Here is a 52,442-nt window from a genome sequence, read left to right on the forward strand (position 1 = left end):
TGCCGGCCCGCTGTGCCGGCCGCCGCTGTGGCAGATCTTGTGGATCTGGTGCGCGGTCCGCACGGGAACTCGACAAGGTCGAGGCAAATCTGGGTGCCGCTGGCGGATATATGCGGCATGTCTGGGCGCTCGGCCAGGGGTGCCAGGTCGTCGAGGCCGGCCAGGCCGGGTTCGAACGCGCCGGGCGGCAGACCGGCCGCCGGGCGCGGCTCACGATGTGGAAGCGCCGCCCATACAGCAGGACCGGGTTGCCGCGATGTGGGACGACGACTCGGGTGATCTTCAAGGGACCCGCCCTGCCGGCGATCACTCGGGGGCGAGACGCTGCCTGGGCCACGCCCTAGCCCTCGTGATCGGCCGGGCAGGCTCCTAGGCGCGCCGGTCGGGAGTTGGGAACTGCTCGTCCGGCCCGGGCTCCGGGTAGCGGGGGAGACGTAGGCGCCAGGCGAAGATCGCCCACGTGCCGCCGGTGCAGATCAGCCAGGTGACGGTGGCGTGGATCAGGCCCCGCCAGAGGTAGTCGGGGGTGGTGGCGTCGATCGCGTAGGTTCCGATCTCGCGGACCGACCAGAACGGCATCAGTTTGGCGGCGAGGCCGGCCGGGTCGGCGAGCATCTGCACCGCGCAGATGCTGAGCAGTGCCAGGGCGCCCTCCAGCTCGCGCGGCAGGAGTGCGGCGACCAGGCCGCCCAGCGGAGCCGCCAGGACCGCGGCCAGGACCATGATCAGCGCCACCACGGCGGGACGGTCCAGGTCCTGGTCGAGTGCCGTCAGTACCCAGTAACCGAGGGCCAGCGCTACCCCGCCGCCGGTCATCGCGAGCAGGCGGCCGCCGATCACCGCGGCCGTCGAGGCGCCGCTGAGCCGCAGGCGGGGGTCGACGCCGCGGGAGGCGTTCACCACGAACAGGGTGAGCGTGGAGACGGCCCAGCCGATGCCGAGCGTCAGCATCCGCACCGATTGACCGGTCAGGTCGCGCCGGACCAGGTAGAACCAGAGCGGCAGGGTCACCACCAACACCAGCGCGGTGCGACGCCGGCTCACCTCGCGGGCGGACAGGGCGGCCACCACCAGCGCGGTCATGCCGCGGCTTCCTGTCCGGGCGCGGTGGGGTGCCGCTTGGTGTGGGCGGTCATGCCGCGCCCTCCTGTCCGGGCGCGGTCGGGTGCCGCGTTGTGGATGGTCATGCGGTGGCTCCGAGGTCGTGGACGTGGTCTACGTGCTGGAGGTCGTGCAGCAGGTGGGTTACCACCACGATTGCGCGGCCGGCGTCTCGCCAGGACTGGACCTGTTGCCAGAAGTCCAGGTAGGTGCCCTGGTCGAAGCCCTGGTAGGGCTCGTCCAGCAGGAGCAGGTCGGGGGCGTGCAGCTCGCCTAGGACCAGGTTGAGTTTCTGCCGGGTGCCGCCGGACAGGTGCTGGGTCAGCTGCGATTTCGCCGGGCGCCAAGCCAGCTTGGCGGCCAGGTGCTCGCCGGTTGAGCGGGAGCGGCGGGGTGCCATCCCGGCGGCCGCGCCGAACAGGGTGAAGTGTTCGTCGGCGGTCAGCCAGCCGGCCGTGCCGGCGTCCTGCGGGACGAAGCCGACCCGGCGGGTTCGTTGCACGCTGCCGCTGGTCGGGCGGGTCAGGCCGGCGCAGATGCGGAGCAGGGTCGACTTGCCGCAGCCGTTGGCGCCGACGATGGCCGCTACCTCGCCGGCCCGGACGGTCAGGTTCACGCCGGCGAACACCGTGCGGCGGCGGTAACGCTTGCCGACTCCGGTGAGCCGTAGCCGCACCGGGCCCTTCGTGCCGCTGAGCGGCAGGGTCGCGGTGTTGAGTTCGGTGAGCAGGTGCCGGGCGTAGAGGTGGGCCGGGCCGAACAGGCTGTCCGGCGCGGCCGCGCACTCGGCGGCCTGCTGGGTGGTCTCGTCGGCGAGCTGCCGCGCCCGGCCGGGCTGCACGCCGAGCCGCAACAGTTCGGCCTCGAACCGGGAGTCCCAGCCGGTCACCGCGGCTCCTCCGAACCCGCCGCGCGGCCCGTCCCGGCGACGGCGTCGGCCGGGAGGGGGTGGTTGGCGCCGGCTGCGATCAAGGTGTCTATGCCGGTGCGGAACTGCTGCCACTCCGTTGCCTGGGCGTCCAGTTCGGCTCGGCCGGCCGGGGTCACGGCGTAGTACTTGCGGCGTGGGCCTGACTCGGAGGGGTGCCAGTTCGGCGCGGCCAGGCCCTGCTGTTCCAGGCGGAGCAGGGCGGGGTAGAGCGTGCCGCCGGGCACGTCGGCGACGCCGGCCGCGGCCAGGCGCTGGGCCAGGCCGTAGCCGTAGTCGGGCTTCTCGCGCAGCATCGCCAGCAGGCACAGATCTAGGAACCCGTGCAGCCACGGGCGGGATACCACCATGGTAGGTAGGCTAGCTGCTAAGCAGGCTGCCTTACTAGTCGCCCAGCTCGCGGAGGGCGCGCAGGTGCACGGCGGCCCAGGTGCGGAACGGCTGCAGGCCGGGGAGACCTGGTCGAGGGTGGTGCCGGGGCCGTAGCGGGCGGTGATCTCGGACTTCAGGCGGGTCTCGTGCTGCGGGACGGCGTCGGGGTGGTTGGCGCCGCGCAGGATGACCAGCTCCGCGCCGAACGGGCCCAGGCCTTTCACCTGTTGCACCTCGGCCATCGCGGTGGGTGCGTCCAGCGCTCGTAGCCGGGCGCCGTCCAGGACTCCCGCCAGGGCGGCCTCGGCTATCGACCGCAGGTACTCGGCCTTGGGGCCGGGCAGGTCCAGCTCGAGGGCTCGGAGCCGGTCGGGGGCCGGGAAGGCGCCGTCCGGGCCGAGCAGGGTCTCGCGCAGGCGGGCCGCCTCGGGGATGCGCACGCGCTGGGACAGGACGGCCCAGGCCGCGGCCTCGTAGGGGGAGTGGAAGCCACACGGCCGCAACCCGGGCAGGCGCTGCTGGGCCGCGCCGATGACCCGGTCCCGGGTGCCGACGGCGGGCCAGTCGCGGGCGTCCACGTCGAGGGCCAGGAAACGGGCGGTCTGTTCGGCGGCCGCGTCCAGGTCGCCGGGGCCGGCCACGGTCAGGTGGGCGGTGCTGCCGTCCTGCCGCACGGTCGCGGTGGCGGCCGACCAGTCGCGCTCGACCCGGAAGACGGTTCGTAACGCCTCGTCGCGGGGCTGGTCGCGCAGGGCCGCCGGGGTGAAGCCTTCCCAGAACCGGCGGGAGGTGGCCAGCGACCAGGGGCCGGCCACCTCCCGGGTGGTTGTCTGCTGTCGCATGGGGTTGATCCTGCCGGACCGCCCCACGCGAAAGGCGCGCTCCGGCCCCGGCGCCGCGCCTGGCCGGCGCCGGTGGATCCGGGACTCGGGCCGGCCCGTACTTATGAAAAACGCAGCTTGCTCGGGTCGCCTATGCGGAGCGTTCGGCCGCCTGGATCGCGTTGCGGAAGAGCATGGCGACCGTGGTCGGGCCTACCCCGCCGACCCGCGGGGTGATCGCGCCGGCGACCTCGGCGCAGCTCTCGTCGACGTCGGGGAGCAGGCGGCGACCCTCGTAGCGGACGCCGGCGCCGATCACGACGGCGCCGGGCCGGACGTGTTCGGGCTGGATGATGCCGGGGACGCCGGCCGCGGCGATCAGGATCTCGGCGCGGCGGGTGTAGCGCGGCCAGTCCTCGACGCCGGTGTGCACGACGGTGACCGCGGCGTTCGCGGTGGGGCGCTTCTGGGCCAGCAGCATCGCGAGCGGGCGGCCGAGCGTGGCGCCGCGGCCCAGGATGACCACCTCGCGGCCGGCCACCGGGATCTCGTGGTGGGCCAGCAGCGCCTCGATGCCCGCGGGAGTGCAGGGGAGCGGGCCGGGCAGGCCGACCGCGAGCCGGCCCATGTTGAGCGGGTGCATGCCGTCGACGTCCTTGTCGGGGTCGAGGGTCTGCAGCGCGGCGTCGTAGTCGAGGTGGCCGGGGATCGGGTATTGGATCAGCACGCCGTGCACGGTCTTGTCGGTGTTGAAACCGGCGATCACCTCGTGCAGTTCCGCCTGCGTGGTGTCGGCCGGCAGGTGCCGGTGCGGCGACTCGAAGCCCAGCTCGGCGGCCTGGCGCTGCTTGATCCGGATGTAGCCGGCGCTGGCGTCGTCGTCGCCGACCAGGATGGTGGCGAGGCTCGGCACGATGCCGGCCTCGCGGAGACGGGCGGCGCGGGTGGTCACGTCGGCGAGCACGGCCTCGGCGACCGGAGCGCCGGGAAGAAGACGGGCGGTCATGCCCGCAAGCTTGCCTTACGATCCGGTCTCAGCCTTGTGCAGGTTGTGTGTAGGAGGTCGCACTGTCCGTTCGCGTGGCGTGCGGGGCGGCGCGCCGCCGATAGACTTCACGCTCATGAGCGAAGCCCTGCTGGCGTCCATCACCTGTCCCGGTGACCTCAAGCGCCTCACCACCGAGCAGCTGACGCAGCTGGCCGCCGAGATCCGTGACTTCCTCGTGGCCAAGGTTTCCCGCACCGGCGGCCACCTCGGCCCCAACCTCGGTGTGGTGGAGACCACCCTGGCGCTGCACCGGGTTTTCGATTCGCCGCGGGACCGGGTGCTGTTCGACACCGGCCACCAAGCCTACGTTCACAAGATCGTGACCGGCCGCCAGGACGGCTTCGACCTGCTCCGCCAGCGCGGCGGCCTCTCGGGGTACCCGTCGCGCGCGGAGAGCGAGCACGACCTCATCGAGAACTCGCACGCGTCCACCGCGCTGTCATATGCGGACGGTCTCTCCAAGGCGTTCGCGCTGCGCGGCGAGGACCGGCACACCGTGGCCGTGGTCGGCGACGGCGCGCTCACCGGGGGCATGTGCTGGGAGGCGCTCAACAACATCGCCGCGGCGAAGAACCGCCTGGTCATCGTCGTCAACGACAACGGCCGCTCCTATGCGCCGACGATCGGCGGGCTGGCCGACCACCTGTCCACGCTGCGGCTCAACCCGGGCTACGAGCGGGTGCTCGACCTGGTGAAAAATGCTCTCGGCTCGACCCCGGTGGTGGGCAAGCCCGCCTACGAGGTGCTGCACGCGGTCAAGAAGGGCATCAAGGACGCGGTCAGCCCGCAGCCGATGTTCGAGGACCTCGGCATCAAGTACATCGGCCCGATCGACGGCCACGACATCGTCGCGATGGAGTCGGCGCTGCGCCGGGCCAAGGGCTACAACGCGCCGGTCATCGTGCACGCGGTGACCCGCAAGGGCTTCGGCTACCGGCCGGCCGAGCAGGACGAGGCCGACCGCTTCCACGGTCCGGGCAGCTTCGACGCCGAGACCGGCAAGTTGCTGGCCAAGCCGTCGGTGAAGTGGACGCACGTCTTCGCCGAAGAGCTCGTGAAGATCGCCGACGAGCGGGTCGACGTGGTCGGCATCACCGCGGCCATGGCCGAGCCGACCGGCATCGCGGAGCTCGCCAAGAAATACCCGGAGCGCGCCTACGACGTCGGCATCGCCGAGCAGCACGCCGCCACCAGCGCGGCCGGCCTCGCGATGGGCGGCCTGCACCCGGTGGTCGCGGTCTACGCCACGTTCCTCAACCGGGCGTTCGACCAGGTGCTGCTGGACGTCGCGATGCACGAGCTGCCGGTGACGTTCGTGCTGGACCGGGCCGGCATCACCGGGCCGGACGGGCCGAGCCACTACGGCATCTGGGACATGAGCGTGTTCGGCGTGGTGCCGGGCCTGCGGATCGCCGCCCCGCGGGACGCCGCCAGCCTGCGCGAGGAGTTGCGCGAGGCGATCGCGATCGACGACGGCCCGACGATCGTGCGGTTCCCGACCGGCGCGGTCGCAGCGGCCACCCCGGCCGTGCGCCGCCTCGGCCAGGTCGACGTGCTGCGCGACGACGACCGCAAGGACGTTCTGCTGGTGGCGGTGGGCTCGTTCGCCGGGCTCGGCCTCGAGGTCGCCGAGCGGCTGGCCGGGCAGGGTTACGGCGTCACCGTGGTCGACCCGCGCTGGGTGCGCCCGGTGCCGATCGAGCTGATCGGCCTGGCCGGTCAGCATCGCCGGGTGGTCACCCTGGAGGACGGGGTGCGGGCCGGCGGGGTCGGCGACGCGGTGGCGAGCGCTCTGCGCGACGCGGCGGTGGACGTGCCGCTGCGCGATTTCGGCGTGCCGGTGGGCTTCCACCCGCACGGCAGCCGGTCGGAGATCTTGACCGCGCTCGGCCTGACCGCGCAGGACATCGCCCGGGACGTCATTGAGTGGGTGTCCCGGATGGACGATGCCTCAATAGAAGTCGCATAACGGTATGAACGGGACCGCCGGCGGGCGGTTCCGTTATCTAGTCGTTATTTTTGGTCCATGGACGTCGTCATCGATCTTGGCTACGACCGGGGCGAACCGCTGCAGTACCGGGACCGGAACCGCTCGTCGGTCCAGTCCTGGTCACCGGCCGCCCTGCTCGGGGTGCTGGTGCTGCTGCTGGCCGGTGCCTCGGCCGGGCCCGCCAAGCCGCCGATGAACCCGCTCTTCCGGCTGCAGATCGGGCCGGCCGACACGTACGCGGTGACCGGCGACGGCCAGCTGCTCGCCCAGACCTTCGGCCTGCTGACCTCCTACGACCTGGACAGCGGGAAGCTGAAGTGGCAGGCCGGGCAGTCCACCCCCGCCTACCGGCTGCGGCTGTCCGGCGGGCTGGTGCTGATGCGGCCCTGGACCACCAGCGCCACCGAACCGGCCACCACCGCCGTCTCCAGCTTCACCGGCGCCGCCCAGTGGGAGCGGCCCGGCACCGTGGTCACCGTGGCCGGCTCGACCGCGCTGCTCGCCGTCGACTCGGTGCGCAGCCTCACCGGCAGCGGCCGCCGGGTGCAGGGGCCGATCGACGCCGTCGACCCGATCACCGGCAACACGCGATGGACCGTGCGGGTGCCGTCCACCGCGGTGCTGATCGGGGTGCCCGGCCGGGCCGACGACGCCTCCCGGATGCTGCTCGTGCACGACGACCGGACGCTCGCCCTGCACGACCTGACCGACGGCCGCCGGCTGGCCTCGACCACGGTGCCGGCCGCCGACTACAACCCGGACAACCCGATCGTGGCCGGCGGGCGGATCCTGCTGCGGCACCCCGGCATCCTCGGGCCGGAGATCTCGGCGTACGACCCGGTGACGCTCAAACAGACGTGGACCGTGCCGGCCGGAAACTCCTATCAGATGTCGGCGTGCGGCGTGCTGGCCTGCCTGTCCGGTTCGGACGAGGTGCGCGCCCTCGACCCGGCCACCGGCGACCAGCTCTGGTCGCACCGCGGCTGGCAGGGCATCCAGGAGTACGGGACGACGCTCATCGCCTACGGCGAGCCCGACGGCTCCGACCCGGTCGGCGTCATCGACCCGGTCACCGGCGCCGTCCGGGTGGACCTCGACGGCTGGCGACCCGTCACCGGCACCGGCACCGACGGCCGCCTGGTGCTCATCCGCTCGGTCGACGACGGAGCCCGTAGCATGGTCGCCGTCGCTCACCCGGGCGACGCGCGACCACAACCGCTTGCCGCGCTGCCCGCCGGCACCGGCGACTGCCAGGCCGCACCCGCCCGGTTGATCTGCCGGACGATGTACGGCGAACTCGTCGTCTGGGCGTACCAGGAAGGGTGAAGCGTTGGCGCTGATCGAGCTGGACCTGACCGCCCAGCCCGACCTGACGCCCAGCACGCCGCCACCCGCCTACCGTTACCGCCTCCCCGGCCTGATCCTCGCCGTGGTGCTCGCGTTCGCCCTCGGCGGCGCGGCCCAGCCCCACCGGACCATGTGGCGATACCTCGGCGCGGTGCCACCGCCGGGCGGCGCCGAGACCCAGACCCGGCTGATCGGCGACCGGATCTACACCATCTCCGGCTCCGGCGGTGAGCGGGTGACCACCGCCTTCGAACTGAATTCGCCGCCGCGCGAACTGTGGACCGTCCGCTACCCCGGACGGGTGATCGGGCCGGACGACATCGGGTTCGGCGGGGTGGAGGCCCGGCAGGCCGGCGACGCCGTGCTGCTCAGCGACGGACCGGCCACCACCGTCGTGGACGCCGCCACCGGCCGGAGCCGCTTCCACTCGGAGGTCGGCATCTACCCGCTGGCGGGCGGGCACATCGGCGTCGTGCAGAACCAGGTGTTCCGCGAGGGCACCCTCTACGACCAGGAATCCGGCGACCCGGGCCTGCTCTACTTCTCGTCCACCGGCCAGCCGCACGTCGAACCGCCGGTCCGCACCGAGGTCCGCGGCGTCGACCTGGTCACCGGCGACACCCGCTGGACGGTCGCCCTGCCCGGCTCGATCAACGTCCTGACCAGCGGTTCCGCCGTGCTGGTGGTGGCCTCCGACCGGCTCGAACGCATCGACGGCGACACCGGGACCGTCCAGCGCACCGCCCTCCTGCCCCGGCTCGGCGTCCAGCGCCCGATCGGTGGCGCCCTGCTCCGCGGCATGATCGTCGTCTACTACGGCACGGACGGCGTGCCCGCCGAGGACGTCGTCTACGCCCCCGACACCCTCGCCCGGCTCTGGCAGTACCCCGAACCCCAGGTCCTGCTCGACCCGCCGAACTGCGGGGCGGTGCTCTGCTCCGGGCCGCGCAACGCCCTCGACGTGCTCGACCCGGCCACCGGGCGGGTGGCCTGGCGGGCGCCCGCCACCGTCGACCTGGACATGCTCGGCGACTACGTGATCGAGATCGTGACCGGCGCCGACGCCCCGCTCCGGCTCGTCGACCCGGCCACCGGTGCGCAGCGGGTCGACCTGAACGGCTGGAGCGCCGAGATCTCCGGTGGGGCCGGGGCGCCGCTCGTGTTGCGCAAATCCCTCGCCGGCGGGCGCAGCGCGTTCGGGGCGGTGCTCGGCGACCGGGTGCAGGTCCTCGGGGCCAGCACCGGACCGGTCAGCGAATGCGGCTCCAACCACGCGTACGTGATGTGCCGCGGCAACGACGGCCTGGAGATCTGGGCCTATCGGTCCTGAGGCCGCATGATGATGGAATCATGGCCGAGGCGCTGATCGATCTCAGTGTCGCCGCGCCGGCCGAGCATCCCCAGCCGGTGCCGTACCGGGCCGTGCTCGGCGTGCTCTCCCTGGTGCTGCTGGCCGTGCTGGCCGGCTCCGCCCCGCGGCTTCCACCGCGGCCGCCGGCGATCATCCCGGCCCGGCTCGGCGACGCCACCTTCGTCGACGGCGACCGGCTCTTCGTCGTCGGCACCGGCCGGCTCGAGACCTACATGAACCGGGTCATCGCCGGCTATCGGCTGCCGGCGGCCTCCCCGCTCGGCCGCACCGCCGTCACGGTGGCCGGCGCGGTCGTCGGGGTCCAGCAGGCCGGTGACGTCCTCGTGGTCGCCTACCAGTTCAACACCAGCGGCAACACCGGCGTGGTGGCGCAGGTCGTCGGCTCCGCCACGCCCTCGTGGCGCCGCAACGCCCGACTGGTCGGCACCTCCGCGGCCGACGGGATCGCGCTCCTCGACGACGACAGCGGCATGATCGCCGTCGACGTGCGGACCGGCGCGCTGCGCTGGCGGGTGCCGCGCCCGGCCGACGGGTACATCGCGCCGGCCGGCGACGGTTTTCCCCACTGGCTGGTGCTGACCACCGACTCGGGCCGGCTGGAGACCTACGACCCGCACACCGGGCGGCGTCTCGCCGCGGCCACCGTGCCCGCGCTGACCGGCCGGGCCAACGGGCTGCTCTGGCCGGTCAGCGACCTGGTCATGGCCGACACCGGGCACGGCTTCGACGGCTACCGCCTGCCCGACCTGACCCGGCTCTGGCACACCGCGGTCGACCTGTCGCAGAGCTGGATGGAAGCCGACTGCGGCCGGCTCATCTGCACGTTCCGGCAGCAGCGCGGGATGACCGCCCTCGACCCGGCCACCGGTCGCGAGTTGTGGCGGTCGCCGCGATGGGCGTGGGCCGAACCGTACGGCGGCTATCTGCTGGGCAGCGCCGGTGAGGACCAGGTCTACTGGGTGATCGACCCGGCCGACGGCGAACCGCTCGGCAACTTCGGCGGCTGGCGGGGCCTCGGCGTGGCCGGCGGCCGGCTCTACGGGATGAAGGACGACCGCTACTACGGGGTGCTCGACCCGGCCACCCGCGAGGTCGACTACCTGGGCACCGCCGCACGTGTCTCCGGTGACTGCGAGGTCGGTTCCGGCGCGCTCATCTGCCGGCTCGTCGACGCCTCCGTCGCCATCTGGCACCTTGGGTAACCTCTCTCTTACGGCGTCTTCACACCCGATTGGGAAGGCTGAGCGGCGTCGGCGACGGAGGGTCAGCGGTGCGCGTATTGGTGGTCGAAGACGAGCGGAACCTCTGCGACGCGATCGCACGGGGACTGCGGCGCAAAGGCATGGCGGTCGACGTCGCCTACGACGGTCTCCAGGGCCACGAGATGGCGTACGTGACGCGGTACGACGTGGTTGTCCTCGACCGGGACCTGCCCGGCATGCACGGTGACGAGATCTGCGCGGCCCTGGTCGAGTCGGGTGCGCTCACCCGGGTGTTGATGCTCACCGCCAGCGGCACGGTCGCCGACCGGGTCGAGGGTCTGCAGCTCGGCGCGGACGACTACCTCGCCAAGCCGTTCGCCTTCGAGGAGTTGGTGGCCCGGGTGCAGGCCCTCGGCCGCCGCGCCACCCCGGCCGCGCCGCCCGTGCTCACCGCCGGTGACCTGGTGCTCGACCAGACCCGCCGGGTCGTCACCCGCGGCGGCGTGCCGATCGAGCTCACCAACAAGGAGTTCGGGGTGCTCGAAGAGCTGCTCAAGGCGCGCGGCGGCGTGGTGTCCAGCGAAGAGTTGCTGGAACGGGTGTGGGACGCCAACACCGACCCGTTCACCACGACCGTCCGGGTGACCGTGATGACCCTGCGCAAGAAGGTCGGCGACCCGCCGCTGATCGAGACCGTGGTCGGCGCCGGTTACCGGGTGCCCGAACCGGTCGGCCTCTCGTGACCGTCTACCAGGGCCGCGGCAACCGCCTCAACCTGCGCCCGACGCTGCGCCTGCGGCTCACCCTGCTCAACGGCATCCTGCTGGTCGGGGCGGGCGCCATCCTGGTGCTGCTCGCCTGGCTGCTGGTCGGCGACGCCATGCACCCCGTCGTCGCCCTGGCCGATGGCTCGAAGGTGACCCTGCGCGACGGCACCACCCAGGACGCTCTGAGCTGGCAGGCCGGGCTGGTCGACCGGGCCTCCCGTGAAGTGCTGGTCAAAGGCCTGGTAGCGCTGTTCGCGATCGGCATCATCGGCATCGCCGGGGCCTACGCGGTGGCCGGCCGCGCCCTGCGCCCGTTGCACGCCGTCACCCAGACCGCCCGCCGCCTCGGCGAGGAAACCCTCGACCAACGCATCCGCTACTCCGGCGCGGACGACGAGGTCGCCGAGCTGGCCCGCACCTTCGACGCCATGCTCGACCGGCTGGCCGGCGCGTTCGAGTCGCAGAAGCGCTTCGTCGCGAACGCCTCGCACGAACTGCGCACCCCGCTGGCCGTCATGCGCACCGAGATCGACGTGACCCTCAGCGACGACGAGGCCGACGTGGCCGAGTACCGCCGCATGGCCAAGGTGGTCCGCAACGCCTCCGAGCGGGCCAACGGCCTGGTCGACGCCCTGCTCGTGCTGGCCCGGTCGGAAGCCCAGTCGGGCCGGCGGCTGGCCCGCAAGGTCCCCGCCGACCTGGCGATGAGCGTGACCAACGCGCTGTCCGCGGTGAAACCCGAGGCCGAACGCCTCAAGCTGGAGGTCACCACCGACCTGCAGCCGGCCCCCGTGGTGGGCGACCCGTCCCTGCTCGACCGGCTCGCCGGCAACCTCATCGAGAACGCGATCCGCTACAATCACCTGCTCGGCAAGCTCTGGCTGCGCACCTCGATGGTCGACGGGCAGGCGCGGCTGGTGGTCGGCAACACCGGTTACGAGGTCGAGCCGGCCGACGTGCCGGGCCTGTTCGAGCCGTTCCGCCGCGGCGGTTGGGAACGCACCGGCTCGCGCGGCTCCGGCCTGGGCCTGTCGATCGTCCGAGCCGTCTGCGACGCCCACGGCGGCACGGTCTCCGCGGTCGCCCAGCCCGGCGGCGGCCTCGAGGTCACCGTCTCCCTGCCCACCGCCGACGCGACCCCGGTGGTCGCCGCGACCGCATCGGTCCCGCGAGGCAAGAACCTCGGCATAGCGACTTAGGTCCGGGCCCGGCGTGCGGTCTCCGCGTGCGGTCAGGCGGCCAGGGTGTGGTCGCCGGCCTGCGTCTCTCGGCGGACCGTGCGCAGGCGCGACGTCGTGATGCCCAGCTCGGCGGCGATCTCGGCGTCGGTCAGCGTCGGCCGCTCGGCCTTCAGTCGATCGGCCAGGGCCACCGTTTCGGCCGGGCTGCGTCGGGCTCTTTCTTTCTTTTCGGTACGCGTCTGAACGGTCCCGTCGACCCGGGTGGCGCCGGCTCTCACGGTGGCCGAGCTGCGTTGCGCGGGAACGGCACGACCGGTGGCGGCCGGCGGCCGCGCCTGCCGGGTCACCGTGGGGCTGAACCCGGTGCCTTCGGCACCGGTGGCCCGGGGAAGAGCGGCAGCCGCCTCCTCCAGTGCGCGACGGCGCAACGGTGAACCGCTGGCGCGCCCACCGGCCTCGCGACCCGCGCCGCCACCGTGCGCGGCGGCGGTCGCCGTGGTTTCCGTGGCGAAGGCGGGCCCGGTCGCGTCCAGGCCGGGCGGGCTCATCGACGGTGTGGGAATCAGGCCGGGGATTACCGGGTCGGGGACGGTGGCGTCAGTGGCCGTCGCGTGCGTGGCCGGGTGGGCGGCTGTGGCGTGCGTGGCTGGGTGGCCCGCCGCCGCCTGCGTGGCCGGGTGGGCGGCTGTGGCGTGTGTGGCCAGGCGGCCGGCCGCCGCCTGCGTGGCCGGATGGGCGGCTGTCGCGTGCGTGGCCGGGTGGGCGGCTGTTGTGGGCAGGTCGGTGCCGTCGCGCTCCAGGGACGTGATGCGGCCGCCCAGCTCGACCAGGCAGATGCTGGCCACCACGATCAGGCCGTCGACCGACAGCGGCAGAAGGTAGGGGGAGGCGCCGGTCTCGCCGTAGCGGGCGGCCACGCCGGCCATGTGCCAGTAGGACACCCAGGCGGCGATGCCGGCGATCGTCGCGGTGGCGATCAGCCGGGCCGCGGCCAGCCAGCGGCGGTGCACCGGCACGCGGGAGATCAGCTCGACGGTGAGCAGCAGGGCCAGCGGTGGCCAGGCGGCGATGGCCTGGCTGATCGGGTTGTCCAGCGCGTGCAGGACGTTGGCGACGACGGACGCGGCCACACCCAGCAACAGTGTGGCGCGGACCGCCCACCGGACGCGGCGCAGGTGCTGCAGAACCACCACCGGAATCGATCTCCTCAGCCTGATCGGGAACCGCCCCATCCTGACCGCTGAGGATTACGACAGCGCTCCCGGCCCGGAACCGTGACAGGTCCGTGCCGGGAGCGTTGTCGATGCGTGATCACCGCTATCGGCGTGTCAACTTGACTCGCTCAGCTGCGCTTCTCGATCTGGGCGCGGAGCTTGGGGAACTCGGCCTTGGCCTTGCTCACCGACTTGAAATACCAGATCACCATGCCGAGGCTGCCCTCGTCGGCCCAGCTGCAGATCGCCATGTCGATGCCGGAGGTCGAGGTGCTGCCGCACTTGGCGGTGCCGCCCAGCGAGCCGGTCGGTGCCTCGGCGATGTTGGTGATCTTCAGGCCGCCGACGCCGGCACCCAGGAACGTCTGGTTCAGCTCCTTGTCGGGGTCGTCGATCGGCGCCTCGGCCGCCGCGACCACGACGATGTCCTGCTTCTCCACCGTGCCGTAGAGCGAGCCGACCGAGTTGGTGGCCGACGGGACCGCCGCGAGGCCGTCCTTCAGCTCCTTGGCGATGTCGGCGAACTGCGGGTCGGTCAGCTTCGGGCGGCCGCCCAGCGTCGCCGGCTCGACGATCTTGATGGTGGAGGCCGCCTTGGTCGGCTCGGTCGTCGGCTCGGCGGTCTGGGTGCTCTGGGTGGTCGGCAGCGTCGAGTCGGACGCCGAGTCGTTGATCTCGTCGACCTTGTTCTTGCCGATCATGTAGATCGCGGCGACGCCACCGACGCAGAGCACCAGCACGATCGCGATCGAGGTCAGCACGATCGGCAGGACCTTCGACTTCTTCGGCGGCTGCGGCGGCGGGAAGCCGGGCTGGCCGAACTGCGGCTGCTGCGGCTGGCCGTACTGCGGCGGCTGCTGACCGTACTCGGGCTGGCCGTACTCCGGCTGGCCGTACTGCGGCTGCTGCCCGTACGGCGGCGGGGGCGGGGTCGAACCGTACTCCGGCTGGCCGGACGTCGGGTACGCCGTGGTCGGCGGGTACGACGGCTGCGGCGGCACCGAGGTCGGGACGTCCGGGTTGGGCTGGCCGCCGTATGGCGGCTGGCCGTACTGCGGCGGCTGCGGCGGCTGCCCGTATTGCGGCTGACCGTACTGAGGCGGCTGCTGGCCGCCCTGGTAGGGCTGGCCGGAAGAAGGCTGACCGGAGTACGGCGGCTGCGACATCAAAAGCTCCATCGATCGGGTATCCCGCTTGCGAGACTATCGGCCCTCCGCCAGGGCGGTCGCCCCCCTATCCGGGCTACTCGATCACACCCGATCGGACAAACCCCTGGTGAATACGACAACGCCCCACACCGCGGCGGTGTGGGGCGTCGTCGATCCGACTGTCAGGCGGGCAGGCTTCCGACGCCCTTCGGCAGGAAGCGCCGGCCAGTCACCTTCTCGGAGATGCCACTGCGGTCCAGGTACGGCGTGACGCCACCGAGGTGGAACGGCCAGCCGGCGCCCAGCACCATGCACAGGTCGATGTCCTGGGCCTCGGCGACCACGCCCTCGTCGAGCATGAGCCGGATCTCCTCGGCCAGGGCTTCGAGTGCTGCCGCGCGTACCTCGTCGGCGGAAAGCGGAGCGGAACCGCCGGCCACCAGCTTGGCCACCTCGGGGTTGATCTCGTCGTCGTCCATCAGGGGCAGGCCGGCGTCGACGATCTTCTTGAGGTTGGGCGAGTCGACGAAGCGCGACGGGAACGCCGCGTGCAGCGTCTCGCCCACGTGGTAGGCGACGGCCGGCCCGACCAACTGGAGCAGCGCGATCGGCCGCATCGGCAGGCCCAGCGGGTCGAACGCCGAGTCCACCACGTCCAGCGGCGTACCGGCGTCGACCGCCTTGAAGACCTCGCTGGTGAATCGGGTCAGGACCCGGTTGACCACGAACGCGGGCGCGTCCTTGACCAGCACCGACGACTTCTTCAGCTCCCGGCCCACGGCGAACGCGGTGGCCAGCGTCACGTCGTCGGTCTTCTCACCCTTGATGATCTCGAGGAGCGGGAGGACCGCGACCGGGTTGAAGAAGTGGAAGCCGACGACCCGCTCGGGGTGCTCGAGGTCGGCGGCCATCTCGGTGACCGACAGCGACGACGTGTTGGTGGCGAGGATCGCCTCCGGGGAGACGATCTTCTCCAGCTCGGCCCAGATCTGCTTCTTCAGGTCGAGGTTCTCGAAGACCGCCTCGATCACGAAGTCGGCGTCGGCGAAGACCGACTTGTCGACCGAGCCGGAGACCAGGCCGCGCAGCTTGGCCGCGGTGCCCTCGTCCATCCGCCCCTTCGACACGGTCTTGTCGATCTGGCCGAGGACGTAGCCGACGCCCTTGTCCACCCGGGTCTGGTCGAGGTCGGTCAGTACGACCGGCACCTGCAGGCGGCGGGCAAACAGCAGCGCGAGCTGGGAGGCCATCAGGCCGGCGCCGATGATGCCGACCTTGGTGACCTTGCGGGCCAGCGACTTGTCGGGCACCCCGACCGGCCGCTTGGCCCGGCGCTGGACCAGGTCGAAGGCGTAGAGCGAAGCCCGGGACTCGTCGCCCATGATCAGGTCGGCGAGGGCCTCGGTCTCGGCCGCCGTGCCGTCGGCGAACGTGGCGTCCTTGGCCAGGGCGAGCAGTTCGAGGGCCTTGTTGGCGGACGGGACCGCGCCGTGCAGCCGCTGGTCGAGCTGCTGCTTGGCGAAGAACAGCACGCCGTCCCACATGTCCTTGTCGACCTCGGGCCGGGTCACCGTCACTTCGTTGTTCACGACGGAAGCGGCCCAGGCGAGCGACGACTCCAGGAAGTCGGCCGCCTCGAAGAGCTCGTCGGCCACGCCCAGCTCGCGGGCCTGCGTGGGGCGCAGGACCTTCTGGGTGAGCGGGTTCTGCAGGATCACCTGGGCGGCGCCGGGGGCACCGATCAGGTTGGGCAGCAGTTGGCTGCCGCCCCAGCCGGGCACCAGGCCGATCGCGACCTCGGGCAGGCCGAGCGCGGCCGCGCCGGTCGACACCGTGCGGTAGTGGCAGTGCAGCGCGACCTCGAGGCCGCCGCCGAGCGCGGCGCCGTTGATGAAGGCGAAGGTCGGGATCGTCGAGTTCTTCAGCCGCGCGAACACCCGGTGGCCGAGCTCGCCGAGCTCGAGCGCCTGTTCCCGCGAGGTGAGGAACGGAATGCCGGTGATGTCGGCGCCGACGCAGAAGATGTAGGGCTTGCCGGTGATCGCGATGAACGCGGGATCCGCTTCCGTCGCCTTGGTGATCGCCTCGTCGAGCGACGCCAGGCCGCCCGGGCCGAAGCTGTTCGGCTTCTTGTAGTCGAACCCGTTGTCCAGGGTGATCAGCGCGGCCTGCTTCGCGAGCCCCGGCACCTGGACAAACCGGACGATGGCCTTGGTGACCACCTCGTTCGGGTGCTCGATCACTTGGACGCCCCTTCCCAGTTCGGGTTCTCCCAGACAACCGTGCCGCCCATGCCGATGCCGATGCACATGGCGGTGAGGCCGTAGCGGACCTCCGGGTGCTCGGCGAAGTGCCGCGCGAGCTGGGTCATCAGCCGCACGCCCGAGGAGGCGAGCGGGTGACCGATGGCGATCGCGCCGCCCCACGGGTTGACCCGCGGGTCGTCGTCGGCGATGCCGTAGTGGTCGAGGAACGCCAGCACCTGGACGGCGAACGCCTCGTTCAGCTCGAACAGGCCGATGTCGTCGATCGTCAGGCCGGCCTTCTTGAGGGCCTTCTCGGTCGAGGGAATAGGCCCGTATCCCATGATTTCCGGCTCTACACCAACAAAGCCGAACGAAACCATGCGCATCGCGACGGGCAGCCCGAGCTCCCGAGCGGTAGCCTCGTCCGCGAGCAGAGCAGCGGTGGCACCGTCGTTCAGACCGGCGGCGTTACCGGCGGTCACCCGGCCATGCGGACGGAACGGCGTCTTGAGCGTGGCCAGCTTCTCCATCGAGGTCTCGCGCGGCGCCTCGTCGACGGTCGCGAGGCCCCAGCCCTGCTCGGCGTTGCGGAGCGCCACCGGCACCAGGTCACCCTGAAGCTTGCCATCGGCGTACGCCTTGGCGGTCTTGATCTGGGAGTTGAGACCGTAGCGGTCGACCCGCTCCTTGGTGATCTCCGGCAGGCGGTCGTGCAGGTTCTCCGCCGTCGAGCCCATCACCAGCGCGGACGGGTCGACGAGCTTCTCGGCCAGGATCCGCGGGTTGGGGTCGACGCCCTCACCCATCGGGTGCCGGCCCATGTGCTCGACACCGCCGGCGATCGCGATGTCGTAGGCGCCCATGGCGATGCCGCCGGCCACGTTGGTCACCGCGGTCATGGCACCCGCGCACATGCGGTCGATGGCGTAGCCCGGCACGGTCTTGGGCAGGCCGGAAAGCAGGGCGGCGGTGCGGCCGATCGTCAGACCTTGGTCGCCGGTCTGGGTGGTGGCCGCGATCGCCACCTCGTCCACCCGCTCGGGCGGAAGCTGGGGATTGCGCCGCATCAGCTCACGGATGCAGCGAATGACCAGGTCATCGGCGCGGGTCTCGGCATACATGCCGCCCGCCTTGCCGAACGGGGTGCGGACGCCGTCGACGAAGACGACCTCACGTACTTCACGGGGCACAGAAGCCTCCTCGCGGGCATATTTCGGTGAGGCGAATGCTACTCGTCGGTAACTAAGGAGTGCCACCGCCCCGCGGGAATGTCACAAGCGCATTAACTGACCCACCAAACCATGCCCGAACCCGGCGGCGTGCTTCGCTTGCGGTTTCCGGGGAGGAGCCGGCGTACGTACGGGCGGTGCCCGCACGTACGCCCTCTGTCAAGCGGTCGGGTCGGGCAGGGCCTCGGCCAGCTGATCGGCCAGCAGGGCAACCTGCCAGTTGCGGGCGCCGAAGCCGCGCAGGATGTCGCCCACCGTCTGCGAGGTCGCCTCGTCCGGTGGGGACCAGGCCAGGCGGCGGACGTAATCGGGGCTGATCAGGTTTTCCGGTGGCAGATTGTTGGACTCGGCCGTGGTGACCACCACCTGACGGCAGCGGGCCAGCCGGGCCGCCGCGATCGGGTCGCGCTCGGCCCAGCGGTGCGGTGGTGGCGGGCCGTCCACCGGCTGGTTCACCGGCAGGGCGTCGTCGGGCAGGGCGCGGGCCTCGTCCAGGGCGTCCAGCCAGACCCGGGCCAGGCGGCGCACCGAGCGACCGCCGAAACCGGGGATGGCCAGCAGCGCCCGTTCGTCCTTCGGGTCCTGCTCGGCGGCGGCCACTATCGCCGAGTCGGGCAGCACCCGGCCGGGGGCCGAGTCGCGGCGGGAGGCCACACCGTCCCGTGCATACCAGAGGGAGCGGACCCGGGACTGCGCCCGCGCGCCGCGAACCCGGTGGATGCCGGAGGTGCGGCGCCACGGGTCGGGGCGCACCCGGGGTGGACGGTCGGCGCTGGCGACCAGGGCGGCGAACTCCTCGGCCGCCCACGCCGACTTGCCCTGCCGGTCCAACTCGGCGGCCAGCAGGTCGCGCAGATCGGTGAGCAGTTCGACGTCGAGGGCCGCGTAGGTCAGCCACGACTCGGGCAGCGGGCGGGTCGACCAGTCGGCCGCGGAGTGGTGCTTCTCCAAGGAATAGCCCAGCAGCTGCTCGGTGAGCGCGGCCAGGCCGACCCGTTCGAAGCCGGCCAGCCGGGCCGCCAGCTCGGTGTCGAACAGCCGGCGCGGTTTCAGGCCCAGCTCCGCCAGGCAGGCGAGGTCCTGGCTGGCCGCGTGCAGCACCCATTCGCTCTCGGCCAGGGCGGCGTCGAGGGTGCGCAGATCGTCCAGCGGCATGGGGTCGATCAGCACCGTGCCCGCGCCGGCCCGGCGCAGCTGCACCAGGTAGGCGCGCTGCGTGTAGCGGTAGCCGGAAGCCCGCTCGGCGTCCACGGCAACGGGGCCGGTGCCGGCCGACATCTTGGCCACCACCTCGGCCAGTTCGGTCTCGGTTTCGACGGGGCGGGGGGTGCCCTCGCGAGGGGCAGTCAGCGGGACGGAGGCGGGAAGGGGGTCGGGACCGCCAGACGTCGGGTCGGGCGGCTCGGCGAGCGGTCGTCCGTCCCCTGCCGGCTCTGGCTCGTCCCGACGGCGCAGGGGTGCTTCGTCGGTCACTCCGTAACCGTACGGGTGCACCACCCCTGCATTGTGCAGCCGGGTACCGGCGCGCCGTTTCTCGATCGAAAGCGGGTTCATCCGCGGAGGCATTCTCTGCGTACTACCTCCCGCAGCGCCGCTACGGCGCCGAGACCCGGGAGGCCGTGCCGGATGACCACCACGTACGACCCGTTCATCCCTGCCGATGGCACCGACCAGTACCAGTACGGCGGCCGGCGTCGCGCGGAGGAGTGGACCGGCGAGCCGAGCTGGCAGTCCGGCACCGGATATCAGCAGCCGCAGTACCAGGAACCGCAGTACCCTCCGGCCTGGCAACAGGAGCCCGAGCCGCGCTGGCCGGGCCCGCCGGAGAGCGTCGCGGAACCGGAGCGTTCCCGGCCGGCCCGCCCCCGGGTGAAGCCGCTGGCGGCCGGCCTGGTCGGGGTCCTGGTGGCGGTGGCCGGTTGGCAGGCGTACCGCATCGAGTCGATGAACAGCGACAACGCCTCGCTGCACTCGGTGCTCGCGGCCGAGCAGGACCGCACCGACCGGCTGGAGAAGGAGTTGGCCGGGGTCTTCGACCCCGAGGCCGTCTCCTCGAAGGTGCTGCCGAGCGTGTTCCGGGTCCGGGCGGGCGACTTCACCGGTACGGCGTTCTCGGTCGGCACGAAGGCGCAGGGTGGCCAGTCGAACCTGTTCACCAACTATCACGTGGTCGCCGAGCTCTACACCGACGGCGGCCGGGCGGTCACCCTGGAACGCGGCAACACGAAGATCAAAGCGACCATCGTGAAGGTCAGCAAGGGCAAGGACCTCGCGCTGCTGCGGGCCGACCAGGAGATCCCGGCCCTGGCCACGGCGACCGCGCAGGTCAGGCCCGGCCAGCAGGTGGTCGTGGTGGGCGCGCCGCTCGGTCTGGACGACACCGTCACGACCGGTGTGATCAGCGCTTACCGTCCCTCCGACCCGGACGGCCCGACGATCCAGTTCGACGCGCCGATCAACCCGGGCAACTCCGGCGGCCCGGTGGTCAACTCCAGCAATCAGGTGGTCGGCCTGGCCACCGCCAAGGCCAAGGACGCCGAGGGCATCGGCCTGGCCATCCCGATCAAGACGGCCTGCACGACCTTCGCCGTCTGCTAGAGAATCGCTAACCGACCCGGTGGCGTTCCGAGAGGGACGTCACCCCGGGCGGCGGCAGTCCCGCGGTCGAGGCGAGCATCGCGCACCAGCCCAGCAGGTGCGCGGCCGTGTCGGTGGAGGTCGGCGTCCAGGACGCGCGCACCTCGAGGTCGGCGGTGGGCAGCGGCCCGGCCAGGTCACCGAACCGGGTCGACGCGGTCTGCGTGATCGTGCCGCCGATCGCGGTGTAACCGGCCTCGTGCTGCTCCAGCGCGTCGGTCAGCCACGTCCAGGCCACCGCGGGCAGCAGCGGGTCGCCCGCCATGTCCGGTTCCAGCTCCGCCGTGACCAGGGTGACCAGGCGAACGTCGCCGCGCCACGAGTCGTGTCCGGCCGGGTCGTGCAGCAGGATCAGCCGTCCGCTCGCCACCTCGTCGCCGGACCGCAGCACGGTCGCGGACAGCGCGAACGAGTGCGGCGCGAGGCGCTGCGGCGCGGCGATCTCCTCGAGCAGGATCTCCGGCCGGGGCGCGGCCGCCCGCAACCCGGCGACGGCGCGGGTGAACGCCTCGGGGGGAGCGGAGGGGGTCGCCATGCCGTGAGCCTATGCCGATCACCGTTGTCAGTCGTCGATCGCCGCGCCGGAAACAACGCATGGCACCATTGCGCGGTGACGACAGCTAGCGATTCGGCGTTCGTGCGGGCGTGCCGCGGCCAGAGCGTGCCGCACACCCCGGTCTGGTTCATGCGGCAGGCCGGGCGGTCGCTGCCCGAGTACCGCAAGATCCGCGAGGACGTCGGGATGCTCGAGTCCTGCCGCCGACCGGAACTGGTCACCGAGATCACCCTGCAGCCGGTCCGCCGGCACAACGTCGACGCGGCGATCCTGTTCAGCGACATCGTGGTGCCGCTCGCGGCGGCCGGTGTCGACCTGGACATCGTGGCCGGCACCGGCCCGGTGGTGGCCGAGCCGATCCGCACGGCCGGCGACCTGGACCGGCTGCGCCCGATCACCGCGGACGACGTCTCGTTCGTCGGCGAGTCGGTCCGCCTGCTGGTCGGCGAGCTCGGCGCCACCCCCTTGATCGGGTTCGCCGGAGCGCCGTTCACGCTGGCCAGCTACCTGATCGAGGGCGGACCGTCGAGGACCTACACCAGGACCAAGGCGATGATGTACGGCGATCCGCAGCTCTGGCACGCGCTGCTGTCCCGGCTCGCCGGGATCACGGCGGCGTTCCTGCGCACCCAGATCGACGCGGGGGTCAGCGCGGTCCAGCTGTTCGACTCCTGGGCCGGCGCCCTCAGCGAGGCCGACTACCGCGAGTTCGTCCTGCCGCACTCGGCCGAGGTGCTGGGCGGTCTGGCCGACGCCGGGGTGCCGCGCATCCACTTCGGTGTTGGCACGTCGATCCTGCTCCGGGCGATGGGCGAGGCCGGTGCCGACGTGGTCGGCGTCGACTGGCGCACCCCGCTCGACCAGGCGACGGCGCTGATCGGGCCGGAGCGGGCGGTGCAGGGCAACCTCGACCCGGCGGTGCTCTTCGCCACCTGGGACGTCGTGGAGCGGGAGGCCCGCCGGGTGCTCGCGCAGGGCCGCGCGGCCCCCGGGCACGTCTTCAACCTGGGCCACGGCGTGCTGCCGGAGACGAATCCCGACATGCTCACCCGGCTGGTCGAGCTGGTGCACACCGTCTCCGCGCGCTGACCGGGACTTTCGGCCCTCCCCGAACGAGATGGGGGTGCAGGGTGGGTTGCCGTGGGCCTCACAGCGACCGACCCCGGTGGTCACGGTGGCACGCGACCTGGGAGGGTTGACAGCGTGCGTAAGCGGGTTGCGGTCATCGGTGGCGGCATCGCCGGCCTAGCCGCCGCGGTGCGCCTGCGGGATCTGACCCCGCCGGGCACCGAGATCATCGTGTACGAGCAGGGCGGCGTCCTCGGCGGCAAACTGCGCACCGGTGAGCTGGCCGGCCGGCCGGTCGAGCGGGGCGCCGAGTCCTTCCTGAGCGCCGGCCCCGACGGCGGTGAGTCCGCGGTCGTGAGCCTGGCCCGGCATCTGGGCCTCGGTGACGCCCTGGTGCATCCGGCCACCGTGCCGGCCGCGTTGTCGATCGGCGGCCGGCTGACCCCGGTGCCCGGCGGCACGCTGATCGGCGTGCCCGGCGACCTCACCCAGCTCGGCGACGTGGCCCATGTGGCCGGCGCCGACCGCGACGAGGGCCACCCACTGCTGGCCGCGGGCGAAGACGTGGCGGTGGGTGAGCTGGTCCGCGCCCGCTACGGCGACGAGGTCGTCGACCGGCTCGTCGACCCGATGCTCGGCGGGGTCTACGCGGGGCGGGCCGACCGACTGTCCCTCGAGGTCACGATGCCGCAGCTGGCCGCGACCGCCCGGGTCGAGCACACGTTGCAGGCCGCCGTGCGGGCCGCGCAGGCCGCCCGCACCCGTGCGGCCGGTCCGGTGTTCACCGCGGTGGACGGCGGCATGACCCGGCTGGTGGCCGCGGCCGCCACCGCGAGCGGGGCGCGGATCAGCCTGGGCCTGCCGGTGCGCGACCTGTCCCGCACCGCGCACGGCTGGCGGCTGCTGCTCGGCCCGGTGCCGGCCCCGCAGACCGACGACGTCGACGCGGTGGTGCTGGCCGTGCCGGCCAAGCCCGCATCCCGCCTGCTGGCCGGCATCTCGGCCGAGGCCGCCGGGGTGATCGGCCGGCTCGACTACGCGAGCGTGGCGCTGGCCGCGCTCGCCCTGCCGCCCGGCACGCCGCTGCCGGAGCTGTCCGGTTTCCTGGTGCCGCCGAGCGAGGGCACCCTGGTGAAAGCGGCGACGTTTTTCACCCGCAAGTGGCCGCATCTCGGTGGCGAGTCCGGCGCGGTGATCGTGCGGGCGTCACTGGGCCGGCACGGCGAGGAGGACCGCCTCCAACTCGCCGACGAGGACCTGCTCGCCCGGGCCCGCCGCGAGTTGGGCGAGCTCATCGGCGGCGAGTTGCCGCCACCGGCCGCATCCTGGATCCAGCGGTGGGGCGGCGGCCTCCCGCAGTACACCCCCGGCCACCACGAGCGGGTGGCCTTCGCCCGGCAGCAGTTGCCCGCCGGCCTGGCGCTGGCCGGTGCCGCCTTCGACGGCGTGGGCATCCCGGCCTGCGTGGTCAGCGGCGAGCGGGCCGCCGAAGACGTCAGCAAGTCCCTGGAGGAATAGATGAGCGACGAGTCCCAGTCGAACGCGGCCCGGATCAACGAGCTGAACGCGACGATCCGCTACACGATGTGGTCGGTGTTCCGGGCGGCCACGCCGCTGCCGGCCCTGCGGGAGGACCTGTCGAACGAGGTCGACACCCTGTTCGACCAGCTGTCCGGCAAGGACGTGACGATCCGCGGCACGTACGACGTGTCCGGGCTGCGCGCCGACGCCGACGTGATGATCTGGTGGCACTCCAGCTCCTCGGACGCCCTGCAGGACGCGTACAGCCTCTTCCGGAAGACGGCCTTCGGCCGGCACCTTTCCCCGGTCTGGTCGCAGATGGCGCTGCACCGGCCGGCCGAGTTCAACAAGAGCCACCTGCCGGCCTTCCTGGCCGGCGAGGAGGCCAGGCCGTACATCTGCGTCTACCCGTTCGTCCGCTCCTACGAGTGGTATTTGCTGCCCGACGAGGACCGTCGGCACATGCTGGCCGAGCACGGTCGGCAGGCTCGCGGCTTCCCGGACGTGCGGGCCAACACGGTCGCGTCGTTCGCGTTGGGCGACTACGAGTGGATGCTGGCCTTCGAGGCCGACGAGCTGCACCGCATCGTCGACCTGATGCGCGAGCTGCGCGCCTCCACCGCTCGCCGGCACGTCCGCGAGGAGGTCCCGTTCTACACGGGCCGGCGCCGCTCGATCACCGAGCTCGTCGCGGCTCTGCCCTAGGGCCGACGCATCGGAATGTGCGGAATGCCGTCCTCGATGTATTCCGGGCCGGTTTGTTGGAAGCCGAACTTGGCGTAGAAATTCGCCAGGTACGCCTGCGCCTCCAGGGCGCTCGGGCGGTTGCCGATGATGGTCAGCGCCTCTTCGACCAGGCGGGCGGCCAGGCCGGTCCCGCGCGCCTTGGGGGCGGTCACCACGCGGCCGATCCGCTGCGTCTCGCCGTCCTGCAGCACCCGGAGGTACGCGCGGATCTCCCCGTCGCGTTCGAACCACACGTGCCGCGTCCCGGGCTCGGTGTCCCGGCCGTCGAGGTCGGGGTAGACGCAGTCCTGCTCGACCACGAACACGTCGCTGCGGAGCTTGAGGATCCCGTAGAGCGTCGTGGTGTCCAGGTCGGCGAACGAGGCGGAGCGAAGGTCGTCAGGCATGTGCCGAATCGTATGCGGCGCGCCGTCACCCGTATCGCGGCCAGGGGTTGTACGGATGGAGGCATGATCAAGAAGAGCAGGCTCTTCGGCAACAAGACGCGGGTGACCTTCTGCCTGCCGAGCGACGTGCCGGCCGGCCGGGTGAGTGTGGTGGGTACGTTCAACAGCTGGGAGCCGGGCGCGCACGAGCTCAAGCCGCGCCGCGACGGCACCCGCACGGTGAGCGTGCCGCTGGCACCGGGCCACTACGAGTTCCGCTACCTGGCGAGCGACGGCGTGTGGCTGGACGACGAGCAGGGCAGCGAGCTCCACCTCTAACCGCGAAAAGCCAGAAAAAGTCTCATTTATGGCTAATCTGGCTGTATGACCATGTACGAGACCTCGGAGCTGCACAAGCGTGTAGCGCGGTACGAGTCGGCGGTGGATGAGCTGCGGGCGGCACATCAGGACATTCGGACCGTCCTGGTCGATCAGGTGCTCTACGAGCGCTGGCAGCAGATCGGCGCCGAGCTCGGTTTCGCCGCCCCGGCCGCCGCGGCCGCCGCGCAGCAGCAGGAGCTGAACGCGATGAACCAGCAGATCCCGCAGATGGCCGAGGCCTGGGCAGGGTGATCAAGCCCGCCGCCGCCGTCGCCCCCCTCTGCCGCCGGGGCGACGCCGGCGGAGCTGTACTTTTGCTGGCATGTCTGTGGACACCCAGTACGAGGACCTGCTGCGCCGCGTCCTCACCACCGGAACCCCGAAGAGTGACCGCACCGGCACCGGCACGGTGAGCCTGTTCGGTGAGCGGCTGCGCTACGACCTGTCGCAGGGCTTTCCGCTGATCACCACGAAGCGGGTGCACTTCAAGTCGGTGGCCGTCGAGCTGCTCTGGTTCCTGCGCGGCGACAGCAACGTGAGCTGGCTGAAGGACCAGGGCATCTCCATCTGGGACGAGTGGGCCGACGAGCAGGGTGAGCTCGGCCCCGTCTACGGCGTGCAGTGGCGGTCGTGGCCGACTCCGGACGGTGGGCACGTCGACCAGATCACCTCGGTGCTGGAGACGCTCCGCAAGGACCCCGACTCGCGCCGCATGCTGGTCTCGGCGTGGAACGTGGCCGATCTGCCGTCGATGGCGCTCGCGCCGTGCCACGCGATGTTCCAGTTCTACGTGGCCGACGGCCGGCTGAGCTGCCAGCTCTACCAGCGCAGCGCCGACCTCTTCCTCGGCGTGCCGTTCAACATCGCCAGCTACGCACTGCTCACCCGCATGGTGGCGGCCCAGGTCGGGCTCACCCCGGGTGACTTCATCTGGGTGGGCGGCGACTGCCACATCTACTCGAACCACGTCGAGCAGGTGAACGAGCAGCTGTCCCGGAAGGCGTTCGAGTTCCCGGAGCTCGAGATCGCCCCGGCCGGCTCGCTCTTCGACTACCGGTACGAGGACTTTTCCCTGGTCAACTACCAGCACCACCCCGCGCTGCGGGCGCCGGTGGCGGTGTGACCGTCCACATGATCTGGGCCGAGGCCCGGGATCGGGTGATCGGCGCCGAGGGCGGCATCCCGTGGCATCTGCCGGGCGAGCAGGCCCTGTTCAAGGAGCGGACGATGGGCGCGGCCGTGGTCATGGGCCGCGCCACCTGGGATTCGCTGCCGGAGCGGGTGCGGCCGCTGCCGGGCCGCCGGAACGTCGTGCTGACCCGGGACCCGGACTGGACGGCGCCGGGCGCCGAAGTGGCGCACGCGGTGCACGCCGTCGATCTCAGCGGCGAGGTCTGGGTGATCGGCGGCGCGGCGGTCTACGAGGCGTTCCTGCCGATCGCGACGCATGTCGTGCGCACCCGGATCGACCTCGAGGTCGCGGGCGACACCCGGGCGCCGGCGCTGGGCGACAGCTGGGTGCTGAAGTCCGGCTCGGGATGGCAGACCGCGTCCAACGGGCTGCGCTACGTCGTCGAGGAGCTGGAACGGGCGCTCTGACGTTCGTACTCCGGCAGCCCGGCGCAATTGTCGCCGGGCTGCATCGTTCGTCAGGCCTTCGGGTCGAGCTTGATCGAGAGGCTGTTGACGCAGTGGCGGGTGTTCTTCGCGGTGAACTGCTCGCCGCGGAAGACGTGGCCCAGGTGTGAGTCGCACCGGGCGCAGCGGATCTCGACCCGCAGCATGCCGAGGGTGCGGTCCTCGATCTCCTTGACCGCGCCGGGGATGGCGTCATCGAACGACGGCCAGCCGCAGTGCGAGTCGAACTTGTAGTCGCTGGGGTACAGCTCGGCGCCGCAGGCGCGGCACGTGTACATGCCCTCGGTCTTGGTCTCTACATACTCCCCGGACCAGGGGGCCTCGGTGCCGGCCTGGCGCAGGACCCGGAACTCAGCCGGGCTGAGCCGGACCCGCCACTCGTCCTCGGTGGTGGGCAGGGTGGTCTCGTTCGGTGCCATGTGCCAACGGTACGTCCGACGCACCGCAAGTGCGGCCGGCGCCGTAACCGCATCCGTTGGACAGGCATGGAAGATGCATCGCCCGCGACGTTCCGTCCCACGTGGCAGCAGGCTCTCGGCCGCGGCCTCTATCTCGGCGCGCTGATCGGGGTGGTGGGAATCACCACCGCCCTGGCCTTCGGCCGGCCCTTTCTGGCCTTCGGCCCGGCCATCGCGGGGGCGGTGATCGGGCTGCTGTTGCGCCGGTTCACCGGTGTCGAGCTGGGCGCGCGCGGCATCCGGACCAGGGCGGGCTTCGCGCCGTGGCATCGGGTGGTGGACATGCGGGCCGAGCGCCGGGGCAAGCGGACGGTGGTCTCGGTCTATCTCGACTCCGGTGCGAGCGTGCAGCTTCAGGCCCCGTACAGCGGTGATCTGTTCGCCGCCGACCCTCGCTTCGAGTCAAAGATGTTCGCTTTGTCGCATTTGTGGCGTAGTCACCGTTTCGGTGGTCTTCCGGGATGATGACCCGCCGGGGGGTGTTTACGGGTAAATCGGGCAAATGCCGTAAGCTCGCCTCCGGACCCTGGAAACACCGCAACAGAACGGAAAACTCCTCATGAGTGCAACTCGTCGAATTCTCGCCGCCGGACTGCCCTCAGTGGCCGTCGCTGCGGCTCTGGCCTTTTCCGCCTCGCCGGCCCTGGCCGTCGCGGAGTACGCGGCCCGCCCGGCCGTCACCGCTACGCCGTGTGCCGACGACGACCGCACCAAGTGTGACTACGGCTCGGACACGGGCGAGGCGCCCGCGACCGGCGGGCCCACCCGCGGCCACGCCGGCTACGGCACCACGACGCCGAGCCACACGGTGACGCCGAGCCCGAGTGCGACCACGCCGTCCGGCAACGTCGACACCGTGCCGCCGACCACGCCGCCGGGCGTGCAGGACACCGTCACGCCCACGCCGACCAGCAGCACCGGCGGCGGCGTCAGCCCCGCCCACACCCTTCCGGTGACCGGTGCCCCGATGGGCGCGATCGTCTCGCTCGGCGCCCTGATGGTCGCCGGCGGCGTCGCCTCGGTCTGGTACACCCGGCGTCGTCGCAACGCCTGACATCCGATTTATCCGCCTAAGTCAGGCGGCTTGCGCTTCCCTCTCGGGTACGCCGTGGACAGCGCGACGGAGGCCGTCCGGCTCGAAGCCGGACGGCCTCCGGTTTTTTGTCGCACCCGCGGCATAGGGTCGAATGCATGCCGAAAGCCGCAGCGGAAGAGCACGAGATCGCCGGCCACACCGTCCGGCTGAGCAGCCCTGACAAGATCTGCTTCCCGAGCAAGGGCTACACGAAGCGCGACGTGTTCGAGTATTACCGTTCCGTCGGCGACGGCATCCTGCGCGCCCTGCGGGACCGGCCCACCACGCTGCAGCGCTTCCCCGACGGCATCGACGGCGAGATGTTCTTCCAGAAACGCATCGCCACCCGCGGGGTGCCGCCCTGGGTGCAGACCGCGACGATCAGCTTCCCGAGCGGGCGGACGGCCGACGAGCTGTGCCCGGCCGACCTCGCCCACGTGGCCTGGGCCGCGCAGATGGGCACGATCGTCTTCCACCCCTGGCCGGTGCGGGCCGCCGCCCCCGACAACCCCGACGAGCTGCGCATCGACCTCGACCCGCACGCCGGCACCGGCTTCGGCGACGTGGTCGCGGCGGCCGGGGTGATCCGCGAGGTGCTCGACGACCTGGGCTTCGTGGGTTATCCGAAGACCTCCGGCGGCCGCGGCGTGCACGTCTACGTGCGGATCGCGCCGCAGTGGTCGTTCGTGCAGGTGCGGCGGGCGGCGATCGCCCTGGCCCGGGAGGTCGAGCGGCGCAGCCCCGACCGGATCACCACCGCGTGGTGGAAGGAGGAGCGCGGCGAGAAGGTGTTCCTCGACTTCAACCAGATGGCGCGGGACCGCACGATCGCCTGCGCCTATTCTCTGCGCGCCACCGCCCGGGCCACCGTGTCCACCCCGGTGACCTGGGCCGAGCTGACCGAGGTGGAGCCGGACGACTTCGATCTGCGCACGGTGCCGGCCCGGTTCGCCAAGATCGGTGACCCGCACGCGGGCATCGACGACGTGGCGCATGACATCACCCCGCTGCTGGAGTGGGTCGAGCGGGACGAAAAGGCCGGCCAGGGCGACATGCCCTATCCGCCCGACCACCCGAAGATGCCGGGCGAGCCGCCGCGGGTGCAGCCGAGCAAGATGAACAAGGCGAACTGGACCTCCGCCGACTAGATCGACAGCTTCATGCCCTCGTGCGAGGCGGTGAAGCCGAGCTTCTCGTAGAAGCGGTGTGCCTCGGTGCGGCGCTTGTCCGTGGTGAGCTGGACGACCTTGCAGCCGCGATCACGGGCGCGCTGCACGGCGTACGCCATCAATTGGTGGCCGAAGCCGCCGCCGCGCTGATCGGCCCGCACCCGGACGGCCTCGATCGTCATCCGCCAGGATCCGCCGCGGCTCAGGCCGGGCGTGAAGGTGAGCTGGCAGGTCGCCAGCACCTCGCCGCCGTCCACCCCGACGATCAGCTCGTTGCCCGGATCGGCGTCGATCGCCTCGAAGGCCGCCCAGGTCGCGGCGTCCACCTCCTCGGGCACCGTGCCGAAACCCCGCGCCCGGCTGATCTCGTCGTCGGCGAGCAGCTCCAGGATCGCGGGCACATCTGCCCGTTCGGCCAGGCGGAACTCCATCGATCGCGTCCTCCCCGTTGAGTGCGTGGCTCAGGCACGATGTTGGCCATGCACGTGCTGCTCACACCGTTCCGGCGGGCCTACCGGGTGCTCGTCTGGCTGGCCAACTCACCGCGCACCCTCATTCTTTCCTACGCGCTGCTCATCTTCGTCTGCGCCGTCCTCTACCACTTCTTCGAGAAGGACGCCTCGGTCGGTGACGCGGTGTGGTGGGCCGTCGTGACCGCCTCCACCGTCGGTTACGGCGACATCTCGCCGTCGACCTGGCAGGGGCGGGTGGTCGCCGGGGTGCTCATCTCGGTCATGGTGCTGCTGGTGATCCCGCTGATCACCGCGCACTTCGCCAGCAAGCTGATCGTGGACACCGATGCCTTCCGGCACGACGAGCAGGAAGAGCTCAAGCACAACCTGCGCCGGGTGAAGGTGCTCCTCGAGGCCCTCGCCGAGCGGGAGGGCGTCACTTTGCCGGACAGCGCAAACCCTCCTGCGGCACCGTCAGATCGATGAGGTAACCGTCGACCGCCTGCACGATGCACTTGGTGCTCGGGTACGCCGTGTGGCCCTCCCCCTCCCAGGTGAGCACGTGCCCGACACCCAGCATGCTCGCCAGGTCGGCGGTGTTCTCGTAGGGCGTGGCCGGGTCGCCGGTGGTGCCGACCACCACGATCGGCGGGGCGCCGTTGGCCGTGCTCGCCGGGTAGGGGTCGCGCTCACCCGGCCAGAACGTGCACGGCAGCATGCCGACCGCCAGCGCCGCCCCGAACAGCGGGTACTTCTTACGCCACTCGCCCTGGAGCTTGCGGACCTCCTCCACGCTGGGCGCGTCCTTGGTGTCGGCGCAGTTCACCGCGAGGTTGGCGTCGAACAGGTTGCTGTAGCTGCCGTCCGGTTTCCGCTCCGCGTACTGGTCGGCCAGGGTGAAGATGCCCTTGGCGTTGCCCTGCTGAAGGCCCGCCACCGCCTGCGCGAGGGTGGTCCAGCCCGACTCCGAGTAGAGCGACGAGATCACCGCGACGAAGATCCAGCCGGCGGTCGCCTTGCGACCGTCCGAGTAGGCGATCGGGTTCTTCGCGGCGGCGGCCATCGCGTCGGTCACCGCCTTGCGCGCGTCCGGCGCGATCGGGCACTTCGCCGGGGTCGCCTTGCACCAGGCGGTGAAGTTGGTGAACGCCCGCTCGAAGCCCTTGGCCTGCGACTCGGAGCCCTGCACGTAGGTCTGCTTCGGGTCGACCGCGCCGTCCAGCACCATCGCCCGGATGTTGGCCGGGAACTGCTGGGCGTAGGTGGCGCCGAGCAGCGTGCCGTAGGACCAGCCCAGGTAGGACAGTTTCTCGTCGCCGACCGCGGCCCGGATCGAGTCCATGTCCTTGGCGGCCTGCTCGGTGGAGAAGTTGACCAGCTGGTCGCCGTACTTCGCGCCGCAGTCGCCGGCGATCTTCTTGTTCAGCGCCACCAGGCTGTCGAAGTCGGCCTGGCTGGCCGGGTCGGGCGGGGCCGCGAAGCTGGCGTCCTGGTCGCTGTTGTCGATGCACTTGATCGGGTCGGAGCGGCCGACCCCGCGCGGGTCGAAGCCGATGATGTCGAACTTGTCGGTGATCTCGGTGGGCAGACCGCCGAGCGCCTCGCCGTAGGAGAGGTAGACGGCGGTGTCGACGCCGGAGCCGCCCGGGCCGCCCGGGTTGATCAGTAGCGAGCCGATCCGGTTCTTCTGCGTCGCGGAGTGGATGCGGATCACCGAGATCGAATAGGTCTCGCCGCCGCTCTGCGGATCGTTCCAGTCGCGCGGGACGGCGATGTCGGCGCAGTCGTACTGCATCCCGGTGGCGCCCCGGCCGACCAGGTCGCGCGGAACGTCGTCGCAGGACCGCCAGTCGGTGCTCGAGCCGGGCGCCGCGGAGGTGCTCTTGGCGAACGGATCGTCCTCGCCCGAACCGTCCGGTGCGAACGTGGGCACGGTGCAACCCGCGAGGGTGATCACCATGGCGGCGAGGATTCCGACGACCAGACGGGTGCGACGCGGCACTGTTACGGCCTTTCGACGGCTGGGCTTGCTGGAGTCGAGGCTAGCCGGTCCTGATTTACCGGCTTGTCAAGACCTCGGCCAGGTTGAACTGGACCGGCCGTTCCAGCTGCTCGTAGGTGCAGGTGTGCGGCTCCCGGTCGGGCCGCCAGCGCTCGAACTGGGCGGTGTGCCGGAACCGGACGCCCTCCATGTAGTCGTAACGCACCTCGACCACCCGCTCCGGCCGCAACGGCGTGAACGACAGGTCCTTGCCGTTGTTCCACCGGCTGTACTCGTTCTTGCGCGGGGTGCGCTCGCCCTGCATCTGCGCGGCCCAGTCCCACGGGTGCCCCTCGAACGACGTGACCAGCGGCTGGAGCTCGCGGAACAGCTCCTCGCGCACCGCGATGGGGAACGCGCCGATCACCCCGACCGAGGCCAGCACGCCGCGCTCGTCGTACAGCCCGAGCAGCAGCGACCCGATCCGGTCCTCGGCGGACTTGTGCACCCGGTAGCCGGCTACCACACAGTCGGCCGTCCGCTTGTGCTTGATCTTCGTCATCACCCGCTTGTCGGGCTGGTAGGTGAGCTCGGGCGACTTGGCGATCAACCCGTCGAGCCCGGCCCCCTCGAACTCGGCGAACCACCGCCGCGCGGTGGGAAGATCGTCGGTGGCCGGGGTGATGTGCACCGGCGGCCGCGCATTTTTCAGTACGTCCACCAGGCGTGCCCGCCGTTCGGCGAAGGGCAGCTCGCTGAGGTCCTCATCGCCGATGGCGAGCAGGTCGAACGCGACGAAGCTGGCCGGGGTCTGCTCACTCAGCAGCTTGACCCGGCTCGCGGCCGGGTGGATGCGCTGCTGCAGCGCCTCGAAATCGAGCGTGTTGCGCTCGGTGTCGGCCACGATCACCTCGCCGTCGATCACCGCCCGCTCCGGGAAGTTGGCCAGCACGGCCTCGACGACCTCGGGAAAATACCTGGTCATCGGTTTCTCGTTGCGGCTGCCGATCTCGACCTCCGGACCGTCCCGGAAGATGATCGAGCGGAAGCCGTCCCACTTCGGCTCGTAGACCTGGCCGGGCGGAATCTCCGCCACGGGCTTGGCGAGCATCGGCTTGACCGGCGGATTGATCGGCAGCTGCATGGCCCCAGTCTGCCGCTTCCGGCGTGATCCGGAAGCCCCTCGGTTTTTTGGCCTTTACCTTCCCCCGAGGGGAAGCCCCACACTCGTCCCCATGACCTCCCGCACGCTCACCATCGGCGAGTTCGCCCGCCGGGCCGGCCTCACCGCGAAAGTCCTTCGCGCCTATGACGACTCCGGTCTGCTGCGGCCTGCTTCGGTCGATCCGCTCAACGGCTACCGCTATTACCAACCCGACCAGTTGGAGCGCGCTCGTCGCCTCAGCGTGCTCCGCCGGCTCGAGATGCCGCTGGCGGTCGCCGCCGAGATCCTCGACGCACCCGACGCGGAGGCGGTGGTTCGCCTCGATCGCTGGTGGGCGGCGGAGGAGGCGGCGATGCAGGCCCGACGGGGGAGTCTGCACTGGTTGCGCGGTCGCCTGGCCAACAGCGCCAGCTCGGTCGAGGCGAGCTTCACGGTGCGGGTCCGGGAGGTCCCGACCTTCAAGATCGCTTCAATCCGTACGGCGGTCGACCAGAACGGCCTGGTCGAGGCCATTCGCGACCTGGAGTGGGCGATCCGTTCCCACCTGCACGGCTGGGCCGAGGCCGAGTTCGCCGAGCACTGGGTGATCTTTCACGGTCCGGTCACGCCGGAGAGCGAGGCGACCATCGAGGTCTGCGTCCCGTTCACCGGTGTGGTCGAGCCGCTCGGCGAGATCGCGATCCGGCTGGAGTCGGCGCATCGCGAGGCCTACGCGACGGTGGCCCGCGATGACTGCTTCTATCCGCGCATCATGCGGGCCTACGAGGCGGTCGACGACTACCTGAGCACCGAGGGCCTGACCCGCATCGGCCCCGAGCGTGAGATCTACCTGGGCGAGTGGCACCGCATCGCCGGCACCGATCCGTTCGTGCACGTGTCGATACCCATCAAGGAGTGACAGACATGGACTACACCCGGCAGACCCGGTTCTCCGACCCCCGACGGCACGCGGCGCTGTTCGATCCGCTTCCCGCCGACCCCGACGGCATCGGCGCGGTCGTGCGCAACCTCGCCGTGCACTACCGCGCGTCCGGCATCGACTTCCCACCCGACCGGCTCACCGAGATCGACAGCCGCTGGGTCGACCGCATGCTCGACGCCGACCGCAGCCGACATTCCACCCCGCTCGCCGAGCCGCGGCCGCCTTCTGAGCGCATCGTCGGCTGCTGCCGCGACTTCACGCTGCTGACGGTGGCCGCCCTGCGGCACAAGGGCATCCCCGCCCGGAGCCGGGTCGGGTTCGGCGACTACTTCGACCCGACGTTCCACATCGACCACGTGATCACGGAGTACTGGGACGGTGCCCGCTGGATCGCCACCGACAGCCAGATGGACCTGCCCGACGTGCGCCTGAGCGAGGGCGGCCTGCGTCCCGCCGCGCAGGTGTGGGCGGCCTACCGCCGCGGCGAGATCGATGTCGACACCTTCGGCGTCGGCCCCGACCTGCCGGCCGAGCTGCGGGGCGCGGCGTTCGTGCGCAACTACGTCATCTACGAGCTGGCCCACCGCCGCGGCGACGAGCTGCTGCTCTGGGACGTGTGGGGCGACGTGAGCCTGACGCTGGGCGACAACCTGGGGCTGATCGACGAGATAGCCGACCTCCTCCAGTCCGCCGACGCGGGCGATCGAAGCGCCGAGCGCAAGCTGGCCGACCTCTACGCTTCCGAGCCCCGCCTGCACCCCGGCCGCCACATCACCTGCGCCACCCCCAACCGCCCACCCTCGGAGGCCGACCTGCACCGCCCCACCTGAACCGCCCAGCGCGTCCTCGCGTAGGTGGGTGGCTCGTCGCTCAGCGGTTGTCGCCGCTGCCGCCCAGGACGCCGCGGTTCTGGCGACTGGCCAGCTTGGTCAAGTTGGCCGTCGCGATGTCGTCGAGCGACAGATCGAGGTAGTCGGCGAGCACCGCTACGTACCAGAGCACGTCGCCGAGTTCCTTGGCGATGTCCGCCCGGTCGATCCGCGACTCGTCGCTGTCGAGGTCCCGCACCCACTTCTTGAACTTCTCGGCGATCTCACCCGACTCGCCGGCCAGCCCGAGCACCAGGTGAAGCAGCTCGTTCTTCGTGTCGCGTGCGGAGGCGGTGCGCAGGGCGCCGCGCTGATACTCGTCCAGGTCCATGGGCGGTCAGTGGACCAGGACGGTGAGCAGGCGGTCCAGTTCGGTGGACGGGTCGGTGGCCAGGCCCATGTGCACCGGGCCGGCGCGCAGGATCGTGCTGCGAGGGGCTACCAGCCAGCGGAAACGTTCGCCCGGCTTCATGGTGGCGGCTGCGCCGGCGCCGGTGCAGGTGGCCTCCCACGCGGCCAGGGCGGCGGCCACGGCCGGCACGTCGACCTTTGGGTCCAGGGCGCGCAGGCGGTCCTCGTGCAGGTGGGTGCGGGCGGCCAGGAAATCCTGGCGCTGGCTGTAGAGAAGCACGCCCACGTTGATCAGTTCGCCGCGTTCGATGCGGGGGACGGCCTGGATGATCGCGTACTCGTAGGGGACTCTCACGGCAGCCACGCCTCCGGCTGCTCGGCCCGCTGGGACAGGTGGTTCAGGTAGGCGTCGCGGTCCACGTCTTCCAGCCATTCGTCGGGCACCAGGGTCAGCACCTCGGCGATCAGCTCCGGGGTCAGCCGGGCGGCCAGCGTGGGGCCCTCGGTGGCCAGTGCCGTGGCATAGGGCTTGAGCACGTGGTCGTCCCATTTGTAGGGGCGGTGCACCACGGCCTCGGCTCTCGGCCAGTTGTGGTGGAAGTACAGGGTGGCGCCGTGGTCGATCAGCCATAGCGCGTTGTGCCAGATCAGCAGGTTCGGGTTGCGCCAGCTGCGGTCCACGTTCTCCACGAAGGCGTCGAACGCGAGCACCCTCGAGGCCAGCACCGGGTCGACCGGGTGTGCGACCGGGTCGTAGCCGAGAGAGCCGGGCAGGAAGTCCATGCCCAGGTTGGCGCCGGCGCTTGCCTTGATCAGCTCCTGGACTTCCTCGTCGGGCTCGGCGCGGGCCACGATCGGGTCCAGGTGCACCACGGCCAGCTCGGGGACGGGCAGGTCCAGCCGGCGGGCCAGTTCGCCCGAGATCACCTCGGCGACCAGCGCCTTCGGTCCCTGCCCGGCGCCGCGAAACTTCACGACGTACGTCCCCAGGTCGTCGGCCTCGACGACGCCGGGCAGGGAACCGCCCTCGCGTAGCGGCGTGACATAGCGGAGGGCGGTTACCTGACGTAGCACGCCGCTCATTAGATCAGGCGGTGGCCGGTCCCTGCCGCCGCAGCTCGTCGACCTTGGTCATGGCTTCACGCAGCTCGGTCAGCCACTCCTCGGTGTGCTGGCCGACCAGTTTCACGCACCAGGCCAACGCCTCCGACCGGGAGCGGGCCACGCCGGCGTCGACCAGCGTGTCCAGGATCTGCCGCTCGGGCTGGCGCAGGCGCGTCATCACCGGAGCGGACAGATGGGTGAACAGCTCATTGGTGTCGCCGCAGCGCACGCCCCAGGCGACCTTGCGCTGGTAGCGGTGCTCGACCTGACGGGCCACCCGGATCCGGTCCTCCCGGGTGTCCTCGCGGAACTGGTTGATCCGGCCGGCCTGGGCGGCTGCCCGGTCGGCGTCGGTGGCGTCGGCGCCGAGGTCCGGCGCGGCCATCCGGGCCCAAATGATGATCTCGTCGCGGTCGACCACGACCTCGGGACGCTCGGTGAACCACCCGTCCGGGATTGCCCCGGTAACCCAGGCGGCAGCGTCGTCGGCGGCCGGGGGCTCGTTGCGGGCCCCCGGCGGAGCGGGACGGTAACGCATATCCAACCTCCCCATACGAACGTGATTACAGGATTACACCGTTACAGCGCTTACTGCCATCACGTTCGCCAGGGGCGGAAGTCAGGTTCGGATTGCCGCGAGCTGGGTCGCCTGCGCCACGAGGTTGTCCTTGGCGTCCCAGACGTACGCGATCTCGTCCATCCGGCTCGCGACGATCTCGGTGGCGTGCATGGTCACCCGCAGCGGGCCGGGTGCCGGTAGCCGCCGCAGGTAGGCGGTGAGCGTGATCGTCGGCGCCCAGCCCGTCACGCCCAGCGTGAGCGAGATCGGCGGGGCCGGGTCGAGGGCGATCAGCAGGCTCAGCGGGTCCCAGTCGGCGCCGTCGGCCAGGCGCAGCCAGGCGGCGATCCGCCCGGCGGTGGAGGGCTGCCCGGCCGCGAAGCCCAGGTCGGCCGGGTCGAGCCGATGCTCGACCACGTCCAGCAGGTGCACCGGGAACTGCGCACCCGGCGGGTTCGACGGGAGCCGGAAGCAGTCCTCCTCGGCCGGCATTTCGGGCCGGCTCACCCCGCTCCACCAGGCCTCCGACTCGTCCAGCGTCCCCTGGGTGACCAGCGACTCGGCACACGGGATGCCGTCCTGCTCGAGCCGTGCCCGGAACTGGGCCTGGCTGCGCCCGGCGCGCAGCAGCTCGACCGCCACCGTCGCCCGGCCGGGCTTCGGCGGCCGGAGGAACGAGGTGGTGCCCGCGACCAGGTGCGGGTGGTCGGCGTCGGCGGCGCCGACGGCCCGGCACATGATCGCCATCAGATAGCCGCCGTGCAGCTTGTCGCCGATCGCCCACTGCGGGTCGAGGTCGGCCTCGTAGGTGCCGTTTCCGCCGCTCACGGCCGTCGCTTCCGCGAAGGTCTTCATTCGATCAAGCTGCCACGGCAAACTTGACGCCGTCAACTTCGCCGATGCCCGAGTGGCCCATGTCAAGGCGCTTCGGTGGCTCAGGCGTCGTGGCGTGCCATCTGGGCGTCGCGAAGATCGGCGTGCATCTCCCACGGGGCCTGGGGGAGGACGTGCCCGGTCTCCAGCAGTGACTTCAGGTTGGCCATGACGGCGGGCCAGCCGGCCGAGATCGCGTGCAGCTCGTCGTCGCCGGCCAGGTTCTCGTGGGTCACGGTCAGCCGGACGATGTCGTGGTAGGGCTCGACGGTGAAGGTCACCACCGAGGGGTCGTCGTCGGGCTGGGCGTTCGGGTCCTCGAACGTGATCGCCAGACGGGACGGCGGGGTGGACTCGATCACCCGGCCGACGCAGTCGACGATCTCGGAGCCGTCGACCCGGCGGTGCTCCCAGCGCGAGCCGGGCTGCCAGTCGGAGATGTTGCTGTGCCCCCAGAAATCGGCGGTCAGATCGGCGTCGGTGAGCGCGTGCCAGACCCGCTCGGGGGTGCTCTCGATGTAGGTCACGTAGACGAAGCTGGGTTTCATGTCTGGCTCCTCCGCGTTCTGCTTGATGGCGGCCAGCGCGTTCAGCCGGGGCTGGTCGAACGGCGCGAGCCAGCGCTGTTGCATGTCGTGGATCGGGACCGGGTTGAGGTAGTGCAGCTTCTCCCGGCCGTTACGGACCGTGCTGATCAGGTTGGCCTCTTGGAGAACGGCCAGATGCTGGGTGACCGACTGCCGGGCCATCGCGAGCTGCCCGCACAGCTGCCCGAGCGTCTGCCCATCGTTTTTCCGCAGGCTGTCGAGCAACCGCCGCCGGGAAGGGTCGGCGAGCGCTCTGAACACGGCGTCGCTCACCCGAGCATTATGCAGGCAGCAGACTGCATAACGTCAAGTAAGCGGGAGCAACCACTTACGCAGAATGAAGGGCCAGGGCCAGCCTTGCTGGGCCCCGGCCCGGCCTCGGCGGGAGCAGCGGTCTGTACCCACCACCCAGATGCGACAAGAAGGTCTTGAAGGTCTTAAAGCACGAAGGCGTCGGTCCAGAGCTGGCGGGAGCGGCCGGAGAGCGCGTCCATCAGGCCGACGGCCTGGCTGTCGGTCAGACCGGCGACGAAATCGACCACGGCTCGGCCGCGGGCCTGGCCCAGGCGGTCCGGGGTGCCGTCGGGGAGTTCCGTGTCGGCCAGTTCGACCAGGTCGCGCAGGCGGCGGGGGATGCGCTCCTCCTCGTCGGGGTCGGTGAGCCAGGACAGCAGGGCCTCGACCAGGGACGCGAGCAGGCGGGCCTGGCCGCGCTGGTGCAGGGCCAGGTCGGGGCGGGCCAGCACGAAGCGGTTCTGGACGAACTTGAGGATCTGGACCTCGTGCCACTGGGCGACCGAGAGCTGGACGTGCCCGGAGCGGACGGCGGGCTGGCCGATCAGCTCGATCGACTCGACCAGGCGCCGGGTCCAGTTCGCCGAGAACGCCGCCACCTGGGCCTCCGCCTCCAGCGAGCCGTCGAACGGGCGGGCCAGCAGGCCGTCGACCAACTCGGCGCGCACCAGCTCGACGGCGGCCGCGAAGGCGTCGTCGTTGGCCATCCAGCCGTCCTTGCGGTGCAGCTGGCGGCGCAGCGACTCGATCGCGCCGCCGGCCCGGGTCGGATCCGAGTCCGGTCCCCAGCGCTGCCAGGCCATCAGTTCGGCGGCGACCGCACCCTGCTGGAGCACGCCGACCCGGTGCACATCCTCCAGGTCGTGGATGGCGTAGGCGATGTCATCGGCCGTGTCCATCACCGAGGCCTCGACGGTCTGCTGCCAGTCGGCGACCCGGCCGGCGAACGGCGCCCGGGCGGCCGCCATGTCGTCGACCTCGGTGCTGTAGGCGCCGAACTTGAGCGAGCCGGCCTCGGGGTCGTCCGGGATCGGTGCCGCGCCGCGCGGCGGCGGGTCCATGTAGCGGGCGGTGCCGTGCCTGGTCCACGGGTATTTGAGGATCGCGGCGCGGACGGCGTTGGTGAGGTTGAGGCCGATCGTGGCCTGGCCGCGGATCTCGGTGCTGGTGACGATCCGGTACGACTGGGCGTTGCCCTCGAAGCCGTCCGGGATACGCAGCCGGTTGCGGGCGAGCTGGTCGAGGACGCGTTCGCCGAGGTGGCCGAAGGGTGGGTGGCCGAGGTCGTGGGCGAGGGCGGCGGCCTCGACGACATCGGGGTCGAGGCCACCCAACTTCTCCGACAGATCAGATTTGTCGGCCTTTACCAGCCGTTCCGCGATCGCGCGGGCCACCTGAGCGACCTTCAGGCTGTGCGTCATGCGGTTGTGCACGAGGAGGCCGGCACCGCCCGGGCTGATCACCTGGGTAACGCCGGCCAGCCTCGCGAAGAAGGGGGAGCTGACGATCCGGTCCCGGTCGACCCGGAACGGGCTGGCCGCGAGATCACCCGGTGCGACCAGGCTTTCTCCGAACAAACGCTGAGCCCGAGAATCGTCCATACCCCGCAACGCTACCGGGCTTGCAGAGCGTCCAGCGCAACCGCCATGGCCGCCACGAGCCGGCGGTCCAGCTGCGGGTCGTGGATCGTGACCACGTAACGGTCGCGCAGGCCCCACTTCTTGACCACCGAGAACGCCGGCCGGTCGCCGATCAGGAACTCGAAGTGGTACGGCAGCCAGGACAGCGAGTCCACGAACCGACGCAGAATCGCAACGGTCAGGTTGCTCTCCCGGCCGATCATCTCGCCGTAACCGGGCTGCTCGAGGTGCCAGGTGGAGCGCAGCAGCGACTCCTTGAAGTTCTTCCGGAACAGGCCGATCGGCGCACCGCTCGCGTCGGTGACGTCGTAGGTGGCGCCCAGGTCGATCACCTGGCGAGCCTTGAAGCCCAGCACCGGGGTGGTCTTGGTGTCGTCGGAGTACAGGGTGACCTGCTCCTTGAACGCCATCCGCTTCTGCTGGGCGAAGGCGAGGATGCCGGCTTCCTGGCCGTCGGGGGTGACGGCGTGGATCTCATATTGGTTGACCATCAGGCGGATCCGCTGACGGACGATCAACTGCTGCTGAGTTTGAAGAGTGTCGACAGTCACGGCCGCGCAGTCTAGAACCTTTCCACCTCGGTGGCGGGGACCCCCTTCAGGCCGTCAAACTGGGGTGATGACAAAGCGGGGACGAACCGGTTCATTGATCGCTCTGGCGCTGGGCGCTGCCGCCGTGTGGGTCGCGAAGGACATCCCGCGGCAGATGGGTGCCAAGGCCAAGGGTGACCGGCTGGCCCGCATGCTGGCCTCCCCGCAGTTCTCCGAGGGCAAATTCCGCAACACCGTCCCGGCCAGTCCGCTCTCCGCCGCCAGCATGCCCCGGATGGCCGCCGCCGCGATGCGCGACCGCGAGGCCCGCCGGCCGCACCAGCCGATCCCGGTCGTCGCCCCGGTGCCCGGCCTGGACGCGGAGGGCCTGCACGTCACGTGGTTCGGCCACTCCTCGGCACTGGTCGAGATCGAGGGTCGCCGGGTGCTGCTCGACCCGGTCTGGAGCGAGCGCTGCTCGCCGTCCCGGCTGTCCGGGCCGAAGCGCCTGCACGAGCCGCCGGTGGCGCTGCGTGACCTGCCGCCGATCGACGCCGTGCTGATCTCCCACGATCACTACGACCACCTCGACATGGACACCATCCAAAACCTTGTCGACCTCCAGGCCGCGCCGTTCCTGGTGCCGCTGGGCGTGGGCGCGCACCTCGAGCGCTGGGGTGTGCCCGCCACCCGCATCATCGAGCTGGACTGGAACGAGCGGGCCAAGGTCGCCGGCCTCGAGTTCATCGCCACCGCGGCCCGGCACTTCTCCGGCCGGGGCTTCAGCCGCGACGAGACCCTCTGGACCAGCTGGGTGATCAATGGGCCGACCCGCAAGGTCTTCTACTCCGGCGACACCGGTTATTTCCCCGGCTTCGCCGAGGTCGGTGCGGAACACGGTCCGTTCGACGTCACCCTGGTGCAGATCGGGGCGTACGGCGACCAGTGGCCGGACATCCACATGATCCCCGAGGACGGCGTGGCCACCCACGTCGACGTGCGCGGCGGGCTGATGATCCCGGTGCACTGGGCCACGTTCAACCTGGCTCTGCACGACTGGCCGGAGCCGGCCGACCGCGCCTGGGCCGAGGCCAAGGCCCGCGACGTCAAGCTGGCGATTCCGCGTCCCGGCGAGCGGGTCGACGTCGACAACCCGCCGCCGGTCGACGGCTGGTGGCAGCAGATCGCCTGACATTCAGCGCGCCGCGTTGAAGGCGGCGGCGAACAGCGTGGCCAAAATGATCACCGAGGCCGAGACGAACCGGACCGTCTGGGCCATGGCGTCCCGGCGGGTGCTGCGGAGTGCCTGGCGGGCGTTGTGCACGTCGCGCCAGGCGGAGTGCGTGCGACCGAGGCGATAACCGACGACGATGACGGCGGCCGCGATCAACACGGCGGCGACGCTGACTGCGATCATGTCGAACCCCCTGGAGTTGCGGAGCGGAAGGCCAGTCTGCGGTCTGGCCGGCGCCCCAATCCAGGGGATTGACAGGCAAATAAACCCATAAAAACCCCATTGCGTTTTGTCGCAAATTTGTCTTTTGTCGCGACTATCTTCGGTCGGCGGGGAACTTCGGCGGTCACCGAACGGTCCCAGCCCTAGCGTCCTTGGTCATGCCGACCATCCGCGACCGGGCCGCCCTGGCCGTTCTGACCGACCCCACCTTCGTCGTCCCACCGGTCCCGCCCGGCACCAGCGGCATCGCCTGGCTGCGCGCGTCGGTCGGCCGCTTCAGCACCGGCCCCTCGCACGACCGCCGCCGGGCACTGTCGGTCGAGATCATCTCCCGGATCCCGCCCGCTTCCCTGCGGCGAGCCGGCGACGAACACCCGGTGGCGACGCTGGCCCGCGCGATGGGTATCACCGAGCCGGTGACCGACCTGGTGCGGCAGATCGCCCAGGCCTACCGCCCCGGCACCGCCGCGAAGGACCGGCAACCGGGCATCCGGGTCGCCGGCGCCGAGCCTGCCGCTGATGGCGATGCGGTCGTCGGCGTCGAGCCTGCCGCTGGCGTCGATGCGGTCGTCGGTGTCGAGCCTGCCGCTGGCGTCGATGCGGTCGTCGGTGGCGATGCGGTCGTCGGTGGCGAGCCTCCCGTCGGGGGCGACGAGGCGCGTGCTGACGAGGTCCTCGCCGACGCGACCGTCGAGAGGCTGATCGAGGTTCTGGCCGGCGCCCACGACGAGCGGACCGCGGCCCGGATCGGCGTCCTGGTCCAGGCCTGCGACCCCACCGCCGCGCTGATCGACCGGCTGCGCGACCGCTCGCCGGCCACGGTCTTCCGCGAAGATCCGCCGGTGCCGGCCACGAAGCGCCGGGCCACCGCCGCAACCGTCCTGCCCGGCGGCCTCGCGGTGGAGGCCGGCGAGGAGGTGGTGGTCGCCCTCGACGGCGAGCTCGCTTTCGGGGCCGGCCCACGCCGCTGCCCCGGCCGCGCCCACGCGCTCGCCCTGGCCGGCATAGCCCTCACCGAGCCGGCCGACCACTCGTAAGCGCCCGGCCGTGCTGGACGCTGGGATCGAACTGGGCGACCGGCCGTGCTGGGGGAGACCATCCACGTTTGGTGGCTGGCCAAAGTTGGGGCCCTGACCAGCGGTAGGCGGAGGCGCCGGGGTCAGGCGGCCTCGGCGGACTCGCGGGGGACACAGATCTTGACCGCGCCGGGGGCGACCCTGGCGGAGAAGCTCTTGGTCTTGGTGCGGGCGCCGCCGTCGAGTTCGTACTCCATCTTGCTCTCGAGTTTCACGTCGATGCGGCGGGCCCGGGTGGTGCGCACGAACGGTGACCGGTCGGAGCGGCCCACCGCCATCGTGCCCAGCGCTCGCGCCCACTGCAGAGCACCCTGGGCGGTGGCCACGCCGACGTCGAGCCAGCCGTCGTCCGGCTTGGCGTCGTCGAACGCGTTGATGCCGCCGGTGATCATGCCGACATTGCCGATGAGAACGCAGCTGGCCTCGTCGTCGAACCATTTCACGCCGTCGACGAGGATGCGCGCGGTGGCGGCCTCGCCGTTGACGTGCCGCAGGCCGGTCCACACGTAGGCGAGCTTGCCGAGACGGTCCTTCATCTTCCGGTCCGCGTCGTGGATCATCGCGCCGTCGAAGCCGATGCCGGCCATCACGCCGAAGTACTCGCCCTCGATCTTGCCCAGGTCGATCCGGCGCCGGCGGCCGTGCAGCGCGATGTCGACCGCCTTCTCCAGGTCGGCCGGGATGCCCAGGTTGGTGGCGAGCAGGTTCCCGGTGCCGGCCGGGATGATCGCCACCGGGATCTTCGAGCCGCCCTTCTCCTGGGCCAGCACGTCGAGTGACCGCTGCACGATGCCGTCCCCGCCCCAGACGACGAGCAGGTCTACTCCGGCCGCGACGGCCTTGCGGACCTGCTTGGGCGCCTTGCGGCTCTTCGGGACCTCGGCCCAGATCAACTTGTCGACGCCGCCGTCGGTGATCCGGCGTCGCAGCTCGTCCAGCCCACCGTCGAGCTTCTTGCGCTGGTGGGCGACCACGGCGATCGTTCGGGGGGTACGCATGACCTTGCGCTACCCGATTTCCCCGCCCGGTAATCAGCGGCCGTCGATCATCGGAGCGGCCCGGTGGTGGTCAGTTCACCCGCTCGCGCATGCGCTGCTCGGCGGCGGCGCTGCGGATCACCATGAGGCGCAGTTCGAGCTCGTCGGAGACCATCGACGCCAGGTGTTCCAGGGCGCGTAGCTGGCGGGTCGTCGCCTCGCGGGGCCGGCTGTCGATGACGTTGACGGTGCCCAGGCGGTAGCCGTCGTGGGTGCGGATCGGCGCCGCCGCGTAGAAGCGCAGGCCCAGGTCGCCGCGGACCAGCGGGTGCTCGAGCGTGCGCGGGTCGACGGCCGCGTCGTTGATCACGTAGACGTCGTCCTGCGCGATCACCGAGGCGCACAGGCCGGGCTCCCGGCCCACCTCGCGCAACCCGCCCACCCCCTGGCAGGCGGCCAGCCACACCCGGTCCTGCTCGACCAGCGACACCGTCGCGATCGGAGTGTCGAAGATGGCCGCCGCCACGAACGCGATCCGGTCGTACGCGTCCTCCACCGGCTGATCGACCAGCCGGTAGCGCCGGACCGCCTCGAGCCGCGCCCGCTCCTCCGGCCCGACGTTGTCCAGGTATTCGTATGCGTTGGTCGACTCCGTCATGACAGGCCTCTCGGACGTGATCGCGGTCACAACGAGCCTATGGCGACCTCGATGCATCGGGAACGCTCCTGGTGCTGAATCGGCCCCCGACCGGCCGCTCCACACCCGAAAATCGCACCCGGGGTGCGTCGGCGCGGCCCTCTGCGACCCGCGATGATGTCGTTGATCGACGAGTCGAGCGGAGGCGACGGGGCGGATGACGGTGTGGATCGCGCTGCTGCGGGCGGTCAATCTCGGCCGGCGTAACAAGGTGCCGATGGCCGCCCTGGTCGAGCGGCTCGCCGAGGCCGGTCTGCCCGGCGCCCGCACCCACCTGCAGAGCGGCAACGTCCTCCTGCGCACCGACCAGGAGATCGGCCCGATCATCCAGACGGTGCTGCGCACCGACTTCGGCCTGAGCGAGCCGGTCATGATTCGCAGTCACGCCCGCCTGCGCGAGATCCTCGCCGCCAACCCCTTTCCCGAGGCGGCCGCCGAGCGCCCCACCCTCGTACGCGTCATCTTCCTGGCCGAACGCCCGGCCGCCGAGCGGGTCGAACGGCTGGAGGAGCACGACGACATCCGGGTGCGGGACCGTGAGGTCTACCTCGATTACCGCACCGGGGTGCACGGCAACCCGGTGAACTCGGCGATGGTCGCCCGCCGTCTCGCCGTGCACGGCACCGAACGCAACTGGGCGACCCTCACCAAACTCGCCGAGCTGGCCGAGGCGATGTAGTCGGGCCGGCCGCCCGCCACCGGAGTCTGTGGGGTCAGTGGTGGCCTTCGCCGGTTTCCTCGGCCCACACGCGCCAGTTGTCGATCTCGCCGTAGAGCGGCGGGGTCAGCCAGCCCGGTGCGGAACGCCGGAAGACCCCGGGGTCCATCCGGCCCGCTCCGTCGGGCAGGGCGCCGATCAGGTGCGGGACCATCTCGCTGAGGTTGGCCCAGTGGAGCAGCTCGGGTTCGGCCGGCCAGGCGCCGATCACCACGCCGGCCGGGACGCCGCGCCGGTTCAGCGCCTCCAGGGTGAGCGCGGTGTGGTTGAGCGTGCCCAGACCGGCTCGGGCCACCACGATGGTCTTCACACCGAGGGTGGTGGCCAGGTCGGCCAGGGTCCACGACGCGCCCGAGGGGCGCACGCCCATCGGCACCAGCAGGCCGCCGGCCCCCTCGACCAGCACCAGGTCGTGTTTCTCCGCCTCGGCGCGAATGGCGTCGACGACCGCGTAGAGCTCCAACGGCGGCATCGACGCGACCGTGGCGGCGGCCAGCGGTGCCATCGGCTCGGGGTACTCGGCGAGCACGCGCGTGGTCTCCGGCGCGGCCAGCCGGTTGACGACCTCGAGGTCGGTGGGTGCGCCGGTGGCGATGCCGGTCTGGCCGGGCTTGATGACGGCGACCCGCAGGCCGGACGCCTGGGCGGCGGCGGCCACGGCGGCCGTGACGATCGTCTTGCCGACGTCGGTGTCGGTGCCGGTGACCAGCACGATCCCGCGCCATTCACCGGTGTCGGCGCGGCGCGGCGCGGCCTGCGTCTCGGGCGCCTGCGCCGCCAGTTCGGCGGCGATCTCCGCACCGATCGCCTCGCCGCTGGGCAGATCTTCGGCGTCGAGGTTCGGCCCGGCGGGCGCCGGCGAGACGGGCACGCCGAGCGGTCCGGTTCCAGGCCCATCCGGTACGCCGGGGGGCGCGCTTCCAGGGTCGTCGGGCGCGGTCGACGGCGCGGGTTCGACCGGCGGAGCGGTCCCACCGAGCGAGCCCGCCGCCGACTGCTCGAGACTCCGGTCGGCAAGCGCGCTGTGCCAGCCGTCGGCGAGAGCGCTGAGCGAGGTGTCGCCGTGCACGCCCGCGGAAGCATCCGTGGCCGCACCGAGCGCCCCACCGTCAGGCGTGCCCGCGGCGGGTCCGCGCGGGCCGTCGGTGTACGTGCCGAGGTCGCCGTCGGCAAGCGCGCCGATCGGGCCGCCGGTCGGCGCCCCGAGGCCGTCGCCGAATCCACTGTGCGTGGCCGGCGTGCTGGACCCGGCGTCGGTGGGTGCGCCGTCGGCATGCGTGTCGAGGTCGCCGCCGTCAGCGCCGTGCGGGTCGCCGGCGGGCGGCACGGGTGCGCCGAGCGGGCCGTCGGTAAGCGTGTCGAGGTCGCTGCCGTTGGCCGTGCCGCGCTGCTCGTCATCGGGCGAGATGGGGGCGCCCAGCGGGCCGTCGAGGAAGGCGTCCGGGTCGGATCGGGCGGCGGGAACGGCTCGGGTCGGGCCGCCGGTGGTGCTCGGCGTGAGCGTGGTGGCGGTGGCCGTGAAGTCGAGGGTGGCGGTGGGGAACGGGAACGGCGGGAGGGTGAAGCCGGCCGGGCCCGGGGTGAAGACGGCGTTGGCCTGGGGGAGGCGGGTGGTCACCGCGGTCACGTCGGGGGAGTTGGGGGCGGTCACGGTGCGCACTCCACGATCACGTCCAGGGCATGGGCGAAAGCCTCGTCGGGGACGCCGGCGTTCAGGGTCAGGCGCAGGCGTGAGGTGCCGTCGGGGGTGGACGGCGGGCGGAAGCAGCCGACCGCCACGCCGCGGTCGCGGCAGTCGGCGGCCCAGGCGACCGCCGCCTCGGGGCCGGGGGCCAGCACCGACAGCACGGCTCCGGCCGGGTGGCCGACCGGGAAGCCGGCCTCGGTGAGGCGGGCCACCACCTGGGCGGCCCGGGTGGTGAGCACGGCGCGGCGGTCGTCGGCGTCGCGGGCGAGCCGCAGTGCCTCGTGGACGCCGGCGACCACGGCCGGCGGCAGGGCGGTGTCGTAGATGAAGGTGCGGCCGGTGTCGATCAGGTGCCGGATGAACGGCTCGGGGGCCGCGACCACGCCGCCGGCGCCGCCCAGTGACTTCGAGAGGGTGGCGGTGACGATCACGTCGGGCCGGCCGGCCAGGCCGGCGGCGGCCACGCCACCGGCGCCGGACGGGCCGAGCACACCGACCGCATGGGCGTCGTCGACCAGCAGAAGGGCGCCCCGGGACGAGGCGACCTCATGCAGCGCGGCCAGCGGGGCCAGGTCGCCGTCGACCGAGAAGACCGACTCGGTCACCACCACGGCGGGCTGGCCGGGGTGGGCGTCGAGGATCGCGGCCACCGCGGTGGGGTCGTTGTGCGGGGCCACCACCGTGCGCCGGCCGGAGATCTTGCAGCCGTCGATGAGCGAGGCGTGGTTGTAGGCGTCCGAGACGATCAGGTCGCAGACGGCCGTCGCGCCGCGGACCGCGGCCAGGTTGGCCAGGTAACCCGAGGAGAACACGAGAGCCGCCGGAAAACCCAGAAGCGACGCCAGTGAAGACTCCAACGCCTCATGTAAGGCGGTCGATCCGCGGACCAGGCGGGAACCGGTCGCTCCCAACCCGTACGCCGCAAGGGCTGAAGCGGATGCCGCGACCACCTCGGGGTGGGCGGACAGGCCGAGGTAGTCGTTGCCGGCCAGATCGACGACGAAGTCGTCGGCCGGACGCGGGCGCAACTGACGGGTGAGCCCGGCCTTGGCCCTGCTTCTCGAGAGGCGCTCCAGCGCTTCCAACCAGCCCGTCAAGGCACCCCCAACGATCACGAGAAGGGCAAACTATCACCCGCCACCGACAGTCCTACCGGCTGCGAGGGTCTGTAGGGTACGGACATGCCAGAGATCCTCGATCGGGCCCGGGCCCAGGTGCTGTCGACCGGAAGGGGCCTCGACGAGGCGGCGATCCTCGAGGTCCTGAAAACACCCGACGAAGACCTGCCCGAGCTGCTGCAACTCGCCCACGACGTGCGGATGAAGTGGTGCGGGCCGGAAGTCGAGGTCGAGGGCATCGTCTCGCTGAAGACCGGCGGCTGCCCGGAGGACTGTCACTTCTGCTCGCAGTCGGGGCTGTTCGCCTCGCCGGTGCGTTCGGTGTGGCTGGACATTCCGTCGCTGGTCGAGGCGGCCCGGCAGACCGCGGCGACCGGGGCCACCGAGTTCTGCATCGTGGCCGCGGTGCGCGGGCCGGACAAGCGGCTGATGGACCAGATGCGTGAGGGCGTCAAGGCCATCAAGGCCGCTGTCGACATCCAGGTCGCGGCCAGCCTCGGCATGCTCACCCAGGAGCAGGTCGACGAGCTGGTCGAGATGGGCGTGCACCGCTACAACCACAACCTCGAGACCTGCCGGTCCTTCTTCCCCAACGTGGTCACCACGCACTCCTGGGAGGAGCGCTGGGGCACCCTGAAGATGGTGCGCGACTCCGGCATGGAGGTCTGCTGCGGCGGCATCCTCGGCCTCGGCGAGACGATCGAGCAGCGTGCCGAGTTCGCGGCCCAGCTGGCCGAGCTCGACCCGCACGAGGTCCCGATGAACTTCCTCAACCCGCGCCCGGGCACGCCGCTCGGTGACCAGCCGGTGGTGGAGGGGAAGGACGCGCTGCGCGCCATCGCCGCCTTCCGGCTGGCGATGCCTAAAACCATCTTGCGGTACGCCGGTGGGCGCGAGATCACCTTGGGCGATCTGGGTACGCGGGACGGCCTGCTCGGTGGCATCAACGCGGTGATCGTCGGCAACTACCTGACGACGCTGGGCCGCCCCGCGACCGACGACCTCGCCCTGCTCGAAGACCTGAAGATGCCGGTCAAGGCGCTGTCGGCGACGTTGTAACGATGTTCTGCGACCGCTGCGGCGAGGACGCCGCCCAGGGTGACCACGCGGCCTGCGCGGCGGCGCGGGAGCTGGAGCCCCCGCGCTTCTGCCCGCAGTGCCGGCGCCGGATGAAGGTGCAGGTCGTGCCGACCGGCTGGACCGCCAGCTGCGTCGAGCACGGCACCCGCACCTCCTGACGTTTTAGGAGAGTGCCGGTGTCTCGTCGCCGACCGACTCGCGGCCGGGGACGGCCAGGGTCACGCTGATCATCGAGCCGTCCCGGTCGGCCGGGCCGGCGCCCAGGCGCTTCAGGGTGCGCAGCATCGCCACATTGTCGGCGCCGGTGTGTGCCACCAGGGCCGCGAAGCGGCCCCGCTCGGCGTACGCACGGAGGCGCCGGAGCAACGCCGTGCCGATGCCGCGCCGCTGCCAGCAGTCCTCCACCAGGATCGCGATCTCGCCGAGGTCGCCCTCGGCGAGCAGGCTGGCCATCGCCACCACCCGGTCGCCGGAGACGGCCACCAGGGTGCGGCCGCCGGCCGGTTCGAGCAGGCGGGACAGCCGGGCCTCGGACGGTGCGCCACCGCCCAGGTAGCGGCCGGCCAGGGTGGCCGCCGAGGAGCGCGCGTGCAACTCGCGGACGGCCTCGGCGTCTTCCGCGGCCGCGGGCCGCACGGTCAGCTCGGCACCGTCCGGCAGCAGCAGCGTGGTCTGTTCCTGGTGGCGGCGCAGCAGCGTGCCGGACAGCTCGACCAGCGCTTGCGCCCGCGCGAACTCGGCGGGCGTGAACGCCGGCCGGCTGCGCAGCACCTCGTAGGAGCCGCCGGCCGGGTCGGCCAGGGTCATCCGCGCGTCGTCGTAGCCGGGCCGGCCGGTGAGCGGCTCGGGCCGCCACCGCACCTCGGCCGCGTCGAGCAGGGCGACCAGTGCCTCACCCAGAGCGTCCTGGTCGTGCACCAGCCGGCCGGCCAGGACGAGCGCCCGGGTGGGCTGGTCGGCCAGGCCCTCGGCCTCGGCCCGGGCCACGAACGCGTCCCGGCCGCGGCCCCGGGCGATCGCCCCGAGCAGGTCGGCCTCGGTCAGTGCGTCGGGCGCGTCGACGAGGAAGTCGTCGACCGCGCCCGCCTCGGTGGTGTGCACCTGGACGGCAAGAATGTTGACCGACCGCAGAGCGAGGCTCGCGGTCAGAACGGACAGGTAACCAGGCCGGTCGTCGACCGTTGCCCGGATCCGCCACAGCGCCATGCGCGGCACTCCTTTCGGCGTCTTATCCCGCTCCCAATTCTGCCGCCCAGGTGTTGCACGGACATTGCTTGAGCTGGTATTTCGCCGAGAGTCCGATCACATGACGGCGGGCACACCGGCGGTGTCCAGCCGGTCGCCGAGGATCACCGCCGCGGCCCGGACGAGCTGCGCCACCCGGTCGACCTCGGTGATGTGGAAGCCGGCCGCCGGCAGGTCTTCGTCGTCCGAGCGGGCCACCACGAGCACGAGCCCGGCCCGGCCGAACGGGGCGACCGCGTAGCGGGTGCCCTCGGGGCCGGTGATCGGGCGGGCCCGCAGCGGGGTGATCTCGGGGAGTTGCAGCGGGGCGGGCGCACGCCAACTCGCGTAGACGACCGTGGCGTCGTCGCTGAGGCCCAGCATCGGCTCGGTCGGCAGTGGGCGGGGCGCGCCGGACCGGGCGGCCCAGTCGGCCGGCACCACGGCGGCCGCGGCCCAGTCGGCGGCCAGCAGGCCGGGCATCGCGTCGACCAGGGTGGCGAGGCCGTCGGCCGGGTTGGCCGCGACCTGGGCCAGCAACTCGGCGTCGTGGCCCCCGTTGACCGGCGCCCCGATCGCCTTCCAGACGCCGTCGACCTGGACGCCGGGGATGGCGGCGAGGCCGGCGAGAAGCCGTTCCACGCGGGATGCGCCCGGCCAGACGACGGTGAAGTCGTCGACGGCCCGGCCGCCGAGGCGTTCCAGGACGATGACCTGGACGATGTCGGCTCCGGCAACGCCGAGCGTGCGGGCCACCTGGCCGAGGGCACCGGGACGGTCCGGCAGGGTGACTCGAACCCGCAGCAACATCTAGCTCCTCCCGTCGGGTTGACGGCTCGGTGACGCCGTCTCCGTGGTGTCCAGGTTGCCAAATTGCCGTTTCGCCCCGGTTGCCGCGCCGTGTCTCCGGAGTCAAGACACAGCTATATGCCCCGCGTCACACCAGCCTAGGAGTGGTCGGGCCGGTCCGCGACGGTGTGCACAGAAGGTGCGAATCGCGGTCTGGAGATCTTCCGGGTCGGGGTCCGCCAATCCAGAAGGAACGGGACCCCGGCCCAGGCTTCTGCGAAACGGAGGGCGGGACGCTTTCGCGCTGAAGATCAAACCTTTGCCGTACGCGCCGAAGCACTCCCGTGGCACGCGGTCCCGGCAGGTGCAACTCACCCTCCGCGCGCCCGCTGCGGGCGGGCCCGCCCCAAGCTCGCCACCCCGACCCGCCGGCACGAACGATCCCTGGCGACAGCCATCGACCTCCCGCATGATGGTCGCCGCGCTCGGATACCGGGTCGTAGTCCCGCATCTCGGGCATGGTCCCGCCTGATGGGCAGCGCTTCCAAACTCCACAAGATCTGCGATGCCGGCGCCAAGACGTGGCATCGGCCCGTCACGACGGTTCGAATACGTATAAAACGCCCTCCGAGCGGAGCAGAGCGGCGTGTATGGGTGAGCAGCGCGAGGCGTTGCCGCGCCGGGGCTGCGTGCGTGGGTCGTTGCGCGAGAG

Annotated in this window: 54 protein-coding genes and 1 pseudogene; 25 read left to right on the top strand and 30 right to left on the bottom strand. The window is 71.5% G+C overall.

Translation table 11 applies throughout. From position 1 onward, the window contains the following. Nucleotides 1–369 precede the first annotated feature (369 nt). The 4 genes from Ato02nite_RS11210 to Ato02nite_RS11225 all read right to left on the bottom strand — a co-directional run bounded on the left by Ato02nite_RS11210 (nt 370) and on the right by Ato02nite_RS11225 (nt 4,228). Nucleotides 370–1,083 (bottom strand): hypothetical protein, encoded by a 714-nt coding sequence (locus Ato02nite_RS11210; RefSeq protein ID WP_213006391.1) that lies wholly within the window; start codon nt 1,081–1,083, stop codon nt 370–372. A gap of 100 nt (nt 1,084–1,183) precedes the next feature. Further along, nucleotides 1,184–1,990 carry an ATP-binding cassette domain-containing protein gene (locus Ato02nite_RS11215; protein WP_213006392.1) on the bottom strand — a complete coding sequence of 269 codons (807 nt, stop codon included), beginning with the start codon at nt 1,988–1,990 and terminating at the stop codon, nt 1,184–1,186. After that, a complete protein-coding gene (locus tag Ato02nite_RS51535; RefSeq protein ID WP_246606575.1) occupies nt 1,987–3,243 on the bottom strand; it encodes a helix-turn-helix transcriptional regulator in 1,257 nt (418 codons plus the stop codon). The genes Ato02nite_RS11215 and Ato02nite_RS51535 overlap by 4 nt, the downstream gene beginning before the upstream one ends. 130 nt (nt 3,244–3,373) lie before the next feature. Continuing rightward, nucleotides 3,374–4,228: a bifunctional 5,10-methylenetetrahydrofolate dehydrogenase/5,10-methenyltetrahydrofolate cyclohydrolase gene (locus tag Ato02nite_RS11225; RefSeq protein WP_213006393.1), complete on the bottom strand. Its 855-nt coding sequence runs from the start codon at nt 4,226–4,228 to the stop codon at nt 3,374–3,376. Nucleotides 4,229–4,343: 115 nt separating this feature from the next. Here Ato02nite_RS11225 and dxs point away from each other — a divergent pair, with 115 nt between their 5' ends. The 6 genes from dxs to Ato02nite_RS11255 all read left to right on the top strand — a co-directional run bounded on the left by dxs (nt 4,344) and on the right by Ato02nite_RS11255 (nt 12,147). Further along, nucleotides 4,344–6,239, top strand: a complete 1,896-nt coding sequence (gene dxs / locus Ato02nite_RS11230; protein WP_213006394.1) for a 1-deoxy-D-xylulose-5-phosphate synthase — start codon at nt 4,344–4,346, stop codon at nt 6,237–6,239. 57 nt (nt 6,240–6,296) lie between these two features. After that, nucleotides 6,297–7,586, top strand: a complete 1,290-nt coding sequence (locus tag Ato02nite_RS11235; RefSeq protein ID WP_213006395.1) for an outer membrane protein assembly factor BamB family protein — start codon at nt 6,297–6,299, stop codon at nt 7,584–7,586. A gap of 4 nt (nt 7,587–7,590) precedes the next feature. Next, nucleotides 7,591–8,937 (top strand): PQQ-binding-like beta-propeller repeat protein, encoded by a 1,347-nt coding sequence (locus Ato02nite_RS11240; RefSeq protein WP_213006396.1) that lies wholly within the window; start codon nt 7,591–7,593, stop codon nt 8,935–8,937. Nucleotides 8,938–8,957: 20 nt separating this feature from the next. After that, a complete protein-coding gene (locus tag Ato02nite_RS11245) occupies nt 8,958–10,181 on the top strand; it encodes a PQQ-binding-like beta-propeller repeat protein (protein WP_213006397.1) in 1,224 nt (407 codons plus the stop codon). A 68-nt stretch (nt 10,182–10,249) separates the two neighbouring features. Then, entirely contained in the window at nt 10,250–10,924 is a 675-nt protein-coding gene (locus Ato02nite_RS11250) for a response regulator transcription factor (RefSeq protein ID WP_213006398.1), read from the top strand. Further along, nucleotides 10,921–12,147, top strand: a complete 1,227-nt coding sequence (locus Ato02nite_RS11255; protein WP_213006399.1) for a sensor histidine kinase — start codon at nt 10,921–10,923, stop codon at nt 12,145–12,147. The genes Ato02nite_RS11250 and Ato02nite_RS11255 overlap by 4 nt, the downstream gene beginning before the upstream one ends. Nucleotides 12,148–12,179: 32 nt before the next feature. Here the strand turns inward: Ato02nite_RS11255 and Ato02nite_RS51540 are convergent, their stop codons facing one another. The 5 genes from Ato02nite_RS51540 to Ato02nite_RS11280 form a co-directional block, all read right to left on the bottom strand. Then, nucleotides 12,180–13,322, bottom strand: coding sequence for a DUF2637 domain-containing protein (locus Ato02nite_RS51540; RefSeq protein ID WP_246606589.1), 1,143 nt, complete (start codon nt 13,320–13,322; stop codon nt 12,180–12,182). Between the two features lie 149 nt (nt 13,323–13,471). Further along, nucleotides 13,472–14,509: a hypothetical protein gene (locus Ato02nite_RS11265; protein ID WP_213006400.1), complete on the bottom strand. Its 1,038-nt coding sequence runs from the start codon at nt 14,507–14,509 to the stop codon at nt 13,472–13,474. 164 nt (nt 14,510–14,673) lie between these two features. Next, entirely contained in the window at nt 14,674–16,734 is a 2,061-nt protein-coding gene (locus tag Ato02nite_RS11270; RefSeq protein WP_213006401.1) for a 3-hydroxyacyl-CoA dehydrogenase NAD-binding domain-containing protein, read from the bottom strand. Continuing rightward, nucleotides 16,731–17,927, bottom strand: a complete 1,197-nt coding sequence (locus Ato02nite_RS11275) for a thiolase family protein (RefSeq protein WP_213006402.1) — start codon at nt 17,925–17,927, stop codon at nt 16,731–16,733. Before Ato02nite_RS11275 ends, Ato02nite_RS11270 begins: the two co-directional genes overlap by 4 nt. 198 nt (nt 17,928–18,125) lie before the next feature. Next, the gene (locus Ato02nite_RS11280) at nt 18,126–19,439 is read right to left on the bottom strand and encodes a ribonuclease D (RefSeq protein ID WP_438873033.1); all 1,314 of its coding nucleotides are present in this window, start codon (nt 19,437–19,439) and stop codon (nt 18,126–18,128) included. A gap of 153 nt (nt 19,440–19,592) precedes the next feature. Here Ato02nite_RS11280 and Ato02nite_RS11285 point away from each other — a divergent pair, with 153 nt between their 5' ends. Beyond that, nucleotides 19,593–20,564: a S1C family serine protease gene (locus tag Ato02nite_RS11285; protein ID WP_213006404.1), complete on the top strand. Its 972-nt coding sequence runs from the start codon at nt 19,593–19,595 to the stop codon at nt 20,562–20,564. A 7-nt stretch (nt 20,565–20,571) separates the two neighbouring features. On the opposite strand, the gene Ato02nite_RS11290 is transcribed toward Ato02nite_RS11285, so the two are convergent. After that, nucleotides 20,572–21,138, bottom strand: a complete 567-nt coding sequence (locus tag Ato02nite_RS11290) for a DUF3000 domain-containing protein (protein ID WP_213006405.1) — start codon at nt 21,136–21,138, stop codon at nt 20,572–20,574. Nucleotides 21,139–21,213: 75 nt separating this feature from the next. Between Ato02nite_RS11290 and hemE the strand changes: the two genes are divergently transcribed. From hemE to hemQ, 3 genes are all read left to right on the top strand, one after another. Beyond that, on the top strand, nt 21,214–22,248 hold the full coding sequence (hemE, locus tag Ato02nite_RS11295) for a uroporphyrinogen decarboxylase (protein ID WP_213006406.1): 1,035 nt from the start codon (nt 21,214–21,216) through the stop codon (nt 22,246–22,248). Between the two features lie 114 nt (nt 22,249–22,362). Next, nucleotides 22,363–23,745: a protoporphyrinogen oxidase gene (gene hemG / locus Ato02nite_RS11300; RefSeq protein ID WP_213006407.1), complete on the top strand. Its 1,383-nt coding sequence runs from the start codon at nt 22,363–22,365 to the stop codon at nt 23,743–23,745. Then, nucleotides 23,746–24,453 carry a hydrogen peroxide-dependent heme synthase gene (gene hemQ, locus Ato02nite_RS11305; RefSeq protein WP_213006408.1) on the top strand — a complete coding sequence of 236 codons (708 nt, stop codon included), beginning with the start codon at nt 23,746–23,748 and terminating at the stop codon, nt 24,451–24,453. On the opposite strand, the gene Ato02nite_RS11310 is transcribed toward hemQ, so the two are convergent. After that, on the bottom strand, nt 24,450–24,881 hold the full coding sequence (locus Ato02nite_RS11310) for a GNAT family N-acetyltransferase (protein ID WP_213006409.1): 432 nt from the start codon (nt 24,879–24,881) through the stop codon (nt 24,450–24,452). The genes hemQ and Ato02nite_RS11310 overlap by 4 nt on opposite strands. 63 nt (nt 24,882–24,944) lie before the next feature. Between Ato02nite_RS11310 and Ato02nite_RS11315 the strand changes: the two genes are divergently transcribed. The 4 genes from Ato02nite_RS11315 to Ato02nite_RS11330 all read left to right on the top strand — a co-directional run bounded on the left by Ato02nite_RS11315 (nt 24,945) and on the right by Ato02nite_RS11330 (nt 26,840). Further along, nucleotides 24,945–25,199, top strand: coding sequence for an isoamylase early set domain-containing protein (locus Ato02nite_RS11315; protein WP_213006410.1), 255 nt, complete (start codon nt 24,945–24,947; stop codon nt 25,197–25,199). Nucleotides 25,200–25,244: 45 nt separating this feature from the next. Next, entirely contained in the window at nt 25,245–25,493 is a 249-nt protein-coding gene (locus Ato02nite_RS11320) for a hypothetical protein (RefSeq protein ID WP_213006411.1), read from the top strand. A gap of 70 nt (nt 25,494–25,563) precedes the next feature. Next, entirely contained in the window at nt 25,564–26,364 is an 801-nt protein-coding gene (locus Ato02nite_RS11325) for a thymidylate synthase (RefSeq protein WP_213006412.1), read from the top strand. Continuing rightward, nucleotides 26,361–26,840: a dihydrofolate reductase gene (locus Ato02nite_RS11330; RefSeq protein WP_246606591.1), complete on the top strand. Its 480-nt coding sequence runs from the start codon at nt 26,361–26,363 to the stop codon at nt 26,838–26,840. Before Ato02nite_RS11325 ends, Ato02nite_RS11330 begins: the two co-directional genes overlap by 4 nt. Before the next feature lie 50 nt (nt 26,841–26,890). Here the strand turns inward: Ato02nite_RS11330 and msrB are convergent, their stop codons facing one another. After that, nucleotides 26,891–27,298 carry a peptide-methionine (R)-S-oxide reductase MsrB gene (gene msrB, locus Ato02nite_RS11335; RefSeq protein ID WP_213006413.1) on the bottom strand — a complete coding sequence of 136 codons (408 nt, stop codon included), beginning with the start codon at nt 27,296–27,298 and terminating at the stop codon, nt 26,891–26,893. 66 nt (nt 27,299–27,364) lie between these two features. Between msrB and Ato02nite_RS11340 the strand changes: the two genes are divergently transcribed. The 3 genes from Ato02nite_RS11340 (at nt 27,365) to ligD (ending at nt 29,560) form a co-directional block, all read left to right on the top strand. Next, entirely contained in the window at nt 27,365–27,802 is a 438-nt protein-coding gene (locus tag Ato02nite_RS11340) for a hypothetical protein (RefSeq protein WP_213006414.1), read from the top strand. A 94-nt stretch (nt 27,803–27,896) separates the two neighbouring features. Then, the gene (locus Ato02nite_RS11345; protein WP_213006415.1) at nt 27,897–28,391 is read left to right on the top strand and encodes an LPXTG cell wall anchor domain-containing protein; all 495 of its coding nucleotides are present in this window, start codon (nt 27,897–27,899) and stop codon (nt 28,389–28,391) included. Nucleotides 28,392–28,528: 137 nt separating this feature from the next. Then, a complete protein-coding gene (gene ligD / locus Ato02nite_RS11350; protein ID WP_213006416.1) occupies nt 28,529–29,560 on the top strand; it encodes a non-homologous end-joining DNA ligase in 1,032 nt (343 codons plus the stop codon). Here the strand turns inward: ligD and Ato02nite_RS11355 are convergent. After that, nucleotides 29,557–30,012 carry a GNAT family N-acetyltransferase gene (locus tag Ato02nite_RS11355; protein ID WP_213006417.1) on the bottom strand — a complete coding sequence of 152 codons (456 nt, stop codon included), beginning with the start codon at nt 30,010–30,012 and terminating at the stop codon, nt 29,557–29,559. The genes ligD and Ato02nite_RS11355 overlap by 4 nt on opposite strands. A gap of 48 nt (nt 30,013–30,060) precedes the next feature. Here Ato02nite_RS11355 and Ato02nite_RS11360 point away from each other — a divergent pair, with 48 nt between their 5' ends. Further along, a complete protein-coding gene (locus Ato02nite_RS11360) occupies nt 30,061–30,519 on the top strand; it encodes a potassium channel family protein (protein ID WP_213006418.1) in 459 nt (152 codons plus the stop codon). Here the strand turns inward: Ato02nite_RS11360 and Ato02nite_RS11365 are convergent. Then, nucleotides 30,470–31,993 carry an alpha/beta hydrolase gene (locus Ato02nite_RS11365; protein ID WP_213006419.1) on the bottom strand — a complete coding sequence of 508 codons (1,524 nt, stop codon included), beginning with the start codon at nt 31,991–31,993 and terminating at the stop codon, nt 30,470–30,472. The genes Ato02nite_RS11360 and Ato02nite_RS11365 overlap by 50 nt on opposite strands. Nucleotides 31,994–32,090: 97 nt before the next feature. Next, complete coding sequence (locus Ato02nite_RS11370; protein WP_213006420.1) at nt 32,091–33,158, bottom strand: ATP-dependent DNA ligase; 1,068 nt, start codon at nt 33,156–33,158, stop codon at nt 32,091–32,093. Nucleotides 33,159–33,249: 91 nt separating this feature from the next. Between Ato02nite_RS11370 and Ato02nite_RS11375 the strand changes: the two genes are divergently transcribed. Together Ato02nite_RS11375 and Ato02nite_RS11380 are read left to right on the top strand one after the other, a co-directional pair. Beyond that, entirely contained in the window at nt 33,250–34,077 is an 828-nt protein-coding gene (locus Ato02nite_RS11375; RefSeq protein WP_213006421.1) for a MerR family transcriptional regulator, read from the top strand. Nucleotides 34,078–34,082: 5 nt separating this feature from the next. Then, nucleotides 34,083–34,931, top strand: coding sequence for a transglutaminase-like domain-containing protein (locus tag Ato02nite_RS11380; protein WP_213006422.1), 849 nt, complete (start codon nt 34,083–34,085; stop codon nt 34,929–34,931). A gap of 40 nt (nt 34,932–34,971) precedes the next feature. Here Ato02nite_RS11380 and Ato02nite_RS11385 read toward each other — a convergent pair whose 3' ends face one another. The 8 genes from Ato02nite_RS11385 to Ato02nite_RS11420 all read right to left on the bottom strand — a co-directional run bounded on the left by Ato02nite_RS11385 (nt 34,972) and on the right by Ato02nite_RS11420 (nt 40,929). Then, complete coding sequence (locus Ato02nite_RS11385; RefSeq protein WP_213006423.1) at nt 34,972–35,301, bottom strand: nucleoside triphosphate pyrophosphohydrolase family protein; 330 nt, start codon at nt 35,299–35,301, stop codon at nt 34,972–34,974. A 6-nt stretch (nt 35,302–35,307) separates the two neighbouring features. Further along, nucleotides 35,308–35,685: a DUF3037 domain-containing protein gene (locus Ato02nite_RS11390; protein ID WP_307853663.1), complete on the bottom strand. Its 378-nt coding sequence runs from the start codon at nt 35,683–35,685 to the stop codon at nt 35,308–35,310. Continuing rightward, the gene (locus Ato02nite_RS11395) at nt 35,673–36,404 is read right to left on the bottom strand and encodes a HipA family kinase (protein ID WP_213006424.1); all 732 of its coding nucleotides are present in this window, start codon (nt 36,402–36,404) and stop codon (nt 35,673–35,675) included. The genes Ato02nite_RS11390 and Ato02nite_RS11395 overlap by 13 nt, the downstream gene beginning before the upstream one ends. Before the next feature lie 4 nt (nt 36,405–36,408). Continuing rightward, nucleotides 36,409–36,963, bottom strand: a complete 555-nt coding sequence (gene abmR, locus Ato02nite_RS11400) for an ATP-binding transcription factor AbmR (protein WP_213006425.1) — start codon at nt 36,961–36,963, stop codon at nt 36,409–36,411. 81 nt (nt 36,964–37,044) lie between these two features. Further along, complete coding sequence (locus tag Ato02nite_RS11405) at nt 37,045–37,839, bottom strand: thioesterase family protein (RefSeq protein ID WP_213006426.1); 795 nt, start codon at nt 37,837–37,839, stop codon at nt 37,045–37,047. An 80-nt stretch (nt 37,840–37,919) separates the two neighbouring features. Beyond that, nucleotides 37,920–38,717 carry an ArsR/SmtB family transcription factor gene (locus tag Ato02nite_RS11410; protein WP_246606601.1) on the bottom strand — a complete coding sequence of 266 codons (798 nt, stop codon included), beginning with the start codon at nt 38,715–38,717 and terminating at the stop codon, nt 37,920–37,922. A 164-nt stretch (nt 38,718–38,881) separates the two neighbouring features. Continuing rightward, nucleotides 38,882–40,339 (bottom strand): deoxyguanosinetriphosphate triphosphohydrolase family protein, encoded by a 1,458-nt coding sequence (locus Ato02nite_RS11415; protein ID WP_213006427.1) that lies wholly within the window; start codon nt 40,337–40,339, stop codon nt 38,882–38,884. A gap of 11 nt (nt 40,340–40,350) precedes the next feature. Next, nucleotides 40,351–40,929: an LURP-one-related family protein gene (locus Ato02nite_RS11420; RefSeq protein WP_213006428.1), complete on the bottom strand. Its 579-nt coding sequence runs from the start codon at nt 40,927–40,929 to the stop codon at nt 40,351–40,353. 67 nt (nt 40,930–40,996) lie between these two features. Here Ato02nite_RS11420 and Ato02nite_RS11425 point away from each other — a divergent pair, with 67 nt between their 5' ends. Further along, a complete protein-coding gene (locus tag Ato02nite_RS11425; protein WP_213006429.1) occupies nt 40,997–42,100 on the top strand; it encodes an MBL fold metallo-hydrolase in 1,104 nt (367 codons plus the stop codon). A 3-nt stretch (nt 42,101–42,103) separates the two neighbouring features. Here the strand turns inward: Ato02nite_RS11425 and Ato02nite_RS11430 are convergent, their stop codons facing one another. After that, nucleotides 42,104–42,325 (bottom strand): hypothetical protein, encoded by a 222-nt coding sequence (locus Ato02nite_RS11430; protein WP_213006430.1) that lies wholly within the window; start codon nt 42,323–42,325, stop codon nt 42,104–42,106. Between the two features lie 197 nt (nt 42,326–42,522). Between Ato02nite_RS11430 and Ato02nite_RS11435 the strand changes: the two genes are divergently transcribed. Further along, entirely contained in the window at nt 42,523–43,401 is an 879-nt protein-coding gene (locus Ato02nite_RS11435; RefSeq protein WP_213006431.1) for a hypothetical protein, read from the top strand. 122 nt (nt 43,402–43,523) lie between these two features. Here Ato02nite_RS11435 and Ato02nite_RS11440 read toward each other — a convergent pair whose 3' ends face one another. Continuing rightward, on the bottom strand, nt 43,524–44,438 hold the full coding sequence (locus Ato02nite_RS11440; RefSeq protein WP_213006432.1) for a diacylglycerol/lipid kinase family protein: 915 nt from the start codon (nt 44,436–44,438) through the stop codon (nt 43,524–43,526). A 70-nt stretch (nt 44,439–44,508) separates the two neighbouring features. Beyond that, nucleotides 44,509–45,075 carry a GAF domain-containing protein gene (locus Ato02nite_RS11445; protein ID WP_213006433.1) on the bottom strand — a complete coding sequence of 189 codons (567 nt, stop codon included), beginning with the start codon at nt 45,073–45,075 and terminating at the stop codon, nt 44,509–44,511. 196 nt (nt 45,076–45,271) lie between these two features. On the opposite strand from Ato02nite_RS11445, the gene Ato02nite_RS11450 reads away from it, so the two are divergent. Beyond that, nucleotides 45,272–45,793 carry a DUF1697 domain-containing protein gene (locus Ato02nite_RS11450; protein WP_213006434.1) on the top strand — a complete coding sequence of 174 codons (522 nt, stop codon included), beginning with the start codon at nt 45,272–45,274 and terminating at the stop codon, nt 45,791–45,793. 34 nt (nt 45,794–45,827) lie between these two features. Here the strand turns inward: Ato02nite_RS11450 and bioD are convergent, their stop codons facing one another. Together bioD and Ato02nite_RS11460 are read right to left on the bottom strand one after the other, a co-directional pair. Continuing rightward, nucleotides 45,828–46,613, bottom strand: a complete 786-nt coding sequence (gene bioD / locus Ato02nite_RS11455; RefSeq protein ID WP_246606610.1) for a dethiobiotin synthase — start codon at nt 46,611–46,613, stop codon at nt 45,828–45,830. Between the two features lie 866 nt (nt 46,614–47,479). Then, entirely contained in the window at nt 47,480–48,616 is a 1,137-nt protein-coding gene (locus tag Ato02nite_RS11460; protein ID WP_213006435.1) for an 8-amino-7-oxononanoate synthase, read from the bottom strand. Between the two features lie 84 nt (nt 48,617–48,700). Between Ato02nite_RS11460 and bioB the strand changes: the two genes are divergently transcribed. Together bioB and bsaP are read left to right on the top strand one after the other, a co-directional pair. Beyond that, nucleotides 48,701–49,696, top strand: a complete 996-nt coding sequence (gene bioB / locus Ato02nite_RS11465; RefSeq protein ID WP_213006436.1) for a biotin synthase BioB — start codon at nt 48,701–48,703, stop codon at nt 49,694–49,696. Beyond that, nucleotides 49,645–49,875 (top strand): annotated as a pseudogene (bsaP, locus tag Ato02nite_RS11470) (biotin synthase auxiliary protein BsaP); the annotation flags it as partial. The gene bioB and the pseudogene bsaP, both read left to right, overlap by 52 nt. A 4-nt stretch (nt 49,876–49,879) precedes the next feature. Here bsaP and Ato02nite_RS11475 read toward each other — a convergent pair. Both Ato02nite_RS11475 and Ato02nite_RS11480 read right to left on the bottom strand, forming a co-directional pair. Next, a complete protein-coding gene (locus Ato02nite_RS11475) occupies nt 49,880–50,923 on the bottom strand; it encodes a GNAT family N-acetyltransferase (protein ID WP_213006438.1) in 1,044 nt (347 codons plus the stop codon). A gap of 96 nt (nt 50,924–51,019) precedes the next feature. Continuing rightward, nucleotides 51,020–51,751 carry an ACT domain-containing protein gene (locus Ato02nite_RS11480; protein WP_213006439.1) on the bottom strand — a complete coding sequence of 244 codons (732 nt, stop codon included), beginning with the start codon at nt 51,749–51,751 and terminating at the stop codon, nt 51,020–51,022. Nucleotides 51,752–52,442: the final 691 nt, after the last annotated feature.

This window comes from Paractinoplanes toevensis (assembly GCF_018332695.1).
Lineage (GTDB): Bacteria > Actinomycetota > Actinomycetes > Mycobacteriales > Micromonosporaceae > Actinoplanes > Actinoplanes toevensis.

Bases quoted from the DNA above. Each gene is read 5' to 3' on its own strand.
- Ato02nite_RS11210 (WP_213006391.1), bottom strand. From the start codon at position 1,083: ATGACCGCGCTGGTGGTGGCCGCCCTGTCCGCCCGCGAGGTGAGCCGG.
- Ato02nite_RS51535 (WP_246606575.1), bottom strand. From the start codon at position 3,243: ATGCGACAGCAGACAACCACCCGGGAGGTGGCCGGCCCCTGGTCGCTG.
- Ato02nite_RS11225 (WP_213006393.1), bottom strand. From the start codon at position 4,228: ATGACCGCCCGTCTTCTTCCCGGCGCTCCGGTCGCCGAGGCCGTGCTC.
- dxs (WP_213006394.1), top strand. From the start codon at position 4,344: ATGAGCGAAGCCCTGCTGGCGTCCATCACCTGTCCCGGTGACCTCAAG.
- Ato02nite_RS11235 (WP_213006395.1), top strand. From the start codon at position 6,297: ATGGACGTCGTCATCGATCTTGGCTACGACCGGGGCGAACCGCTGCAG.
- Ato02nite_RS11245 (WP_213006397.1), top strand. From the start codon at position 8,958: ATGGCCGAGGCGCTGATCGATCTCAGTGTCGCCGCGCCGGCCGAGCAT.
- Ato02nite_RS11265 (WP_213006400.1), bottom strand. From the start codon at position 14,509: ATGTCGCAGCCGCCGTACTCCGGTCAGCCTTCTTCCGGCCAGCCCTAC.
- Ato02nite_RS11285 (WP_213006404.1), top strand. From the start codon at position 19,593: ATGACCACCACGTACGACCCGTTCATCCCTGCCGATGGCACCGACCAG.
- Ato02nite_RS11290 (WP_213006405.1), bottom strand. From the start codon at position 21,138: ATGGCGACCCCCTCCGCTCCCCCCGAGGCGTTCACCCGCGCCGTCGCC.
- hemQ (WP_213006408.1), top strand. From the start codon at position 23,746: ATGAGCGACGAGTCCCAGTCGAACGCGGCCCGGATCAACGAGCTGAAC.
- Ato02nite_RS11310 (WP_213006409.1), bottom strand. From the start codon at position 24,881: ATGCCTGACGACCTTCGCTCCGCCTCGTTCGCCGACCTGGACACCACG.
- Ato02nite_RS11315 (WP_213006410.1), top strand. From the start codon at position 24,945: ATGATCAAGAAGAGCAGGCTCTTCGGCAACAAGACGCGGGTGACCTTC.
- Ato02nite_RS11320 (WP_213006411.1), top strand. From the start codon at position 25,245: ATGACCATGTACGAGACCTCGGAGCTGCACAAGCGTGTAGCGCGGTAC.
- Ato02nite_RS11325 (WP_213006412.1), top strand. From the start codon at position 25,564: ATGTCTGTGGACACCCAGTACGAGGACCTGCTGCGCCGCGTCCTCACC.
- msrB (WP_213006413.1), bottom strand. From the start codon at position 27,298: ATGGCACCGAACGAGACCACCCTGCCCACCACCGAGGACGAGTGGCGG.
- Ato02nite_RS11340 (WP_213006414.1), top strand. From the start codon at position 27,365: ATGGAAGATGCATCGCCCGCGACGTTCCGTCCCACGTGGCAGCAGGCT.
- Ato02nite_RS11345 (WP_213006415.1), top strand. From the start codon at position 27,897: ATGAGTGCAACTCGTCGAATTCTCGCCGCCGGACTGCCCTCAGTGGCC.
- ligD (WP_213006416.1), top strand. From the start codon at position 28,529: ATGCCGAAAGCCGCAGCGGAAGAGCACGAGATCGCCGGCCACACCGTC.
- Ato02nite_RS11355 (WP_213006417.1), bottom strand. From the start codon at position 30,012: ATGGAGTTCCGCCTGGCCGAACGGGCAGATGTGCCCGCGATCCTGGAG.
- Ato02nite_RS11360 (WP_213006418.1), top strand. From the start codon at position 30,061: ATGCACGTGCTGCTCACACCGTTCCGGCGGGCCTACCGGGTGCTCGTC.
- Ato02nite_RS11365 (WP_213006419.1), bottom strand. From the start codon at position 31,993: ATGGTGATCACCCTCGCGGGTTGCACCGTGCCCACGTTCGCACCGGAC.
- Ato02nite_RS11370 (WP_213006420.1), bottom strand. From the start codon at position 33,158: ATGCAGCTGCCGATCAATCCGCCGGTCAAGCCGATGCTCGCCAAGCCC.
- Ato02nite_RS11375 (WP_213006421.1), top strand. From the start codon at position 33,250: ATGACCTCCCGCACGCTCACCATCGGCGAGTTCGCCCGCCGGGCCGGC.
- Ato02nite_RS11380 (WP_213006422.1), top strand. From the start codon at position 34,083: ATGGACTACACCCGGCAGACCCGGTTCTCCGACCCCCGACGGCACGCG.
- Ato02nite_RS11385 (WP_213006423.1), bottom strand. From the start codon at position 35,301: ATGGACCTGGACGAGTATCAGCGCGGCGCCCTGCGCACCGCCTCCGCA.
- Ato02nite_RS11395 (WP_213006424.1), bottom strand. From the start codon at position 36,404: ATGAGCGGCGTGCTACGTCAGGTAACCGCCCTCCGCTATGTCACGCCG.
- abmR (WP_213006425.1), bottom strand. From the start codon at position 36,963: ATGCGTTACCGTCCCGCTCCGCCGGGGGCCCGCAACGAGCCCCCGGCC.
- Ato02nite_RS11405 (WP_213006426.1), bottom strand. From the start codon at position 37,839: ATGAAGACCTTCGCGGAAGCGACGGCCGTGAGCGGCGGAAACGGCACC.
- Ato02nite_RS11415 (WP_213006427.1), bottom strand. From the start codon at position 40,339: ATGGACGATTCTCGGGCTCAGCGTTTGTTCGGAGAAAGCCTGGTCGCA.
- Ato02nite_RS11425 (WP_213006429.1), top strand. From the start codon at position 40,997: ATGACAAAGCGGGGACGAACCGGTTCATTGATCGCTCTGGCGCTGGGC.
- Ato02nite_RS11430 (WP_213006430.1), bottom strand. From the start codon at position 42,325: ATGATCGCAGTCAGCGTCGCCGCCGTGTTGATCGCGGCCGCCGTCATC.
- Ato02nite_RS11435 (WP_213006431.1), top strand. From the start codon at position 42,523: ATGCCGACCATCCGCGACCGGGCCGCCCTGGCCGTTCTGACCGACCCC.
- Ato02nite_RS11440 (WP_213006432.1), bottom strand. From the start codon at position 44,438: ATGCGTACCCCCCGAACGATCGCCGTGGTCGCCCACCAGCGCAAGAAG.
- Ato02nite_RS11445 (WP_213006433.1), bottom strand. From the start codon at position 45,075: ATGACGGAGTCGACCAACGCATACGAATACCTGGACAACGTCGGGCCG.
- Ato02nite_RS11450 (WP_213006434.1), top strand. From the start codon at position 45,272: ATGACGGTGTGGATCGCGCTGCTGCGGGCGGTCAATCTCGGCCGGCGT.
- bioB (WP_213006436.1), top strand. From the start codon at position 48,701: ATGCCAGAGATCCTCGATCGGGCCCGGGCCCAGGTGCTGTCGACCGGA.
- Ato02nite_RS11475 (WP_213006438.1), bottom strand. From the start codon at position 50,923: ATGGCGCTGTGGCGGATCCGGGCAACGGTCGACGACCGGCCTGGTTAC.
- Ato02nite_RS11480 (WP_213006439.1), bottom strand. From the start codon at position 51,751: ATGTTGCTGCGGGTTCGAGTCACCCTGCCGGACCGTCCCGGTGCCCTC.